The organism is Ruegeria sp. HKCCA0370 (genome assembly GCF_013033705.1).
GTDB lineage: Bacteria > Pseudomonadota > Alphaproteobacteria > Rhodobacterales > Rhodobacteraceae > Ruegeria.
Genome location: NZ_WQEP01000006.1, coordinates 1 through 53719, shown reverse-complemented (window position 1 = coordinate 53719; position 53719 = coordinate 1). Strand labels below are relative to the sequence as shown.

The 53719-nt window shown below is 59.5% G+C and carries 65 protein-coding genes and 2 pseudogenes (1 of these 67 cut by a window edge); 37 read left to right on the top strand and 30 right to left on the bottom strand.

Translation table 11 applies throughout. The features are described 5' to 3' along the window. Positions 1–149: the end of an ornithine carbamoyltransferase gene (gene argF / locus GOW31_RS13570; protein WP_171117603.1), read on the top strand. Its footprint begins 778 nt before the window's first position; the window shows 149 of its 927 coding nt (coding positions 779–927); its start codon lies beyond the left edge, outside the window; it ends in the stop codon at positions 147–149. On the opposite strand, the gene GOW31_RS13565 is transcribed toward argF, so the two are convergent. Continuing rightward, positions 146–742 (bottom strand): ferric reductase-like transmembrane domain-containing protein, encoded by a 597-nt coding sequence (locus tag GOW31_RS13565; RefSeq protein ID WP_371807895.1) that lies wholly within the window; start codon positions 740–742, stop codon positions 146–148. The genes argF and GOW31_RS13565 overlap by 4 nt on opposite strands. 8 nt (positions 743–750) lie before the next feature. After that, a complete protein-coding gene (locus GOW31_RS13560) occupies positions 751–1239 on the bottom strand; it encodes a twin-arginine translocation pathway signal (protein WP_171117607.1) in 489 nt (162 codons plus the stop codon). 216 nt (positions 1240–1455) lie between these two features. Here GOW31_RS13560 and GOW31_RS13555 point away from each other — a divergent pair, with 216 nt between their 5' ends. From GOW31_RS13555 to GOW31_RS13545, 3 genes are all read left to right on the top strand, one after another. After that, positions 1456–2289 carry a phytanoyl-CoA dioxygenase family protein gene (locus tag GOW31_RS13555; RefSeq protein WP_171170760.1) on the top strand — a complete coding sequence of 278 codons (834 nt, stop codon included), beginning with the start codon at positions 1456–1458 and terminating at the stop codon, positions 2287–2289. Positions 2290–2408: 119 nt separating this feature from the next. Further along, complete coding sequence (locus tag GOW31_RS13550; RefSeq protein ID WP_171170758.1) at positions 2409–3371, top strand: pirin family protein; 963 nt, start codon at positions 2409–2411, stop codon at positions 3369–3371. A gap of 79 nt (positions 3372–3450) precedes the next feature. Further along, entirely contained in the window at positions 3451–4425 is a 975-nt protein-coding gene (locus GOW31_RS13545) for a 2-dehydropantoate 2-reductase (RefSeq protein WP_171170756.1), read from the top strand. A gap of 9 nt (positions 4426–4434) precedes the next feature. Here the strand turns inward: GOW31_RS13545 and GOW31_RS13540 are convergent, their stop codons facing one another. From GOW31_RS13540 to hrpB, 3 genes are all read right to left on the bottom strand, one after another. Then, the gene (locus tag GOW31_RS13540) at positions 4435–5910 is read right to left on the bottom strand and encodes an inorganic phosphate transporter (RefSeq protein WP_171170754.1); all 1476 of its coding nucleotides are present in this window, start codon (positions 5908–5910) and stop codon (positions 4435–4437) included. Between the two features lie 89 nt (positions 5911–5999). After that, positions 6000–6458, bottom strand: a complete 459-nt coding sequence (locus tag GOW31_RS13535; RefSeq protein ID WP_171170752.1) for an NUDIX hydrolase — start codon at positions 6456–6458, stop codon at positions 6000–6002. Between the two features lie 167 nt (positions 6459–6625). Next, positions 6626–9079 carry an ATP-dependent helicase HrpB gene (gene hrpB, locus GOW31_RS13530; RefSeq protein WP_171170750.1) on the bottom strand — a complete coding sequence of 818 codons (2454 nt, stop codon included), beginning with the start codon at positions 9077–9079 and terminating at the stop codon, positions 6626–6628. A 208-nt stretch (positions 9080–9287) separates the two neighbouring features. Between hrpB and meaB the strand changes: the two genes are divergently transcribed. From meaB to GOW31_RS13510, 4 genes are all read left to right on the top strand, one after another. Beyond that, complete coding sequence (gene meaB, locus GOW31_RS13525; protein WP_171170748.1) at positions 9288–10259, top strand: methylmalonyl Co-A mutase-associated GTPase MeaB; 972 nt, start codon at positions 9288–9290, stop codon at positions 10257–10259. Positions 10260–10445: 186 nt separating this feature from the next. Next, complete coding sequence (rpmB, locus tag GOW31_RS13520; RefSeq protein WP_050603240.1) at positions 10446–10733, top strand: 50S ribosomal protein L28; 288 nt, start codon at positions 10446–10448, stop codon at positions 10731–10733. A gap of 368 nt (positions 10734–11101) precedes the next feature. Beyond that, positions 11102–11491, top strand: coding sequence for a hypothetical protein (locus tag GOW31_RS13515; RefSeq protein WP_254441724.1), 390 nt, complete (start codon positions 11102–11104; stop codon positions 11489–11491). Positions 11492–11531: 40 nt separating this feature from the next. Next, complete coding sequence (locus tag GOW31_RS13510) at positions 11532–12005, top strand: copper chaperone PCu(A)C (RefSeq protein WP_152457330.1); 474 nt, start codon at positions 11532–11534, stop codon at positions 12003–12005. A 92-nt stretch (positions 12006–12097) separates the two neighbouring features. Here the strand turns inward: GOW31_RS13510 and GOW31_RS13505 are convergent, their stop codons facing one another. Beyond that, positions 12098–12706, bottom strand: a complete 609-nt coding sequence (locus GOW31_RS13505) for an HdeD family acid-resistance protein (RefSeq protein WP_171170744.1) — start codon at positions 12704–12706, stop codon at positions 12098–12100. Between the two features lie 61 nt (positions 12707–12767). Then, positions 12768–13466, bottom strand: a complete 699-nt coding sequence (locus tag GOW31_RS13500; RefSeq protein ID WP_171171015.1) for an NAD-dependent deacylase — start codon at positions 13464–13466, stop codon at positions 12768–12770. A gap of 28 nt (positions 13467–13494) precedes the next feature. On the opposite strand from GOW31_RS13500, the gene GOW31_RS13495 reads away from it, so the two are divergent. Continuing rightward, positions 13495–13938, top strand: a complete 444-nt coding sequence (locus tag GOW31_RS13495) for a low molecular weight protein-tyrosine-phosphatase (RefSeq protein WP_171170741.1) — start codon at positions 13495–13497, stop codon at positions 13936–13938. Here the strand turns inward: GOW31_RS13495 and GOW31_RS13490 are convergent. From GOW31_RS13490 to GOW31_RS13480, 3 genes are all read right to left on the bottom strand, one after another. Continuing rightward, positions 13935–14888 (bottom strand): LysR family transcriptional regulator, encoded by a 954-nt coding sequence (locus tag GOW31_RS13490; RefSeq protein ID WP_171117629.1) that lies wholly within the window; start codon positions 14886–14888, stop codon positions 13935–13937. The genes GOW31_RS13495 and GOW31_RS13490 overlap by 4 nt on opposite strands. Positions 14889–14953: 65 nt before the next feature. Then, positions 14954–15262: a hypothetical protein gene (locus GOW31_RS13485; RefSeq protein WP_171170739.1), complete on the bottom strand. Its 309-nt coding sequence runs from the start codon at positions 15260–15262 to the stop codon at positions 14954–14956. 2 nt (positions 15263–15264) lie between these two features. After that, the gene (locus GOW31_RS13480) at positions 15265–16365 is read right to left on the bottom strand and encodes a Hint domain-containing protein (protein WP_171170737.1); all 1101 of its coding nucleotides are present in this window, start codon (positions 16363–16365) and stop codon (positions 15265–15267) included. 161 nt (positions 16366–16526) lie between these two features. Between GOW31_RS13480 and lepA the strand changes: the two genes are divergently transcribed. The 5 genes from lepA (at position 16527) to GOW31_RS13455 (ending at position 20931) form a co-directional block, all read left to right on the top strand. Next, a complete protein-coding gene (lepA, locus tag GOW31_RS13475; protein ID WP_171170735.1) occupies positions 16527–18326 on the top strand; it encodes a translation elongation factor 4 in 1800 nt (599 codons plus the stop codon). 234 nt (positions 18327–18560) lie between these two features. Next, a complete protein-coding gene (locus tag GOW31_RS13470; RefSeq protein WP_217356683.1) occupies positions 18561–19247 on the top strand; it encodes a hypothetical protein in 687 nt (228 codons plus the stop codon). A gap of 370 nt (positions 19248–19617) precedes the next feature. Then, positions 19618–19971: a hypothetical protein gene (locus GOW31_RS13465; protein WP_171170731.1), complete on the top strand. Its 354-nt coding sequence runs from the start codon at positions 19618–19620 to the stop codon at positions 19969–19971. 83 nt (positions 19972–20054) lie between these two features. Then, positions 20055–20375, top strand: a complete 321-nt coding sequence (locus GOW31_RS13460; protein ID WP_170345061.1) for a hypothetical protein — start codon at positions 20055–20057, stop codon at positions 20373–20375. Between the two features lie 106 nt (positions 20376–20481). Further along, entirely contained in the window at positions 20482–20931 is a 450-nt protein-coding gene (locus GOW31_RS13455; protein WP_152457340.1) for a hypothetical protein, read from the top strand. 234 nt (positions 20932–21165) lie between these two features. Here GOW31_RS13455 and GOW31_RS13450 read toward each other — a convergent pair whose 3' ends face one another. From GOW31_RS13450 to GOW31_RS13440, 3 genes are all read right to left on the bottom strand, one after another. Beyond that, positions 21166–21456, bottom strand: coding sequence for a type II toxin-antitoxin system Phd/YefM family antitoxin (locus GOW31_RS13450; RefSeq protein WP_171170729.1), 291 nt, complete (start codon positions 21454–21456; stop codon positions 21166–21168). 828 nt (positions 21457–22284) lie between these two features. Then, on the bottom strand, positions 22285–22422 hold the full coding sequence (locus GOW31_RS13445; RefSeq protein ID WP_152457342.1) for an entericidin A/B family lipoprotein: 138 nt from the start codon (positions 22420–22422) through the stop codon (positions 22285–22287). A gap of 61 nt (positions 22423–22483) precedes the next feature. Then, on the bottom strand, positions 22484–22825 hold the full coding sequence (locus tag GOW31_RS13440) for a helix-turn-helix transcriptional regulator (RefSeq protein ID WP_171117644.1): 342 nt from the start codon (positions 22823–22825) through the stop codon (positions 22484–22486). 368 nt (positions 22826–23193) lie between these two features. Here GOW31_RS13440 and GOW31_RS13435 point away from each other — a divergent pair, with 368 nt between their 5' ends. The 6 genes from GOW31_RS13435 (at position 23194) to GOW31_RS13410 (ending at position 27076) form a co-directional block, all read left to right on the top strand. Then, a complete protein-coding gene (locus tag GOW31_RS13435) occupies positions 23194–23826 on the top strand; it encodes an ATP-dependent Clp protease proteolytic subunit (RefSeq protein WP_171170727.1) in 633 nt (210 codons plus the stop codon). A 131-nt stretch (positions 23827–23957) separates the two neighbouring features. Further along, positions 23958–25226 carry an ATP-dependent Clp protease ATP-binding subunit ClpX gene (gene clpX / locus GOW31_RS13430; RefSeq protein ID WP_152457344.1) on the top strand — a complete coding sequence of 423 codons (1269 nt, stop codon included), beginning with the start codon at positions 23958–23960 and terminating at the stop codon, positions 25224–25226. Between the two features lie 195 nt (positions 25227–25421). Further along, positions 25422–25784 carry a RidA family protein gene (locus GOW31_RS13425; RefSeq protein ID WP_171117647.1) on the top strand — a complete coding sequence of 121 codons (363 nt, stop codon included), beginning with the start codon at positions 25422–25424 and terminating at the stop codon, positions 25782–25784. 79 nt (positions 25785–25863) lie between these two features. Beyond that, positions 25864–26247 carry an NADH:ubiquinone oxidoreductase subunit NDUFA12 gene (locus GOW31_RS13420; protein WP_152457346.1) on the top strand — a complete coding sequence of 128 codons (384 nt, stop codon included), beginning with the start codon at positions 25864–25866 and terminating at the stop codon, positions 26245–26247. Between the two features lie 11 nt (positions 26248–26258). Beyond that, positions 26259–26711 (top strand): outer membrane lipid asymmetry maintenance protein MlaD, encoded by a 453-nt coding sequence (gene mlaD / locus GOW31_RS13415; protein WP_170345068.1) that lies wholly within the window; start codon positions 26259–26261, stop codon positions 26709–26711. Continuing rightward, entirely contained in the window at positions 26708–27076 is a 369-nt protein-coding gene (locus GOW31_RS13410) for a DUF2155 domain-containing protein (RefSeq protein ID WP_171117650.1), read from the top strand. The genes mlaD and GOW31_RS13410 overlap by 4 nt, the downstream gene beginning before the upstream one ends. Here the strand turns inward: GOW31_RS13410 and aat are convergent. The 4 genes from aat to GOW31_RS13390 form a co-directional block, all read right to left on the bottom strand. Then, on the bottom strand, positions 27031–27663 hold the full coding sequence (gene aat, locus GOW31_RS13405; protein WP_174829383.1) for a leucyl/phenylalanyl-tRNA--protein transferase: 633 nt from the start codon (positions 27661–27663) through the stop codon (positions 27031–27033). The genes GOW31_RS13410 and aat overlap by 46 nt on opposite strands. Positions 27664–27711: 48 nt before the next feature. Then, positions 27712–29061 (bottom strand): acetyl-CoA carboxylase biotin carboxylase subunit, encoded by a 1350-nt coding sequence (gene accC / locus GOW31_RS13400; RefSeq protein ID WP_171117652.1) that lies wholly within the window; start codon positions 29059–29061, stop codon positions 27712–27714. A gap of 9 nt (positions 29062–29070) precedes the next feature. Further along, complete coding sequence (accB, locus tag GOW31_RS13395; RefSeq protein ID WP_152457351.1) at positions 29071–29571, bottom strand: acetyl-CoA carboxylase biotin carboxyl carrier protein; 501 nt, start codon at positions 29569–29571, stop codon at positions 29071–29073. Between the two features lie 151 nt (positions 29572–29722). Then, the gene (locus tag GOW31_RS13390; RefSeq protein ID WP_171170725.1) at positions 29723–30259 is read right to left on the bottom strand and encodes a LuxR C-terminal-related transcriptional regulator; all 537 of its coding nucleotides are present in this window, start codon (positions 30257–30259) and stop codon (positions 29723–29725) included. 189 nt (positions 30260–30448) lie between these two features. Between GOW31_RS13390 and GOW31_RS13385 the strand changes: the two genes are divergently transcribed. The 5 genes from GOW31_RS13385 to GOW31_RS13365 all read left to right on the top strand — a co-directional run bounded on the left by GOW31_RS13385 (position 30449) and on the right by GOW31_RS13365 (position 36368). Beyond that, entirely contained in the window at positions 30449–31741 is a 1293-nt protein-coding gene (locus tag GOW31_RS13385) for a helix-turn-helix domain-containing protein (protein WP_171170723.1), read from the top strand. A 78-nt stretch (positions 31742–31819) separates the two neighbouring features. Continuing rightward, positions 31820–32200 (top strand): response regulator transcription factor, encoded by a 381-nt coding sequence (locus GOW31_RS13380; RefSeq protein ID WP_152457354.1) that lies wholly within the window; start codon positions 31820–31822, stop codon positions 32198–32200. Further along, positions 32197–32505: a hypothetical protein gene (locus GOW31_RS13375; protein WP_253282543.1), complete on the top strand. Its 309-nt coding sequence runs from the start codon at positions 32197–32199 to the stop codon at positions 32503–32505. The genes GOW31_RS13380 and GOW31_RS13375 overlap by 4 nt, the downstream gene beginning before the upstream one ends. Further along, positions 32505–35183: a sensor histidine kinase gene (locus GOW31_RS13370; protein ID WP_171170721.1), complete on the top strand. Its 2679-nt coding sequence runs from the start codon at positions 32505–32507 to the stop codon at positions 35181–35183. The genes GOW31_RS13375 and GOW31_RS13370 overlap by 1 nt, the downstream gene beginning before the upstream one ends. Before the next feature lie 78 nt (positions 35184–35261). Then, entirely contained in the window at positions 35262–36368 is a 1107-nt protein-coding gene (locus tag GOW31_RS13365) for a FliM/FliN family flagellar motor switch protein (RefSeq protein ID WP_171170719.1), read from the top strand. Between the two features lie 3 nt (positions 36369–36371). Here the strand turns inward: GOW31_RS13365 and GOW31_RS13360 are convergent, their stop codons facing one another. From GOW31_RS13360 to GOW31_RS13345, 4 genes are read right to left on the bottom strand one after another with little or no spacing between them, the layout of a single operon-like run. After that, complete coding sequence (locus tag GOW31_RS13360; RefSeq protein ID WP_171170716.1) at positions 36372–36803, bottom strand: TIGR01244 family sulfur transferase; 432 nt, start codon at positions 36801–36803, stop codon at positions 36372–36374. A gap of 9 nt (positions 36804–36812) precedes the next feature. Further along, the gene (locus GOW31_RS13355; protein ID WP_171170714.1) at positions 36813–37244 is read right to left on the bottom strand and encodes a DUF6691 family protein; all 432 of its coding nucleotides are present in this window, start codon (positions 37242–37244) and stop codon (positions 36813–36815) included. Continuing rightward, the gene (locus GOW31_RS13350; protein WP_152457359.1) at positions 37244–37672 is read right to left on the bottom strand and encodes a YeeE/YedE family protein; all 429 of its coding nucleotides are present in this window, start codon (positions 37670–37672) and stop codon (positions 37244–37246) included. Before GOW31_RS13350 ends, GOW31_RS13355 begins: the two co-directional genes overlap by 1 nt. A 35-nt stretch (positions 37673–37707) precedes the next feature. Further along, positions 37708–38571 carry an MBL fold metallo-hydrolase gene (locus GOW31_RS13345; RefSeq protein ID WP_171170712.1) on the bottom strand — a complete coding sequence of 288 codons (864 nt, stop codon included), beginning with the start codon at positions 38569–38571 and terminating at the stop codon, positions 37708–37710. 243 nt (positions 38572–38814) lie between these two features. Here GOW31_RS13345 and GOW31_RS13340 point away from each other — a divergent pair, with 243 nt between their 5' ends. Continuing rightward, the gene (locus GOW31_RS13340; protein WP_152457361.1) at positions 38815–39030 is read left to right on the top strand and encodes a hypothetical protein; all 216 of its coding nucleotides are present in this window, start codon (positions 38815–38817) and stop codon (positions 39028–39030) included. A 9-nt stretch (positions 39031–39039) separates the two neighbouring features. Here GOW31_RS13340 and GOW31_RS13335 read toward each other — a convergent pair whose 3' ends face one another. Then, entirely contained in the window at positions 39040–39258 is a 219-nt protein-coding gene (locus tag GOW31_RS13335) for a hypothetical protein (protein ID WP_171117671.1), read from the bottom strand. 428 nt (positions 39259–39686) lie between these two features. Between GOW31_RS13335 and GOW31_RS13330 the strand changes: the two genes are divergently transcribed. Continuing rightward, the gene (locus tag GOW31_RS13330; RefSeq protein WP_152457363.1) at positions 39687–39950 is read left to right on the top strand and encodes a DUF2312 domain-containing protein; all 264 of its coding nucleotides are present in this window, start codon (positions 39687–39689) and stop codon (positions 39948–39950) included. 255 nt (positions 39951–40205) lie between these two features. Here GOW31_RS13330 and GOW31_RS13325 read toward each other — a convergent pair whose 3' ends face one another. Next, on the bottom strand, positions 40206–40508 hold the full coding sequence (locus GOW31_RS13325) for a hypothetical protein (RefSeq protein ID WP_171170710.1): 303 nt from the start codon (positions 40506–40508) through the stop codon (positions 40206–40208). Positions 40509–40617: 109 nt separating this feature from the next. Here GOW31_RS13325 and GOW31_RS13320 point away from each other — a divergent pair, with 109 nt between their 5' ends. The 4 genes and pseudogenes from GOW31_RS13320 (at position 40618) to GOW31_RS13305 (ending at position 43180) form a co-directional block, all read left to right on the top strand. After that, positions 40618–40866: a helix-turn-helix domain-containing protein gene (locus tag GOW31_RS13320; RefSeq protein ID WP_171170708.1), complete on the top strand. Its 249-nt coding sequence runs from the start codon at positions 40618–40620 to the stop codon at positions 40864–40866. A 506-nt stretch (positions 40867–41372) separates the two neighbouring features. Then, positions 41373–42320, top strand: a complete 948-nt coding sequence (locus GOW31_RS13315) for a LysR substrate-binding domain-containing protein (protein WP_171170707.1) — start codon at positions 41373–41375, stop codon at positions 42318–42320. Between the two features lie 97 nt (positions 42321–42417). After that, positions 42418–42940, top strand: a pseudogene (locus tag GOW31_RS13310) (IS6 family transposase); the annotation flags it as partial. A gap of 21 nt (positions 42941–42961) precedes the next feature. Beyond that, a complete protein-coding gene (locus tag GOW31_RS13305; protein WP_367397115.1) occupies positions 42962–43180 on the top strand; it encodes a DDE-type integrase/transposase/recombinase in 219 nt (72 codons plus the stop codon). 139 nt (positions 43181–43319) lie between these two features. On the opposite strand, the gene GOW31_RS13300 is transcribed toward GOW31_RS13305, so the two are convergent. From GOW31_RS13300 to GOW31_RS13275, 6 genes are read right to left on the bottom strand one after another with little or no spacing between them, the layout of a single operon-like run. Continuing rightward, complete coding sequence (locus GOW31_RS13300; RefSeq protein WP_171170704.1) at positions 43320–44060, bottom strand: energy transducer TonB; 741 nt, start codon at positions 44058–44060, stop codon at positions 43320–43322. After that, positions 44057–44452, bottom strand: a complete 396-nt coding sequence (locus tag GOW31_RS13295; RefSeq protein ID WP_171170702.1) for a biopolymer transporter ExbD — start codon at positions 44450–44452, stop codon at positions 44057–44059. Before GOW31_RS13295 ends, GOW31_RS13300 begins: the two co-directional genes overlap by 4 nt. Further along, complete coding sequence (locus GOW31_RS13290) at positions 44449–44820, bottom strand: biopolymer transporter ExbD (protein ID WP_171117684.1); 372 nt, start codon at positions 44818–44820, stop codon at positions 44449–44451. The genes GOW31_RS13295 and GOW31_RS13290 overlap by 4 nt, the downstream gene beginning before the upstream one ends. Beyond that, complete coding sequence (locus GOW31_RS13285) at positions 44810–45475, bottom strand: MotA/TolQ/ExbB proton channel family protein (RefSeq protein ID WP_171171014.1); 666 nt, start codon at positions 45473–45475, stop codon at positions 44810–44812. The genes GOW31_RS13290 and GOW31_RS13285 overlap by 11 nt, the downstream gene beginning before the upstream one ends. Before the next feature lie 4 nt (positions 45476–45479). After that, positions 45480–45926: a hypothetical protein gene (locus tag GOW31_RS13280; RefSeq protein WP_216602464.1), complete on the bottom strand. Its 447-nt coding sequence runs from the start codon at positions 45924–45926 to the stop codon at positions 45480–45482. A 22-nt stretch (positions 45927–45948) separates the two neighbouring features. Continuing rightward, positions 45949–47922, bottom strand: a complete 1974-nt coding sequence (locus GOW31_RS13275) for a TonB-dependent receptor domain-containing protein (protein ID WP_254441726.1) — start codon at positions 47920–47922, stop codon at positions 45949–45951. A gap of 300 nt (positions 47923–48222) precedes the next feature. On the opposite strand from GOW31_RS13275, the gene GOW31_RS13270 reads away from it, so the two are divergent. Genes GOW31_RS13270 through GOW31_RS13255 form a run of 4 tightly spaced genes read left to right on the top strand, consistent with a single transcriptional unit; the run spans position 48223 to position 51973 of the window. Beyond that, positions 48223–49275, top strand: coding sequence for a hemin-degrading factor (locus GOW31_RS13270; RefSeq protein WP_171170698.1), 1053 nt, complete (start codon positions 48223–48225; stop codon positions 49273–49275). Continuing rightward, complete coding sequence (locus tag GOW31_RS13265) at positions 49275–50123, top strand: hemin ABC transporter substrate-binding protein (RefSeq protein ID WP_254441722.1); 849 nt, start codon at positions 49275–49277, stop codon at positions 50121–50123. Before GOW31_RS13270 ends, GOW31_RS13265 begins: the two co-directional genes overlap by 1 nt. Next, the gene (locus GOW31_RS13260; protein WP_171170694.1) at positions 50120–51193 is read left to right on the top strand and encodes an iron ABC transporter permease; all 1074 of its coding nucleotides are present in this window, start codon (positions 50120–50122) and stop codon (positions 51191–51193) included. The genes GOW31_RS13265 and GOW31_RS13260 overlap by 4 nt, the downstream gene beginning before the upstream one ends. After that, positions 51194–51973, top strand: a complete 780-nt coding sequence (locus tag GOW31_RS13255) for a heme ABC transporter ATP-binding protein (RefSeq protein WP_171117696.1) — start codon at positions 51194–51196, stop codon at positions 51971–51973. On the opposite strand, the gene GOW31_RS13250 is transcribed toward GOW31_RS13255, so the two are convergent. Next, positions 51970–52248, bottom strand: a complete 279-nt coding sequence (locus tag GOW31_RS13250; RefSeq protein WP_217356682.1) for a hypothetical protein — start codon at positions 52246–52248, stop codon at positions 51970–51972. The two genes, GOW31_RS13255 and GOW31_RS13250, sit on opposite strands and share 4 nt — an antisense overlap. Positions 52249–52717: 469 nt before the next feature. Between GOW31_RS13250 and GOW31_RS13245 the strand changes: the two are divergent. Both GOW31_RS13245 and GOW31_RS21885 read left to right on the top strand, forming a co-directional pair. Further along, positions 52718–53453, top strand: a pseudogene (locus tag GOW31_RS13245) (IS5 family transposase). Positions 53454–53496: 43 nt separating this feature from the next. Beyond that, the coding region (locus tag GOW31_RS21885) for a hypothetical protein (RefSeq protein ID WP_217356681.1) at positions 53497–53719 on the top strand (223 nt) is incomplete at its 3' end.

Genomic DNA, 53719 nt, shown 5'->3' with positions numbered 1-53719 from the left:
ATGCGCTGTTCATGCATTGCCTGCCGGCCCACCGCGAGGAAGAAGCGACCTCCGAGGTCATGGATGGACCGAACTCGGTCATTTTTGATGAAGCCGAAAACCGTCTGCATGCACAAAAGGCGGTGATGCGCTGGTGCCTGGGCGTCTAAGGGCGTCGACGGATATCCCAAACTTTCAATTTGGCGAGCGTACTTGCGCTCGCCAAGAGGACCAGTGCGCAAAGCGCTGTTTTGGTTACGATCTCCATCGTGCCTTCGATCAGCATGGCGTGAACAAGGCTGCCGACAATCGTCACCCCGGCCAGTGCGGTGTGGCTCAGCCGCCAAAGACGAAAGCGCTGGCGCAGACGTTTGCGGAAGACCCCTAACAGGGCCGCCCCGAAAGCGGCCCACATGGCAATGACACCCCAGGCCGAGAACGGCGTTGGCGATACGAACAACAACGCATCCACCACATCCGGCGGGCTGGTAAGCCACAACCCCGCGACATGGACCACAATCGCCAGTACCAGGGTCAGACCGATCCAGCGGTGAATGTGGCGGCTCATCACTGCGGACAAGCCCGGAAGGTATCTTCCGGCCAGAAGCGGCTGCAGCAACAGCAGACCCAAGCTCAGAATTCCGGCAAACCCGGCGAGGATATAGGTTGGATCGCGCCAGGCAAGATACGGGCTGCCTGCCGCAGCGATTAAAGGAACGGCAAGGGCGGCGATCAGGGTCGCCCAAATGACACCGGTTCGGATCACCGGGATCAGAGCGGTTGCAACACGAAATGCGCAGCCAGTGTCTTGTCTTTGGAACTGGACATCACAGGCCGCAGGAACACGGTTTCGAACGCGCCGCTGTCATAGGCCAGATGCCCGTGCGGTTGACCGAATGCAGGAACGATCTGCGGCATTTCCAGGCGGAATTCACCCTTTTCATCCGTCAAGGTCGCCCCATGGCTTTGCGGGTCACGCTCGTGCCCTTCTGTGGTATGGGCCCAGATCTGAATGCGCTGGCCGGGCAGGGGAGCGCCATCGCCCGCCCGTCGTACGGTGCCGGTCATCCAGAACCCGCCGCCACCGATCCGGTCCACGATTGGCGCACCGGGGCGATAGTTGTTCGATCCGCCCCGCATCGAAGGCGTCGGCGCAATCCCGGCTGCGCGGGCAGGCACCAAAAGCCCTGTGGCGCCGGTCGCCAAAACGGCAACACCTTGGGTGATCAGGGAACGACGGGACAGCAACGCATCTGTCATCGAGAAACCTCCAATACGCGATCCAATCTTGTCAGTCTGCGGCTTCCATCTGAAACATAGCATGTTTCTTTCAAAATCCGAGGCCGTGCGCGGTAGGATCCCCGCGCCTTCACGGTTCTGTGAGTGATTCCGGGTCGTCGAAACGAATCTCTTTGACCTCTGGCGGTGCGTGGTGCGATGCTCTGGGCCACCGAACCACATCGGGATGATCATTCCATGACGACAGCAGATCTGGTTACACAGGAAGACATTGCCGCCTTCCAACGCGATGGTGCTGTTGTTCTGCGGTCGAAATTCTCATCCGACTGGTTGTCATTACTGCGCGCAGGTATCGACGCCGACCTTGACACGCCGACCGATAATTTCACCCGTCATACCAAGGATCCGAACGCCCCGGGCTATTACGAAGACTACTGGGCCTGGAACAAAATCCCGCAATTCAACGAATTCGTTCACAAGTCCCCCTGCGCACCGCTTGCCGCCGGGTTGCTGGGGGCGCCATCCATCAACCTTGTCATGGACAACTGGTTCCTGCGCGAGGCCGGCTCGACCTCGCGCCCGCCCTTCCATCAGGACCTGTCGTACTTCGACTTCGAAGGCACGATGTGCGTCCTTTGGCTGCCGCTGGAACCCGTGACCAAGGAAAACGGCATCGCATTCGTGAAGGGCTCACACCTATGGGACAAGCTGTTCATGCGGGTGCGGTTTGCCGATGGGCATCCCAGCTATGAGCCCACCGAAGTCGCCGGGCTGACCTATCACCCGCCACCCGATGTCAATGCCGACCCCGGCGCGTATGAGTTGCTGCAATGGGATCTGGAGCTTGGGGATTGTATCTTTTTCGACATGCGAACGCTGCATGGCGGGCTGTCCTCGACCACGCCGTCGGAAACGGTGCGGCGCTTCACCCTTCGCATGACGGCACCTGATGGTGTCATCCGGTATCGCGGCGACTGGGCCAAGGACGAGCGTGCGCAGTTCGAGGCGGCAGGCTATGGCGAGGGGGATCGGATTGACGGGCCGTTTTTCCCGCAACTCTGGCCGCGTTGATTGGAACGGCGCCGCACTTAATCTGTGCGATTGTGCACTTTATGGGCTGCTTCGCGTAGCTATTTCTTACCTGAGTGAACGCGGGTGGCCTGACCATCTGCAACGAAGGGAGAGCTGAAATGAGTTGGAACCCGACACACAATCCGGAGTGCATTTCGGAGAATCCGGCGCTGGACACATTAATCATCCCGCGTGCCCGTGACTTGGGAGGGTTCGAAGTGCGCCGCGCGTTGCCTTCGGTAAAACGACAGTTGGTGGGCCCGTTCATCTTTTTCGATCAAATGGGCCCCGCTGAATTCATCACCGAAGGCGGCATCGACGTGCGGCCCCACCCCCATATCGGACTGGGCACGGTCACCTATCTGTACCAGGGCGAATTCGAGCACCGCGACAGCCTTGGCACACATCAGATGATCTATCCCGGCGAGGTCAACTGGATGGTTGCAGGGCGTGGTGTCACCCATTCCGAGCGCACCAGTGACGAAACACGCGGCAGGAAACACAGCCTGTTCGGCATTCAGACCTGGATCGCCTTGCCCGAAGCGCATGAGGATATGGCCCCGGATTTCGAACATCACAAACAGGCCGCGTTGCCGCATATTCAGGATTCAGGCGTCAGCGCCCGGTTGATCCTGGGTTCAGCCTATGGTGAGACCAGCCCGGTCACGATGCTGTCCGAAACCTTCTATCTCGACGTGCAATTGGAACCCGGCGCGTCTTTCCCTCTGCCTGATGACCACGAAGATCGCGGTGTCTATGTTACGCAAGGTTCGGTCGAAATCGCGGGCGACAGGTTTGACGAGGGCCGCATGATGGTGTTCCGGCCCGGGGACAAGCTGTCTGTCAAGGCCGGTGCGCTGGGCGCGCGGCTGATGCTGCTGGGCGGAGCGACCCTGAATGAAGACCGCTACATCTGGTGGAATTTCGTTTCGTCTTCGAAGGAAAAGATCGAAACCGCAACCCGTGAGTGGAAAAGCGCCGATTGGGCCAATGGTGCATTTCAACTGCCTCCGGGTGACGATCAGGAATTTATCCCTATTTCCAAAGAGCTTGAGCGCACCAAACCCCGGCTGGCCCGCTAGCGCGTGACGTCGGGGGCAAGCGGGCTTGTGTCACGGGACGTTTGCGGTGATCCTTTTCGGGTGTACCGGAGGGGGTATCATGAAACTTGTCCTTGCAGGCGCGGGCAGCATCGGCTGTTACTGTGGTGCTTTGCTGGCCCGGTCGGGGCACTCCGTGACCTTGCTGGGCCGCGCCCGTGTGCTGGACCCGATCCGAGAGCACGGGCTGAAGGTCACTGACTTTGATGGCCTTGACGTCACGATTCCGACCGGGGGCCTGACGCTCAGCGAAGATCCGGCCTGTCTGGATCAGGCCGAACTGGTCATCGTCACCGTCAAATCGGGTGCAACCGCAGATATGGCCGAGCAAATTGAGCGCTTTGCGCGGCAGGATGCCCCGATCCTGTCCTGGCAAAACGGTATCGAAGCTGCCGCAACATTGCGCAATGCCCTTCCCGGGCGCGACATACGCGCCGGAATGGTTCCGTTCAACGTGGTGCCGACTGCCCCCGCCACCTATCATCGGGCCACGTCCGGAGAGATCGTCATCCAAAGCGGCGCTGGTGATCTGGCCGCGCAGCTGAGCAGCGCAGACCTTCCCGTCACGTCCAGCGACCACATCGAAGCCGTGCAATGGGGCAAGTTGGTGATCAACCTGAACAATGCGCTCAATGCCTTGTCGGGCCTCACGCTGGTGGATCAGCTGATGAACCGCGACTGGCGCAATCTCATGGCGGATCAGATGTCCGAGGCGCTGACCGTCCTCAAGGCGGCGGGTCATCCCGTAGCCTCGACCACACCGCTTCCGGCATGGATGACCCCGCATATTCTGCGGCTGCCGACACCGCTGTTCACCAGGATCGCGGCCCGGATGCTGACAATCGACCCGAGCGCGCGAACGTCCATGGCCTATGACCTCATGGCTGAGCGGCAAACGGAAATTGACAGCCTGCAAGGTCACATCATCCGGATGGGTCACGAAACCGGAGTGCCGACACCCATCTGCACGCAGGTGTCCGACCTGATCAAACATGCACCCGATCACCCGTTGTCGCCGGAACAGATCAGGCTCTAACGTCAACCCTCAGGCGAACGCGGTCAGCACCCAGTAAATGACGGCCGACATGGTTGCGGCGGCGGGCACGGTGACAATCCACGCGGCCACGATGGTCATGAAATGCGACCGCCGTACCAGCTTGCGACGGCGGTATTCTTCCGGGGCAAGGTGTTGTGCTGTGCGTTGAAGCTTTCCCCGCTTGCGCCGGCGCTCGGAATCCCACTCGCGGTAAAAGCCGACGCCAAAGACTGCTCCAACAGCGATATGGGTCGAACTGACCGGCAGGCCAAGCCAGCTGGCCAGAGTCACGGTGATCGCCGCCGACAGGGCGACGCAAAAGGCGCGTATCGGGTTCAGCTTGGTGATCTGGCGGCCCACCATCCGGATGAGCCTGGGGCCGAACAGAAACAGACCAAAGGAAATCCCGAACGCTCCGATGATCATCACCCAAAGCGGGATTGGAACTTTCGCGGCGAACTCTCCGAACTCGACCGCGTGGACAATCGCGGCCAGCGGGCCGACCGCATTGGCCACGTCATTTGCGCCGTGGGCAAAGCTCAGGAACGTGGCCGAGATCACAAGCGGCAGGCCAAACAGCGTTTTCAGCGACCGGGTCCGGTTCTCCATTCCTTTGGATTTGCGTTTGACCCACGGGACGGTCACGGACCAGGTCAGCAGCCCCACACCCAACCCGATCAGCAAAGCCATCTTGGGGTCGATTGTCACGATCCGCTTCAGCCCTTTGACGGACATATACGTGGCAAAGGCCCCTGCCATCACAGCCAAAAGGATGGGCACCCATTTGCGCGCGGCGGCAATCTTGTCGTCCTGATTCTGGATTTTCGACTTGATCAGCGCCAGAAAAGCCGCGGCAACCGCCCCCCCGAGCATCGGCGAAATCACCCAGCTGGCTGCAATTGCACTCATCGTGCCCCAGCTCACCGCGCTCAGGCCCGCTGCTGCAATGCCTGCACCCATCACCCCGCCCACGACTGAATGCGTTGTGGACACAGGGGCGCCGATCCAGGTCGCCAGGTTGACCCACATGGCCGAAGATATCAGCGCCGCCATCATGGCCCAGATGAACACCTCGCTGTTTTGCACCGAGGCGGGGTCGACAATCCCCTTTGAGATGGTCGAGACCACGTCACCCCCCGCAAGCAACGCACCAGCGCTTTCGGCAATGGCGGCAATCACGATGGCGCCGCCCATGGTCAGCACATTCGCACCGACCGCTGGGCCCATGTTGTTGGCCACGTCATTGGCACCGACATTGATCGCCATATAGGCCCCGAACGCGGCCGCCGCGACCACGACATGGCTGCCATCCGCCCGACCGAACAGGACCGCCGCCGTCAGCCCGGCAAGCGCCATGAAGGCCAGTGCGACCCCCGGTGCCAGCAGGTGGCGCGCGACATGGATGTTGGCGGTTTCGACCCGCGAAATTCGGTGCAGGTCGCTGTCCAACGTTTGCCAGCGTGGTTTCGGATTCGTGTCAGACATGAACTTGGTCAGATAGTGAAGGATCGTGCGCCACTAACGGTATCCGGCTGCTCAGGCAAGCTGGGTGCCATCGAAATGTTGCGAATTCCTTACAGTCTGCGCAACAGGGCCTGAAGCTCGGGCTCTTGCACCAGGGTGGCCGCTTCAGCCGGCGAAAACCAGCCGCGTTCGCGCTGATCGGCCTCGGGAAAGTCATCGGCCAGCGCACGCACCGATATCCTGTAGACATTGGTCAATACCGGTTGCGCCGATCCGTCTTTGAGGATCTTGTCGTAAGTGAATTGGCCGATGGGTTCATCGTGAACCGCATCCGCGCGCACCCCGGACTCTTCCCAGGCCTCCTGGAGGGCGGTTTCCGCGCCACTCAAACCATCGATGGGCCAGCCTTTCGGGATGATCCAGCGTTTGGTGTCTCGGCTGGTGATCAGAAGGACCTGATCCTGCCCATCATGAGTGCGGGTGCACAACGCCGCAAACTGCACCCGTCGGGGGCGCAGGAACAGCGGACGTCCTACCTCTTCCCAGATATTTTGCAGCCATGCATTCATCAGTTATTTTGTCAGTCTACTCTATGCCTTCAAAGTTGATACGACTTAACAACGGAAATGGTGAGTTTCAATTAAACCTTCCAGTTTTGGCCGGGTTTGGCCGATTTTTGAGGGTTTTCTGGGTTGTTTTGTGGATTATGGGCAAGGCTCGGGCTTTGCTGACGGCTCTAGTCACGTCTGCGTTTTGCCCTCAGCGTGGGATCAGCCTGAGTCGGGTCTTCGGGCCAGGGGTGTTTGGGGTATTGCGCCCTCATGTCCTTGCGTACATCCGCGTAAGAGCCCGCCCAGAAACCGGGCAGGTCACGCGTTATTTGGATCGGGCGCTGCGCCGGTGACAGCAGAGTGATCTTCAAAGGCTGGCCGCCGATCGCCGGGTGTTGGGTCACGCCAAACACTTCCTGCAAACGGACCGAGATTTCCGGCACGGCCGCGCTGTAATCAATTGGCACCTTGCGCCCCAGCGGCGTTTCAAATGACCCCGGAGCGCGCCGGTCCAGTTCCTGCGTCTGCGCCCAGTCCAGCCGCGCGCGCAGGGCGGGCAAAAGGTCGAATTTCTTCCAGTCTTCAGCGCTTTTGACCCCTGACAGCATGGGCAGCAACCAGTCCTCCATGTCGGCCATCAGGCCTGCGACCGAAAAATCGGGCAGATCGACGCCATCGGCGCGCACCAGTTCGACACGGGCGGCCAGGCGCGCGGCGGCACCCTCCAGCCGCAGGCCAAGATCGCGTATCCCATCCAGCATCGCGCGGGCCACGGCGTCGTCCGGGACGTCCTTCCATATGCGGTCGTCCAACGTGATCGCGCCGAACCGCTCTTGCCGCCGCGACACGACCCGCCGCTCGCGCTTGGACCAGGCGCACGTCTCGACCCAGCCGATCTGATCCGCGAACAGATCGCGGATGTCGCGTTCCGAAATCTGGGTGGCCATCCGGACCTTCGCCTCGCGCGGGTTGCCATCCGTGTCGATGACGACCAGAAACGGAGCGCTAGCCAGTGAATCCGCACTGTCCAGAACAACGCCTTTCCCCCCTGACAGCACATAGCGCGGCGCGTCACCCTTGCGCCGCTGCCCGATGCGGTCAGGATAGGCCAGCGCAGCCATGGCGGCGGGGCTCAGATCGACCGAGTCGCCCTTGACCTGTTTCCGCAGACGTCTGGTCTCGGCATTGATCCGATCCACTGCGCCCATGTTGACCTGCCAGACCCTGTTGCGCTGAAAAGCCCGGGGGTCGCGCAGCGCCTCTTGCCGCAGGGTGATATCCACCGGCGCACCGCGAAGGGGGTCACGCTCGGCCATCAACGCTGCCAACGGGGCGGCGTTCGGACCGGCCCGCACAAGCATGTGCCCCAACCGGGGATGCAAGGGCAGTGCCGCCAGGGCGCGCCCATGATCGGTGATCCGCCAATTGGTATCAAGTGCGCCCAGCATTGTCAGCAAAGCCCGCGCCTCGGCCATCGTCCCCTCGGGAGGTGGAGTCAGAAAGGCAAGATCGGCCGCGTCAGCGCCCCACAGGGACAGCTCCAGCGCCAGCCCGGTCAGGTCCGCCGCTTCGATCTCGGCGGGCGGGTAGGCGGCCAGGGCACCGTCTTCCCCCTTCGACCAGAGTCGGTAACACACCCCTTCGGCCACCCGTCCGGCCCGGCCCGCGCGCTGTGTGGCCTCGGCCCGGGTCACCCGTTCGGTCACCAGCCGGGACATGCCCGATCCCGGATCGAACCGAGCCCGCCGGGCCTGTCCCATATCCACCACGACCTTGATGTCGGGGATCGTCAGCGAGGTTTCGGCAATCGACGTCGCCAGCACGACTTTGCGCCCATGTTCCACCGGGGCAATCGCGGCACGCTGGGCTGCAAAGGGCATGGCTCCGAATAACGGGCGCACCACGCAACTGTCGGGCAACCGTCTGTTCAAAAGGCTTTCGGCGCGTCGGATTTCGCCCTCTCCCGGCAGGAAAACCAGAATTCCGCCGCCGGATTTTCGCGTCTCACGCTCGGCTTGCACCACCAGATCGATCAACGCATCCAACCGTCGCGCTTGCGGCCCCAATGGCCGATCCAGCCAGCGCGTCTCAACCGGAAAGCTGCGCCCGTCCGATGTGACCAGAGGGGCCACCATCAACGCGCCGACGGGATCCGCATCAAGCGTGGCTGACATGGCCAGCAGGATCAGATCGTCCTGCAATGCGTCGGTCACCTCGAGGCACAAGGCCAGCCCCAGATCGGCGTTCAGAGATCGTTCGTGGAATTCATCGAAAATCACCGCGCCAATTCCCGGCAGATCCGGGTTGGATTGCAGCATCCGGGTCAGGATGCCCTCGGTCACCACCTCGATCCGGGTGTCTTTCGACACTTTCGCCTCGCCACGTACACGGTAGCCCACGGTCTGTCCCGCGCGCTCTCCCAACGTCTCGGCCATCCGCTCGGCCGCGGCCCGGGCCGCCAGCCGCCGGGGTTCCAGCATCACGATCCTGCCATCGCACAGACCCGCCTCGAGCATTGCCAGGGGAACCCGCGTGGTCTTGCCCGCCCCCGGTGGGGCCTGCAATACCGCGCGACCCTGCGCGCGCAATCTGTCCAGCAGTTCGGGAACGGCGTCGTCGATGGGCAGGCGTATCGTCATCCGGCTCTTATCCGCGATCATGCTGGTGTCGTCCAGTTCTCTCGCCGGCGCGTTCTGGTGACACCGGGGCTGCAGGTCCAACCCTGAACGGCCAAGCGACGCACGAATTGACGCAGCTTTCGCTTTGATCGTATTTCCGGCGACCTGCGGTCTGGACAAACACCCCCCGAGCGCGGCAACTATTCCTGCCTCTAGGATCGGGACAAGAATGCAGACAGACAGCCTCAGCGACAGGATTTTGAAGGGCGAGCGCCGGGCGCTGGCTCGCGCGATCACACTGGTGGAAAGCAATCGTGCCGATCATCGTGCACAGGCCAGCGAGCTGTTGGCCCAGCTCGCGGGATCGGGGCGTCAGGCGCTCCGGATCGGTTTGTCGGGTACGCCCGGGGTGGGCAAGTCCACCTTCATCGAAAGCTTTGGCATGATGCTGACGGGGCAGGGGCTGCGTGTCGCGGTTCTGGCAGTCGATCCCAGCTCTGCCCGTTCAGGGGGCTCGATTCTGGGGGACAAAACCCGGATGGAACGCCTGAGCCGCGAGAAGAACGCCTTTATCCGCCCCTCCCCCAGCCAGAGCCATCTCGGGGGCGTTGCCCGACGGACGCGTGAGGCCATCGCCCTATGCGAGGCCGCAGGCTATGACGTGGTGCTGATTGAAACCGTGGGCGTCGGGCAGTCCGAAACGGTGGTGTCCGAATTGTCGGACCTGTTCCTGTTGCTGTTGGCCCCGGCGGGTGGGGACGAATTGCAGGGTGTCAAACGTGGCATCATGGAGATGGCCGATATCATCCTGATCAACAAGGCGGATGGCGACCTGAAGGCCACGGCGACCCGGACATGCGCAGACTATGCCGGTGCGTTGCGATTGCTGCGCAAGCGCCCGCAGGATCCCGAAGGTTTCCCCAAGGCAATGACCGTTTCAGCGGTCGAAGAACAGGGGCTGGAGCAAGCCTGGCACGAGATGCAATTCCTGACCCGGTGGCGCCGCGACAACGGTATCTGGGAAGCCAACCGGGCCGCCCAGGCGCGATACTGGTTCGATCAGGAAGTCCGCCATGCCCTTCTGGCCCGGCTCGACACGCCGCAGGCCAAGGCCGAGATGGAACGCCTGAACGCCGAAGTCTCGGCCGGGCGTCTGAACCCGGCCCGCGCGGCCGAGGAACTGCTTGGCACGCTGAGCTGACGGGGTGAAAGGGGGCAAGGTTTCAAAGGCGGGCGCAAAATGAAAGAATTCGTTCGGTCCGTCTTGACCCTTCCTGCGATTCCCACTACACGCATCCAACCAGTTTTCGGGCGCGACTTCGGGTTGTGCCCCTTGTGATTTGGCCGAGGGCTTTGTGCCCGGCCTCCAGAAACAAAGGAAGAAACCATGTCGCGCCGTTGCGAACTGACCGGAAAAGGCCCGATGACTGGCAACAATGTCAGCCATGCCAAAAACAGAACTCGTCGTCGTTTCCTGCCGAACCTGAATGACGTTACCCTGCAGTCCGAGACCCTGGGCCGCGGCGTGAAGCTGCGCATCTCGGCAGCCGCCCTGCGTTCGGTTGACCACCGCGGTGGTCTGGACGCATTCCTGGCCAAAGCCAAGGATGAAGAACTGTCGGCGAACGCACTGAAAGTGAAGAAGGAAATCGCCAAGGCGCAAGCCACGGCCTAAGCCTTTTCGCGGATTGATTTTCAGGCCCTGTACCTCTTTGGTGCAGGGCTTTTTCGTTTTGAGCCGCCCGCTGCAGCCCGACACTGTTTTCAATTTCGAAATTATTTTCCGCTATTGGTGAATTGCTTCACATACGGAATGCCGAATCTGACCTATCGTTACTGTCATTCATCAGGCGGGGGCCTCACTATGACGTTAAAAAGTTTCTACCTTTTCCTGTTTCTGGCCGCGGTTTTTCGCAAAGCAATTTCGGCTTGTACGCGGATGCAGCGCAGGGTGAATCGTTCCCACACCAGCTTCAATACAAGCAAGGTGAAACGACCGGGAATTGATTACTGAAACCAGCTTCAAGCGCGACCCTTTGGCGCTTGAAGCTACTCTACCGACTGACCTATACCCGGGTCAGGATGAGACCAGCCATAACACGATTCCTGCCTTATGTTCTGTCCCTGCTTTTGGTTCTGACCGGGCAGGGCCTTGCCGTGTCCCGCGGCATGGACAGGGCCGTGGGTCAGATGGTGTTGTGCACAGGCACCGGTCCGGTCGTTGTCTATATGGACGAAAACGGACAGCCCACCGCGCCACCGCATTACTGCCCGGATTACGCACTGTCCCTGATGGGCGCGGTCGCCGTTGCCCAGCCGCCCATGCCTATGGCGCCAGAGCGGGCGCAGATAGCGCCGCTGCGACATCTGGTCAATCAAATCGCCTTGCCGGTCCCCGGCACCCCGGCGCGCGCGCCGCCTGTACGTGTTTGAAGACGCTACTTTTTCAAACCTACAATACAGGAGAGGCACGATGTCCCTCAAAACTACTCTGTTTGCAACCCTGGCCGCCGTGACCCTGGCCATGCCTGCTTTTGCCGAAGGCACTATCAAAGTTGATGACGCCTATGCCCGGTCGTCGGGAAAGACCGCTAAGGCAGGTGCCGCGTTCATGATGATCCAGAATCTGGGCGATGCGGACGACCGTCTGGTCGGCGTGACGTCGGATGCCGCTGCCCGGGTTGAACTGCATACGCACAAAGTCGACGACAATGGCGTGGCCAAGATGGTGCATGTCGAGGAAGGCTTTGCCATTCCGGCAGGTGAAACCCACATGCTGAAACGTGGCGGCGACCACGTGATGTTCATGGGGCTGACCGAACCGTTCGAGCAGGACGCCATGGTTCCGGTGACGCTGATCTTTGAAAAGGCTGGCGAGGTTGAGATCGAAATCCCGGTCGATCTGGAGCGTCAGGACATGGGCGGACACGGATCTCATTCGAACTAGGGCAACGCCTGTCTTCAGGCCGCGCTGCGGCCGTCATCCATGCGTCAGGCCGGGCATTGCCCGGCCTGTTGTTCCTGCGGTCACCGCTGGTGCTATTTGTTGACGGTTTTCATACCGACACGGTCACCAGCCCGGCGGAATCGGGACGCCAGCCAGAACATGACCGCGGCAATGGCCAGCGCCGAAAAGGCGATGCCCCATCCCAGCGCAACAAGCGCGACCGCTGGCCAGATCATCAAAACAAGCCCGACCACAAGCGCGACAAAACCCGAAACGCGCATGGAGCCGCGTTGAGGGTCTCTCTCGTGCATTTGCCCGGATGCCGCAAGCGAACCGATCCCGATGATCAGCGCCCATGCGCCCATCAGGAAAAAGGCCAGTTTGACCGTCCCTTCCGGCCAGATCAGCAGGACAAGCCCGATCAGAAGCGCACCGATTGCAGCGCCGCCCATTACCCCACGACGCCCAACGCCCAAAAGCGTCAGGCCACCATCGAGGATCAGCAGCACACCAACCAGCCGCAGCAGCAACGCGATGCTGCCAGACGGCCAGAACAGTGCTGCAATACCGACAAGCCCGGCCAGTATTCCGCGCAGCAGAAAGGTCCACCACAGGCTGGAAAGCTGCTCTCCCAGCATGTCGCGCCCGGCCATGCTGCCTTCATCCAGAATTTCACCGGTCCGGGGGTCCTGATCCGTCATTTCTTGTCCTCCAGTCGTTTCGGGGACAGTCTAACCGAATTAAGCGAGTGTTGTCTGTACTTTAACTGTGCGGCGCAAGCAGGTGCCCGACCCATCGCGGAACTGTCTGGGTCGCTTTGCCGACAAGTCTTTCATCAAACCCGGATGCGCCCGGCGACGGTTCCAGATTGATCTCGATCGTCCGAGCGCCCGCCGCCTGTGCCTCGTGCACGAACGCTGCCGCCGGATAAACCTGACCCGAGGTGCCAATGGCGGCAAAAAGCGACGCGTTGGTCAGGTGGTCATAAATCTCGTCCATGAAATAGGGCATCTCTCCAAACCAGACCACATCGGGCCGGGCCGTGGGGCGCGCACAGGCGGGGCAGGATTCCCCAACCGCCATTTCGGGCGGGGCGGTCCAGCGATGGCCACAGGCTGAACACAGCGCGCCCGCCAAAGTTCCGTGCATGTGGATGACATCTTTTGCGCCGCCCGCCTCGTGCAGGCTGTCCACGTTCTGGGTGACAATCACGACGTCTCCGGGCCAGTCCCGTTGCAGCCGGGCCAGTGCTTCATGAGCGGCATTGGGTTGCACCTTGGAGGCCTGAACCCGCCGCGCATTGTAAAACCCCTGAACCAGTGCAGGGTCGCGGGCGAATCCTTCCGGCGTGGCGACATCCTCGATCCGGTGCTGGGCCCATAAACCACCCTCATCGCGAAAGGTGCTCAACCCGCTTTCGGCGGATATTCCGGCTCCGGTCAGAATCACGATCTTTTCCATTTCTCCTCCGCGCGGTACAGGTTGGCGCATGTCACACCGTATCCTCTTTGTCTGCCTGGGCAATATCTGCCGCTCGCCTGCGGCAGAGGGCGTTTTTCGCGCCCGCGCGCCACATCACGTAACCGATAGTGCCGGAACCATGGGCTGGCATGCGGGGAAACCGCCCTATGGCCCGATGCAGGCAGCTGCGAAGGTCAGGGGAATCGATCTGGGCGACCTGCGCGCCCGTCATTTCACCGCTGCCGATTTCGACCGCTTCGATCTGATCCTGGGCATGGACGCCAACAACATCGCGGATATCGAGGATCTGCGCCCCGCCGGCAGTGACACCCCGGTGCGCCTGCTGACCGATTTCGCCCCTGAAGCCGGCGCGGATCATGTGCCTGACCCATATTACACGCGGGATTTCGATGGCGCTCTGGACCTGATCGAAGCGGCGGTCGAGGGGCTTGCCGCCCATCTGGACAGTTAGCCGCCGATCACCCGCAGCGATCCGCTCAGCCAGGGCAGTTTGGCCAAAGCCGGGTCAACGATCTGGTTCTGCATCAGACGCCGTGTCATGCCCGCCACCTCCTGCGGTACCTGATCGGACCAGCCCGTTCGCGCCAGCAATGATATGCTGCGCGAGAAATCCCCGAACGGGGCAGCGTGGGCCTCCAGCCCGTCATGGAACCGCGCGGCGCGCATGAAACCCAGCGGCGTCGTGATCGCCCAACCCAGACCCCGTGCAACCATGGCCATCAGCGCCATGTGCGAGCCGATCTCGAACCGTTCCTCGAACTCCTGCGCGCCGCGCGCCATATGCGCCTCGATCTGCCGGCTGATCAACTGCTCGCGGGCATAGCGCAGATACGGCAGGCTGTTCTGCACAGCCTCCACTCCGCCCGCCCCCTGAGGCGCAACCAGAATGAACGGATCCCGGACCAGAGGGTACTCGACCACCCCCTCCAGCACTTCTCCGCTATGGGCGGTGACGGCCATATGCAGGCGTTGTTCGGCCAAGGCCTCGAACAGATCGAGGCTCGACAAGGTGATCAGCTTGAAATTCGATCGGGTCAGACTGTCTGCCAGCAACGTGGCCAGCCGCGGGGTCAGATCATTGTCGAAGTCGTCGATCAGCCCGATGGACAAAGTGGTCAGATGCCCCAGATCCATGACTGACAATTCGCTTTGTGCCATTTGCAGCTCGGCCAGAACCGCCTCGGCGCGCACCAGAAAGCTGCGCCCGGCCTGTGTCAGGCGCATCGGTCGGCGCCCGTGATCGACCAGTTCGGTGCCCAGAGCCTTTTCCAGATTGCGCAACTGTTGGGAAACGGATGGCTGGCTGAGCCCCGTGATCTCGGCGGCCTGTGCCACCGATCCCGTCCGCGCCAAAGCCTCGAACACCTCAAGGCCCCGCAGGGTCAGCCCTTTCATCACCATAAGATACACCTTTCGCTGCGCCTTTCTGGGGCGCAGCGTGGATCAGGTCAAGGTTTCAGAAGGGCTTAGCTGCAGATCGCCTGTGCCATCTGGCCAAAGTTCTGATACCGGTCCCACAGCGCATCATCGCGCGCGGTCTGCGACATCTTTAACTGTTGCGCCTGATGGGGGTCAGTGAACCACTTGGCCACGGTTTTCTGATCGCTGCGGGTAAGCGCCTGATCTGCTACGCGCTGGATGCAACTGCACCGATCCCGCGTCGCTGCTGACCGATCCGACGCCAGACACGCCCGCTTGATCTGCGCCGCGTCCGCAACCGGAGCCACAGCCGTCAGCGATGCCGCACAAAATGCGATTAAGAGTAACTGTTTCATGCTCATGCCTCGTTTTTGCCTGCCCGGAGGGATCTTGCGCCCCTCTCGGCCTGCGGCGAAGTATGAATCAAACTGGAGTTTGGATCAACGGACAAGATGCTGTTGATCAGGAATGTTGCCTCTTTTCTCTTCAGCGTCAGCCTCGCGGTTTCAACGGCATATGTATCCTGATCGACCAGGCTGCGAAAGAACAGATCATCCGGGTTCTGGCCGCTGGTGGATGGTGCCAGCAGCAGGCTTTCGGAAATTGCTCCGTTGGCGTTAATGACATTATGTGTCTCAAGCAGCAGATGATGGTAAATTGCACTGTTTTCTCTGCACAATGTTGCAATGCTCGCATCAACAAGGCTGATGGCTGGAACAAACACTTCGTTCTCTGCACAAAGGATTTCAGCCAAAGGGTGCGTAACCAGCATTCTGTGTTGCTGTGACACTTTCAAAGGCGCGAAATTCGAAAGCGTTCCCTCGGGAATTTCGACCATTCTGAAACGTCCGGCTGTGATGACAGCCTGTTCGCCCGTCCAGATGACGGGTAGATAGCCATTGTCACGGGTCCAAATCTCATCACCCGGCTTCAGCATTTCGATGGGGCGGTATCCGGATTTGGTTTCGATCAGTGTCCCACGGCAGTAGCAAATGGGGCTGACATATGCGTTTGATGCGAAGCTTGGGCCTTCTTGCGTACTGACGACCGTCAGAGGGACTCCGGCTGGTGGAAACTGTCCGGGTCCGCCGATGAATGCGATGCCCTCGACGGTTCCATATGCCGGTGATGAGTTGTTCACGTTGAACGCAACCGCCTGCCACGTGGTTGTCCCGTCTGTCAAAGTAATACCATATTCGGCTTCAACACGCGTGCCGCTGGCGAAAAGCGTACCATCGATTGTCTGATCGCCGTTTAACCGCTGATTGCCATCATTGTCGGAAAAGTTGGTGTCCGATCCGGCATCCGTGATGAAAACTTCGGTCGCAGTGCGCGAATTGATTGTAATCGTCTCGCCAATAAGATGTATCCCCGTGCCCTGATTGATCCCGTCCAGACCCTGCGCCACAGAGACGGACAATTGACCTTCACCCAACACAAAGATCGAATAATCGGCCAAGTCTTCCCTGCTTTCTGTTTTTGAAACGGCCAGATGATGCGATCATCTTAACTATTCACTGATTTCGGGTAAATGCCGCTGAACAGAAAGGCGCGGGTGGGACCTTTTTTGCAACGCTTCAACGCTTGACGAGGGGCAAAACTCCCGACATATCCCACTCCATGACAGACCTCGCTCATATCCGCAATTTCTCCATCGTCGCGCATATCGACCATGGCAAATCCACCCTTGCTGACCGGCTCATCCAAGAGACCGGCACGGTCAAGGATCGCGACATGAAGGAACAGCTGCTCGACAGCATGGATATCGAGCGCGAGCGCGGCATCACCATCAAGGCCAACACGGTTCGCATCGACTATACCGCCGACAATGGCGAACAGTACGTGCTGAACCTGATCGACACCCCCGGCCACGTGGACTTCGCCTATGAAGTCTCGCGGTCGATGCGCGCGGTCGAAGGCTCTCTGCTGGTCGTGGACTCGACCCAAGGGGTCGAGGCGCAGACGCTGGCGAACGTGTATCAGGCCATCGACGCGGATCATGAGATCGTGCCGGTGCTGAACAAGATCGACCTGCCCGCGTCCGACTGTGACCGCGTGGCCGAACAGATCGAAGATGTGATCGGCATCGACGCGACCGATGCCATTCAGGTTTCCGCCAAGACGGGGCAGGGCATCCACGAAACTCTGGAAGCAATCGTGCAGCACCTGCCCGCACCGAAGGGCAATCTGGACGCGCCTCTCAAGGCGATGCTGGTGGATTCATGGTACGACGCCTATCTGGGCGTCATCGTTCTGGTCCGCATCATGGACGGTACGTTGAAAAAGGGCATGCGGGTCAAGTTCATGTCGAACGGCACCCTGCACCATGTCGATCGCGTCGGCGTCTTCCGGCCTGAGATGGAGATGGTTGACAGCCTTGGCCCCGGTGAGATCGGCTTCCTCACCGCATCCATCAAACAGGTCCGCGACACCCGCGTCGGCGACACCATCACCAATGACCGCAACGGCACCGAAGAGGCCCTGCCGGGCTTCAAACCCGCGCAGCCGGTGGTGTTCTGCGGCCTTTTCCCGGTGGACAGTGCCGAATTCGAAGACCTGCGGGATGCGATCGACAAACTGGCGCTCAACGATGCCTCTTTCTCGTTCGAAATGGAAACCTCGGCCGCGCTGGGCTTTGGCTTCCGCTGCGGCTTCCTGGGCCTGCTGCACCTTGAGGTCATCCGCGACCGTATCGAACGTGAATATGATATCGAGCTCATCACCACCGCCCCCTCGGTGATCTATCACGTCTACATGAAAGACGGCGAGATGATCGAGCTGCACAACCCCGCCGACATGCCCGACCCCTCCAAGGTCGACCATATCGAGGAACCGCGCATCAAGGCGACCATACTTGTTCCGGACGAATACCTCGGCGACGTGCTGAAACTCTGCCAGGACCGCCGCGGCATCCAACTGGATCTGACCTATGCGGGCAGCCGCGCCATGGTCGTTTATGACCTGCCGCTGAACGAGGTTGTCTTTGACTTCTATGACCGCCTGAAATCGGTGACCAAGGGCTATGCTTCGTTCGACTACCAGATGACCGGCTATACCGAGGACAATCTGGTCAAGATGTCGGTGCTGGTGAATGACGAGCCCGTCGATGCGCTCTCGACCATGGTTCACCGCGACCGGGCCGAGATGCGGGGCCGGGCGATGTGCGAAAAGCTCAAGGACCTGATCCCGCGCCACATGTTCAAAATCCCGATCCAGGCCGCCATCGGAGGCAAGGTCATCGCCCGCGAGACCCTCTCGGCGCTGCGCAAGGACGTGACCGCCAAATGCTACGGAGGCGACGCCACGCGGAAACGCAAATTGCTGGACAAGCAGAAGGCGGGTAAGAAAAAGATGCGCCAATTCGGAAAAGTTGATATACCGCAGGAGGCGTTTATTTCGGCGCTAAAAATGGACGGGTGATTCAATCTGAACAAGTTATCCCAAGGTGTTTTTTCGGTTGCACGCCTTGTTTGGCTGATTCCCGCGACAAGCGGGATTCACTTCATTGCCTTTCTGTGGGCAATTTCGGAAGGAAACTCCTATGCCCCGTCATCCTACACGATTATTTCGCCCGCGGTCGTCTCCAACTTTCTGTTTACTCTCTCTTTGCATTTGTTGCTGGCGACCGGTGTAGCTCAGGTTGTAAGACTTTATTTGTTGGACGCTATTGAGCCCGCCGTAGCCGAATCTACGAAAATTCGTCGAACAGTCGAAGTATTTAGGCTTTCTAGTGGCTTCATGTTTTGGTGGAATGTTCTACTATTTGCCTTATTTTTGCCCATCAACTTATTGTTGGTATTTCCAGTAATAATTTGGTCGCGGCTTGTCGCACCTTTCCTTCGTGGTGTAGTTGGCGGGATATTATTTATTTTTGCCATTTTCAGTTTTGCATATGATGGTTTTTATGGTTTTGTTTTCGGATTATCTTTTGTTTTTTTAATATCCTTGATGCTTTATCCTGTATGGGTTTACTTAAAATGGCTTGAACAAAGATTTGATTTTACTGATACACACGGGGAACTTCCAAGTCTTCACTATCATGTTGATTGGATAAAAAATAACTGGCTGTCAACGAGTCTAATTGTCGGATTTGCGCGTATTGTCCTTATTCCGGCGTTGTTCGCTTTGTCGGCAATTTCCGGATTTGCTCGCGCGAGCTTTTTGTCGCATGACATTTATAGAATTGAATTTTTGGAAACTCCTGCAGGGAATGATGTTATAGTTTCACCAATTTATCTTTACAGTTCGGGTGGGTTGTATGTTTTTATCGAAGATAAGCTTTCCTATCTGCCAATGTCTGGAATTCGGTCAGTAATTTCCAACCCCGCCTTAAGTGATTGAATGCATCAAATTCTTTTTAGTCATGGCCGCTAAGGAAATTGAAGCCGCACTGGTAAAACCGAGGGTGGTTATCAAAATAACTTTATGAATACTGTCGGTTAGGCCACTTCGCCCATCGGCACCGCCGGGCCGCGCCGACCCGCCCCCGTCAAACCTAAGGTTTGCCTCCGGCAAAACGGGCGGAACGTTTGCGCTCCGGGGCTCCGCCCGTTCTCGGCTGAATTCGTCCACTGGACGAATTCCGAGACGCCGCTTACCCTCTTGGGCCGGCGCGGCCCCCGGTTTTGCCCAAACTCCTAAATTTCTGAAATTCAACCAAAAGTGCTACATTCCCCTCATTCCAAACAGATTTTTCAAAGGGGGAAGTGTTATGGACCCGCAATTGCGTTCCGAGATTTCGATGCATCGTCTCGAGCATTACTACGACATCATGCGCACCTCGATCTTTGCCTATGTCGCCATCGCCGCGGTCATTGGGTTTGGGGCTGAAGGGGTTGCTCTGCCGCTGATCGTTCTGGTGCTTGTGATCACCACCTATGGCGTTCTGGCGGGCAAGACCGCGCTGGAAGATGTTGAAAACCTGCGCGGCGACATGACCGAGGAGTTTGCGCAGACCAGCTTTGCCCAAGGATTGAAGGCGCGTAACCTGAAAGGGCTGATCCTGACGTCGAATGTGTTGCTGGGTCTGATTGGGCTGTCCGAACTCATCGCAATCGTGTTCTGACCGGAGTCTGTGACCAACCTCACAGCCTCAACTTCGCCCACCTGCTAAAGTTGACGCAACGGCAACTTCGGCAGGAGGCCCCTATGTCCACATCGCTCATCCCTCTCATCGCCCTCGGGTCGGCGGGTCTCTATTCCGTTGCCATGATCTCGATGAAGTTCTGGTGGAAGATCCCCGGTGTTGGCCTGACCCTTCTGATCGTTGCCACGCTGCTGGCCGCCGCGACGCTGGAACTTGCCGCGCTGCGCAACGAACGATTGGGCATCATCTATACCGGCATTCTCGGGGCCGAGGTCGTGCTGATCGCCATCGCCTCGTATTTCCTGTTTGGCGAGAACTTTTCCTATCGCGAGGGGATTGGCATCGCGCTGGTCATTGTCGGGACAGCTCTGGCCTGGGCCTGAAGCCCCATTCTAAGCCGCCGCTGAACCAATCATGAAGTTTCCCTTAAGTAAGTTGTAACCTGCCCGGGCTCTCCCAATCTGTTGACCAGACAGAAGGAGAGAGCCCATGACCAGATACATGACTGCCGGAGCAGCCGCTTTGGCCACGACCCTCGCCCTTGGAACGGCCGCGCTGGCCGATACCACGCCCGACCTGCGCGGCACCTGGCTGGGGTCCTACACGACCGTCCAGCCCAGCCATTACTACAAAGGCGATCAGCCCCGGTTCAATCAGGCCGAATGGATGCTGGATGTGCAGCTTCAGGATGGCAACGTTTTCTGGGGGCACAGCAAATGGCGTCGCGATGGCGATACCGACTGGAATGAATACGAGGCCACCGGCACCATCAGCCTCGATGGGACGGGCAGCATCGGCATCGTCGAAACCTCACCTCTGCTGATCGGCGCGAATGCGTTGATCGATGCGCGGTACGAAGACGGCAAGATCTTTGCCGATTTCCGTAGCCTGCGGAACGGAACGACCTACAGCACCGTTCTGGAACGTCAGGTGAACTGAAGCGTGTCCGGCCCGGGCGATTGTAGGGGGTAAGTATCGCTGCTGCAATTTTGACTGCGGCGGAGGTTAGTAGGTTGCTACGCGCGGGTCGGACCGCTTCTCAAAAACGGAACCATCGTCTCCACAGCGAGGAGACGGGCCGGGCGGCCAGTTCACCGCCTGCGACAGGATCCAGACCGCCCCGCGCAAGAATGCGGCGTTCCTCGGCGCGGGTCATCTGGATTTCGCGAACCTTCAGCGCGGCTTCGCGCGCGGTGACGCGGTGACATAGCTGCCGTCCGGTCCCGGTTCCATTCCGGGGATGTTGCGTCCCCGCGACCACATCCCGCGAATGCCCGACAGCGGATGTTTCCACCCGATTTCGTCATCATCCTGCAAATGCCAGATCCGCTTCGCTTCGGCGACCGAGACCAGAGCGGCCAGCGGTTTACCGTGCCGGGTCAGTATGATCACTTCTCGCGGGTCCTGTGCGCGGGTGACCAGAGCGCCCAAATGGGCGCGCGCATGGGAAATGGTGCAACGCATCGGCGAATCTCCACATGTACGATTCGAAAGATTGGTGGTCCGAGAGTTGTACAAATCCTTCGATTCTCAACTAATGGCGCGTACGGTGGCCTTTGCGCCCGCAGCATTGGGCCAAAAACCGGGCTCAGGTTCAGGCCTGAAAATGTCCCGGGACAAACATGCGTGGAGTCGAAACTTCTCGGATTATCCACAAAGATTTCCCGGCAGATACCAACAGTTTATCCCCGTCTAATTTTCATGCTGCGGTGCTATTTTCTTGTCAGATACAAAGCATGCTGCAACAGTCTGAACACCACACAGGTTCTTCGGAACCGAAGGTGGGACGCAAAGGCCCGGGGGTCTTGGCAGAGAGACTGGATCTTAGGATTTGCGTTGAACTGCAATGGCTTACCGGTGGGTGATCAGCCGAGTAAGGGCTTCATGCCCAAGTCGGATGGTTACCTTCTCAGAAGGCCGATGCATGCTGTGATGTCTCTTCGGGGACAATGCAGTCGCTGCAGTCTCTCAGGGGGCTGTAGCAACTGGATCGGGTGCTCTTCGGAGCGCATCGACCCGGTAAGGCGTCAGGAGTGTCCGAAAGGATGCATGCAAAGACCGCGTCTGCGCACCTGGCGCCTTTTCCTTTGCCGGATTTCGGTTTCATACAGGCTACCACTCACCCCTGCCGAAAGGGACCGGGGCTCTTCTGCGTGTGCGAAAGAGCCCCGATTTAGCGTCAGATGATGCAATGCCGCGTCTATGCACCTGTAAGGGAAAGCTACCGCGGCATGCCATGTCTTTCAACTATATATTGAGAGAAGGCCCGCGCGCGGCGCAAAATAAAGTGTATTACAGGCTTTCCTGCACGTCGGTTGCTGCGCCTTGGATGGCATCTCCGGCTTTTTCGATATCCTTGCCGGCGCCTTTGGCGGTTTCGCAGGCAGTCAGTGCAAACAGGCTCAGGCCCATCAGAATTACGCGGATCATGTTCGTCTCCTTGGTGCTCGATTATTTTTCGGTAGCACCTTTTTTCAGCCGGAGCCAGTTCCTAGGCCGGACCGTCGCTGCAGAAGAGCTCGTAAACGACTTCGAGCATGCGGCGTGGACGATCATCCGCCAGACGATAGTAGATGGCTTTACCTTCCCTGCGAGGTATCACCAACCCTTCAAGTCGCAGACGGGAAAGTTGCTGTGATACAGCGGCTTGTCTGGCGGACAGCAATTCTTCCAGTTCGGTGACGGATTTTTCACCGGACACCAGATGGCAGAGGATCATCAATCTGCCTTCGTGGCTTATTGCCTTGAGAAAATTGGAAGCGCGTGTCGCGTTGGTGACCATGCGGTCAAAATCTTCTTTTGACATGTCATTGGACAGCTGAGGAAGTGCCATCGATTGAGTTCCTTGCAAACCCGTTGGCCGGGTGTTGTTTCCGTTACGTAAAGAGGCGTGAGTGTGAGACCCTTCAGTACACGTTTCGTACATTCATTTCTATATGTATGAATCAAAATAGCGTGATGTATGAAAGGGGAATTCGGATTGAACGTTCCCGCAACGCGAGGGGGCAGATGATTCACTTTAAGGCGATCTGCGGATCGTTGCCGGAAACAACAGATGGTTCGCCTTGACGATTGATGATGATCGACATTCGGTCAGCGTTCTCACTTGCCCCCCTTGCAGCCCCCCTTAGCCGACACTAAGACTCAGGTAACACTTGTTGGGATATTGTCCCGATCCATAGCTAAACAGGCAGGTTACGAATGTTCGATCCCTTAGAAACCTACATGAATACACTTGTTCCCATGGTCGTTGAGCAGACCAGCCGGGGCGAGCGCGCCTATGATATTTTCTCCCGCCTGCTGAAAGAGCGGATCATATTCATCAACGGACCGATTCATGATGGGATGAGCCATCTTGTTGTGGCGCAATTGCTGCACCTCGAGGCGGAAAACCCCAACAAGGAAATCTCGATCTACATCAACTCGCCGGGCGGGGTGGTGACCAGCGGTTTGTCGATTTACGACACAATGCAATACATCAAGCCGAAATGTTCCACATTGGTGATCGGTCAGGCGGCTTCAATGGGCTCGGTCCTTTTGGCCGGGGGCGAGAAGGGAATGCGCTTTTCACTGCCCAACAGCCGCATCATGGTGCACCAGCCCAGTGGCGGATACCAGGGCCAGGCCAGCGACATCATGATTCACGCGGCCGAGACGCAAAAGCTGAAGGATCGCCTGTATGACATCTACGTACGTCATACGGGGCAGACGAAAAAGGCCGTCGAAAAAGCGCTGGATCGTGACAATTTCATGAGCCCGGAAGAGGCCAAGGAATGGGGTCACATCGACGAGATTGTCGAAAACCGAGCGAAAATGGACACGGAAGAGGCCTGAGGCCGATACCTCGCGTCACCGGCGCGGGGGTCATTTTGAGATTGTAGCCGCCAGAGTGCTGGCCTAAGCTGCACACACAGGTGTAAGCGCCCCCGAAAAGGGGCGCAGGGACGAAGCCCGAAAGGTAGATCATGGCGACGAATTCAGGCGGCGATGGAAAAAACACGCTCTACTGCAGCTTCTGTGGCAAAAGCCAGCATGAAGTCCGTAAGCTGATCGCAGGCCCCACAGTTTTCATCTGTGATGAATGTGTTGAGCTGTGCATGGACATCATCCGCGAAGAGACCAAGGCCAGCGGGCTGAAGTCATCCGACGGTGTTCCGACGCCCAAGGATATCTGCGAAGTATTGGACGATTATGTAATCGGTCAGGCCACGGCAAAGCGGGTTCTGTCGGTGGCCGTTCACAACCATTACAAGCGTTTGAACCACGCTCAGAAAGCGGGCAGCGATATCGAGCTGGCAAAGTCGAATATCCTGCTGATCGGTCCGACCGGTTGCGGTAAGACGCTGCTGGCGCAAACGCTGGCGCGTATTCTGGATGTGCCGTTTACCATGGCCGACGCGACGACCCTGACCGAAGCCGGCTATGTGGGTGAGGATGTCGAAAACATCATCCTCAAGCTGTTGCAGGCGAGTGAGTACAACGTCGAACGCGCGCAGCGCGGCATCGTCTATATCGATGAGGTCGACAAGATTACCCGCAAATCCGAAAACCCCTCGATCACGCGTGACGTGTCCGGTGAGGGCGTGCAGCAGGCCTTGCTGAAACTGATGGAAGGGACAGTGGCCAGCGTCCCTCCACAGGGTGGCCGCAAGCATCCCCAGCAGGAATTCCTGCAAGTGGATACGACGAACATTCTGTTCATCTGTGGCGGCGCGTTCGCGGGTCTGGACAAGATCATCGCGCAGCGTGGCAAAGGCTCGGCCATGGGCTTTGGTGCCGATGTGCGCGACAATGACGACCGCGGTGTGGGTGAGATATTCAAGGATCTGGAGCCCGAGGATCTGCTGAAATTCGGGCTGATCCCGGAATTCGTCGGTCGTCTGCCGGTTCTGGCGACGCTTGAGGATTTGGATGAAGACGCGCTGGTGACCATCCTGACCAAACCCAAGAACGCATTGGTCAAGCAATACCAGCGTTTGTTCGAACTGGAAGATGTTGAACTGGCCTTTACGGATGATGCCTTGAAGGCAATCGCAAAAAAGGCCATCGAGCGCAAAACCGGTGCGCGCGGTCTGCGGTCTATTCTCGAGGATATTCTGCTGGACACCATGTTCGAACTGCCGGGCATGAAAAATGTCAGCGAGGTTGTGGTGAACGAAGAGGCGGTGATGTCCGACGCGCAGCCGCTGTTCATCTATGCCGATGCGGCCAAGGAATCGGCCTCGGCGGGCTGAGGCCGGGCTATTTGCCGCGACGGTGGGACTTCACTTGAACCGGTTCAGGGGGCTCTGCCCCCGCTGCCCTTCGGGCATCCCCCCCGGGATATTATTAGCCAGATGAAGCTGTGGATCCGTCGCTCGCACATGAGTGTCGGTGCAGTTAGGCGGCGGAAGCTTAAGCAAGTTTTCGAACAACAAAGGTGACGGATTATGGCAGTAAAGCGCATTTCTTCGGGCGGTGAGTTCGAAGCCAAGGTCGGGTACTGCCGTGCGGTGGTCGCGGGCGGATGGGTTCACGTCGCCGGGACAGTCGGGCAGGGCGAGGACGTGGTGGCGCAATGCCGGTCTGCGCTGGACATCATCGGCAAGGCGCTGGCCGAGGCGGGCGCAGGCTTTGACGATGTGGTTCGGGTCACATACATGCTGCCCGATCGCAACGAGTTCGAGCCGTGCTGGCCGATCTTGGCCGAAACTTTTGGCACCAATCCTCCGGCAGCGACAATGATTGAATGCGGTTTGATTGATCCGAAATACAGGATCGAGATCGAAGTGACCGCCTTTCTGCCGGAGTGACGCAGGTGGTATCAGGGGCACTGGACCTTGGCGGGCCTTTGGTCCATACCTTTCTTCGACGAAATGCCGGAGGCACCCGATGGGAATCCTGAACAGTCTTTTGCGAGCCGTGACCTGGTGGAATGGGTCAACTTTGAACACTCAGATCTACACTGCACGCAAGGGCGTGAAAGTGGGCGAAGACAATGAAGGCAACGTGTTCTATCGCAATGCCGATGACAGCAAGCGTTGGGTTATCTTCAATGGCGAGGCCGAAGCCAGCCGGGTTGATCCTGAATGGCATGGTTGGTTGCATCGCACTTGGGACGAACCTCCGACAGATAAACCGCTGCCGCATAAATCCTGGGAAAAACCACATCAGGAAAACCTGACCGGCACCGCGCTGGCCTATGCTCCTGCCGGATCTCTGCGTCGCGCGGAACCGGTTGAACGTAAGGACTATGAGGCCTGGAGCCCGGAATAAACGAGGCGATAATGTCGACCCATAACTGGACCGAAGTTCTTGTCGGCGGCGTCGTTTTGGCCGGTGCTGTGGCATTTGGTGTCTATGCCAGCCAATCGACGGGCTTGTCGCAAGGGGCTGCTGGATATGAACTGGGTGCGTCTTTCAGATCTCTGGAGGGGGTGGGTGTCGGCACGGATGTTCGCCTTGCCGGCGTCAAGATCGGAACCGTAACGGGCGTCACCCTGAACCCTGAAACCTACCGCGCAGACACGACTTTCACGATTGCGGACGGGATTCTGGTGCCGGACGACAGTGCCATTGTCATTTCCTCAGAAGGTCTGCTGGGGGGCAATTTCGTCGAGGTGATGCCCGGTGGGTCGCCATTCTACTTTGATCCCGGCGATGAGATCGAGGATACGCAGGGCGCGGTCAGCCTGATTTCTCTTCTGGTCAAGTTCGTAGCCGGAGACGGCAGCGAATGATACGCGCCGCGTTTCTTGCCTTGTTGCTGGCCGCCACTGGTGCGGCTGCGCAGCAGAAAGTTCAATCTGGACCCGGGGCAATGTTGCGGGGCCTCGACAAGGTGAACGGCCAGACTGTCGATGTTGAATTGAAAACCGGCGAGACGGCAGCGGTTTTTGGGCTGGATGTTGCCTTGGGAGATTGCCGTTTTCCCGTTGACAATCCAACGGGTGACGCGTTCGCCTATCTGACCATCTGGGAGAGCGGAAAGGCCGATCAGCTGTTTGACGGTTGGATGATCGCAACCTCCCCCGCGTTGAACGCGCTGGATCACGCGCGTTATGACGTTTGGGTCATACGGTGTATCACACCTGCCGCCGACTGATTCAGCGGTGCCGAGAAATCGGCGCTGTGGTTCAAGGCCTCTTCCAGCTCTTTCTTGTAGGCGCTGCGCGGAATTTCGATTGCGCCCAAAGATGCCAGATGCGCGGTCAGAAACTGCGTGTCAAACAGGCGGAAGCCGGTTTGCCGCAGGCGGTCCACAAGATAGGCGAGGGCGATTTTCGAGGCGTCTTTGCGTCTTGAAAACATGCTTTCGCCGAAAAATGCTGCGCCCAGGGTCACGCCATAGACGCCGCCCACCAGAACGGTGTCTTCCCAGACTTCCAGTGAATGCGCATGCCCGGTTTGGTGCAACTGACGGTACAGGTCATGAAGTTCGGCGTTGATCCAGGTATCTGCCCTGTCGGCACACCCGTCGACGACGCCGGAAAAGTCCTGGTCGATCGAGATATCGAACCCGCAGTTTCGGATACGGCGCGCCAGGCTTCGGGAAATGTGGAATCCGTCCAGTGGAAAGACGCCGCGAAACTTGGGATCGACCCAAAACAGCTCGGGGTCATCGCGATGCTCGGCCATCGGAAAGATACCGATGGAATAGCCATGCAACAAAAGTTCGGGGGACAGGCTCATGTCAGGTATGAGGCAACCGGAGGGCAGGGGCCCTCCGGTCCTTGGTGACTATTGTTCCATGTTCTCCGCAAGCCAGCGCTCCAGCCAGTGGATGTTGTAGTCGCCGCTGCGCAGATCGGGTTCCTGCAACAGTGCGTGGAACAGAGGGACCGTGGTATCGATACCGTCGACAATCAATTCCCCCAGTGCGCGTTCCAGTCGGGCCAGCGCTTCGGCCCGGTCACGGCCCTGCACGATCAGCTTGGCGATCAGAGAGTCATAATAGGGTGGAATCGAATACCCGTCATAGAGAGCCGAGTCCATTCGAACGCCAAGGCCCCCCGGCGCGTGGTACGCGGTGATCTTGCCGGGGCAGGGCGAGAAATTCGGCAGCTTTTCGGCGTTGATCCGAACCTCGATGGCGTGGCCGTTGATTTCCAGATCGTCCTGACCGAACGACATCGGTTCACCCGCTGCGACAAGGATTTGTTCGCGCACCAGATCGACGCCAAAGATACCTTCGGTGACCGGATGTTCCACCTGAAGGCGGGTGTTCATTTCGATGAAATAGAACTCGCCATTTTCGTAGAGGAACTCGATGGTGCCGGCACCGATATAGTTGATTTTCGCGACCGCATCCGCGCAGATCTTGCCGATCCTGGCGCGTTCTTCGGGTGTGATGCAGGGGCCGGGGGCCTCTTCGAACACCTTCTGGTGGCGCCGCTGAAGCGAACAATCCCGTTCGCCCAGATGAACAGCCTTGCCTTTACCGTCGCCAAACACCTGAATTTCGATATGGCGCGGCGTGGTCAGGTATTTCTCGATATAGACTTCGTCATTGCCAAAGGCGGCCTTGCCCTCGGCCCGCGCAGTCATGAAGGCGCTTTCCATTTCGTCAGCGTTCATCGCAACCTTCATGCCGCGACCGCCGCCGCCTGCGGTAGCCTTGATGATGACCGGATAGCCGAATTCCTCACCGATCTTCTTGGCCGTCGCAAGATCCGGCACACCGCCGTCTGATCCCGGCACGCAAGGCACGCCCAGCGCCTTCATCGTGTCCTTGGCCGTGATCTTGTCGCCCATGACGCGGATGTGTTCCGCAGTGGGGCCGATGAACGTGATGCCGTGATCTTCGACGATCTGCACGAACTCGGCATTCTCGGACAGGAAGCCATAGCCAGGGTGGATCGCCTGCGCACCGGTGATTTCACAGGCCGAAATGATCGCGGGCACGGACAGGTAACTCTGGGGGCTGGGCGGGGGGCCGATGCAGACCGATTCGTCCGCCATGCGCACATGCATTGCGTCGCTGTCCGCGGTGGAGTGGACGGCTACCGTCTTAATCCCCATCTCGCGGGCGGCGCGGATGACGCGCAGGGCGATCTCGCCTCGGTTGGCAATCAGGATCTTGTCGAACATGGGCCCGCCTTACTCGATGATGACCAGAGGTGTGCCGAATTCCACAGCGTCGCCATCGCCGACCAGAACACGCTTGATCGTGCCCGATTTGGGGGCGTGGATGTGGTTCATGGTCTTCATCGCTTCGACGATCAGCAGCGTGTCGCCTTCGGACACGGAAGCGCCGACCGAGATAAACGCGGGCGCGCCGGGCTCGGGCTGCATGTAGACGGTTCCAACCATGGGAGAGGTCACGGCGCCAGGGTGGCTGGCCGGATCTTCCTGAGCAGCAGGGGCTTCGGCCACGGCAGGCGCAGCCGCAGCAGCAGCGGCAGGAGCTGGTGCTGCCGCAGGGACGGCAACCTGAACTGGTGCGGCTGCGGCCTGTGTCATGCGGCTTACGCGCACGTTCAGGCTGTCCTCCTCGCCATATTCGCGCTTGACCTGCAATTCGGTCAGGTCATTGTCACGCAGCAACTCGGCCAGAGCCTTGATGAATGCCACATCCGCTTCGTGTTTGGTGTCTGTCATGAGTGTCCTCGACGGTTCCCCTTTGGCCCGTCTGTTTCTTGCGGGCTCTGATCAAATTACGCAGGGTTATAGGCTAAGCGGCGGTGCATGAAAAGCGCCGACTCGCACCATCACAGGCGGGAATCCCGTATAATTTAAAGGGGCGGACAGGTTACAGAGGCATCCCTGACAATTTGGCGACAAGCTCAGACAGTTTGCGGGCGCCGAATTTCTCAAGCAGTCGGGCGCGATAGGCTTCGATTGTGCGGTAACTCAGGCCCAGTTCGGCACCGATTTCCTTGGCGGACAGGCCACGGCAGGACAGGATCGCCACTTCGCGTTCTCGAACGGTCAATTCGACAAGGGGACGTTCTTCCGAGATGTCGGAAAAGCTCCAGATTCCATGGCGGAACGGGTCATCGGGCGTCAAAGAGCGGCCACGTGCGCGGCACCAGAACAGATCGCCAGTGCGCCGCCGCATGACGCGCTCATCCGTATAATACCCGGTGTCTCGCATCACTTGCAGGCTGCGTTCCCCGATCCTCTCCCAATCCGCGACCGAGGGATAGAGATGCAACAGCGGCATGTTGCGGTAATCGGCCTCTTCCCCGCCGAAAGTGCGGGCGAATTGCAGATTGCAGCGTCTGATGATCCGGTTTTCCAGTTCGACAAGCCCGATCGGTGCGTATTCAAAGGCGGGGTCACTCATCCGCTTATCGTGCCGGGAAACCACGCGGAATTGAAGGGGAGATGCGGTTTCTTGTGGCCATTGATGCGCATTGGCGGCTGCCGCTTTTGTTAAGGTTGTAAACATGGTTTGAAAATATCTCGGTAAACCAGCGAAACACATGATATGTTCTGAAAAAAGAGGCTGAAGCCTGGTCAGGAGAATACGATCATGCGTGATATGTTGACGGGAAGCCGTATTCGGGAAAGACGGCAGATTGCCGGGCTTCGGCAGGCGGAACTTGCCCGCCTTGCCGGGATATCCGCGTCCTACTTGAATTTGATCGAACATAACCGCCGCCGGATCGGTGGCAAATTGCTGGTGGATATAGCGTCTGCGCTTTCCGTCGAACCCTCTGTCCTGACACAGGGGATCGAGGCAACCCTTGTGTCGGCCCTGCGAGAGGCGGCGGATGACGCCGTCGGGCAGCAGGCCGAAGTGGACGGGCTGGAGGAATTTGCCGGGCGCTTTCCCGGGTGGGCCGGAGTTCTTGCGCAGATGCACCGCCGGGTTGTTTCGCTTGAGCGGAATGTCGAGATTTTGTCGGACCGGCTGACTCATGACCCGCATCTTGCGGCATCAATGCACGAAGTGCTGTCAACGGCGGCGGCGATTCGTTCAACAGCGGCAATTCTTGCAGACACAGAGGACATCGAGGCAGAGTGGCGAGAGCGGTTTCACAAAAACCTGCACCAGGATGCAGAGCGGCTGGCCGGCAGTTCAAAGGCACTTGTAACCTTTCTGGACGAAAGCGACTCGTCAATTGATCCGCGCGGTGTTCCGCTTGAAGAGGTCGAAGCGTTCTTCGAAACCCGCAGGTACAGTTTTCCGGAATTGGAACAGGGCGAGGACGTGGATGCCGTTGATCTGAGCAGTCTCAACACGTCGGCGGCCCGAACTGTGGCGCGTGAAGTTCTGAAGATGTATCGCGATGATGCCGTCGCTTTGCCGCTGGATGCGCTTCGATCACGTCTGCAAAAAGGCGACACGGATCCCATCGCGTTGGCTTATCGCTTTTCCGTAGACGTCGCCACCGTTCTGCGACGACTGGCGTTCATACCCGATGACGTGTTGCCGCAGCCGGTTGGCATGGTGCTGTGCGATGCATCCGGCAGCGTATTGTTCATCAAGCCGATCCCGGGCTTTGCTTTGGCGCGGCATGGTGAGGTTTGCCCGCTGTGGCCGTTGTTCACGGCTTTGAGCCGCCCACTTGTTCCGGTGCGCAAGCAGGTTGTCCAGATGGGGCGGACCCCGGCTGAATTCGAATGCTTCGCCTATGCTTGGCCTTATGCGGTATTGGGGTATGATCAGGATCCCGTTTATCGCTCGGTTATGCTGGTCCGTTCGGGCAACGAGGCGGCAGGTGACGCTCCGGTCACGCAAGTCGGGCCGAACTGCCGCGTCTGTCCCAGCAATGCTTGCAAGGCCCGCCGCGAACCGTCGATTTTGAGCGAAGGCTTTTGACACTTTCCCGACAGAAGGCTTAATCTGGCGGGGACCGATCTGAGGATGGAGGAACGGTCTTGGGGAGGAACTGAAAATATGAGCCGTAAGGTTCTGTTGATCGAGGACGAGCCGAACATTGCCGAGGCAATCCGGTTTCTGCTGACCCGCGAGGGATGGCAGGTGGACACGCATGGCGATGGCACGGATGCGGTTCAGGTGATTCAGAGGGCACAGCCCGATCTGGTCATTCTGGACGTCATGCTGCCGGGCAAGAGCGGCATGGATATCCTGCGGGACATCCGAGAGATGGAAGAACTGGCAGGTTTGCCGGTTTTGATGCTGACGGCGCGCGGTCAATCGCGCGACAGGGAAATGGCGGAAAACGCTGGTGTCAGCCGTTTCATGACCAAACCGTTTTCCAATGCCGAAGTTCTGACGGCCGTGCGCGATCTTCACGCGCAGGCGACGCGAATATGATGTCTGGCGAGGGCAAAAAGGGCGCACCACAGGGCGCACGCCCCTCGCTTTTTCTCGAACGTCAAAGCTATCGCCGACGTAGGCTGGCGGATGCGGCGCGGCTGCTGCCGTTCTTGGGGGCGGCTCTGCTGGCGCTTCCGTTGCTGTGGCCCGATCAGCCCGGCAAGGGCGAGGCTGTCCCCTTGTCTTCGGCAATGTATTACATCTTTATCTGCTGGGGCGCTCTGATCGTGGTTGGGTTGGTTTTTGGAATTGCCGCCCGCCGTTTGGGCGTGCGCGAGGATCAAGACGCGGACGCTGAGTGATGGCAACCATTAACACGCTGATCCTGGTCTGCCTTGGCTATGTCATCTTCTTGTTCGCCGTGGCTTTCGCCGCTGACCGGATGGCTGCGGCAGGGCGGGGCAAGTGGCTGCGGTCTCCCCTGATCTATACCTTGTCGCTGTCGATCTATTGCACGGCATGGACGTTCTATGGTGCGGTGGGCAATGCCGCGCGGTCCGGGTTGGAGTTTGTAACGATTTACCTTGGCCCAACCCTGGTGATGGTCAGTTGGTGGTGGGGACTGCGCAAACTGGTGAGGGTCGGGCGCAGTCAGCGGGTGACCTCGATCGCGGACCTGTTGTCATCGCGCTATGGCAAGTCGAACACGCTTGCCGTGTGTGTGACCGTTCTTGCCGTGCTTGGCGGGACACCCTACATCGCGCTCCAGTTGCAATCGATCACCCTGTCCTTTTCGATTTTCGCCGAAGCCGATCCATCGGGTCTGTATCGCGAAGGGTCCAGCGTATTCTGGATGGCAGCGGGGCTTGCCGTGTTCGCAATTCTTTTCGGCACGCGCAATCTGGACGTGAACGAGCGTCACCACGGTGTGGTCACCGCCATCGCCGTGGAGGCCGTTGTCAAACTGTTTGCTCTTATCGCCGTGGGCGTTTTCGTGGTGTGGGGCATTGCCGGTGGCATTGGCCCGATGATGGAGAGGATAGATGCCTCGGAAATCGGACAGTGGAACGTCGACGCCGGGCGCTGGACGACTTTCATATTCCTGTCCGCCGCAGCCTTTATCTGCCTGCCGCGGATGTTTCAGGTGATGGTGGTCGAAAACGATGACGAAAGCCATCTGCGAACCGCCGCCTGGGCGTTTCCGCTCTATCTGCTTTTGATGAGCCTTTTTGTCGTGCCAATTGCCGTCGTTGGTCTGGATCTGTTGCCAGAGGGGGCCAATCCCGATCTGTTCGTGCTGACGGTGCCGCTGTCGCAGGGCAATGACTGGTTGGCCATGCTGTCCTTTATCGGCGGGTTTTCGTCCGCAACGTCGATGGTCATCGTCAGCGCAATGGCCTTGTCGACGATGGTTTCGAATCATGTGGTCATGCCCATTTGGTTGAACACGCATGAGGGTACGGGCTCGGTCTCGGGCGATGTGCGCAGCATCGTTCTGGTTGCGCGCCGCGTGTCCATCGCCGTGATCATGGCGTTGGGTTACTTTTATTATCGGTTGTCCGGTGGGGGTGCGGCACTGGCCTCGATCGGATTGATTGCCTTTGCCGGAATCTCGCAGATTCTGCCTGCTTTGGTCGGGGGATTGTTCTGGCGCGGAGCAACCCGGACAGGGGCGCTGGTCGGGTTGAGCGTCGGTTTCGCACTTTGGATATATACGCTGTTGTTGCCAGGTATGGGCGCGCCGTGGATGCCGGATGCCGTCATGCAGAATGGGCCGTTCGGCCTTGCCTGGTTGCGTCCTCATGCCCTGTTCGGGATCGAAGGGATCGATCCGATGGTTCATACCGTGATGTGGTCCCTGTCCCTGAACACCATTGCCTTTTGCATAGCGTCCCTTCTGAGCTTTCCCAGCCCCCTGGAACGTTTGCAGGGGGCGCAGTTCGTCAATGTTTTCGATCACTCGGTTTCACCCGGTGGCTGGTCCGGCTCGGTGGCGCAAAGCGAAGACCTGATGATCATGACACAGCGTATTCTGGGCGCCGCCCCGGCGCAGGAGTTTTTTCAGGCAGAGGCTGAAAAACAGGGCGGCCGGTCGCATATGCCGGAACCGACCCCGGGTTTCCTGAACCGGCTGGAGCGAGAGTTGAGCGGGTCGGTCGGCACCGCCACGGCGCATGCGATGATTGCGCAAATCGTCGGTGGGTCTTCAGTTTCCGTAGAAGATCTGCTGGCGGTGGCGGATGAATCGGCCCAGCTTCTGGAGTATTCGGGGAAGCTGGAAGAGAAGTCGTCGGAATTGTCCCGTACGGCGCGCCAATTGCGCGAAGCAAACACCAAACTTACGCAGATTTCCGAACAAAAAGACAGCTTTCTCAGCCAGGTCAGTCACGAGTTGCGCACGCCGATGACCTCGATCCGGGCGTTTTCCGAGATCATGCGGGATACAGAGGGTCTGAGCCGCGAGGAACAGACCCGTTATGCCGCAATCATTCACGATGAGGCCTTGCGCCTGACCCGGCTTCTCGACGATCTGCTGGACTTGAGCGTGCTGGAAAACGGGCAGGTCAATCTGAACCTCAGCGATGAGAGTTTGCGTTCGGTTCTGGACCGGGCGGTGTCCAGCGCACTGGCCGGAGCAGAGCGGAAAATCATGGTCCGGCGGACTCTTACGGCAGAGCGAATGCGCCTGCATACGGATCTGGACCGGTTGGGGCAGGTGTTCATCAATCTGATCTCGAACGCGCAGAAATACTGTGACGCGGAAGATCCGGTATTGGTCATTTCAGCCCACGACGTCGGCGGCAGGGTCATCATCGATTTCATCGACAACGGCAGCGGCATTCCACCCGGCGCGCGTTCGATGGTGTTCGAGAAATTTGCCCGTGTCGGGGTCGACAAGGCGGGGGGCGCGGGTCTGGGCTTGGCCATTTGCCGTGAGATCATGCAACGGTTGGGCGGTGAGATCACCTATTTGCCCGGGCAGGGCGGCGCGGCATTCCGGGTCAGCCTGCCTTTGGCATTCCAGCAGGCCGCGCAATGACACGGCCATAAAGAACTTCGTAACGCTCGGCAGGGTAAACCAATAGCCAGTTATTGAAGCAACTGGTGATCGGGCGCCATGTCACAAACCGTCAGCGCTGCTTTGGCGCGCAAACTGTCTGTTGGACGAAAAGATCTGGACGATCGCCCGCGTTCGGTTCTGCGGGCGCTGCGTTTGGGGTTTGCGCGGGCGGCAAGTGATCGATTGAACCTTCCCTTGGCTGTCATCGGGGCAAAACAGGCCAGCCGCACGCAGGATGACATGGTGGAATCAGTCGCTCAGGATTGGCTGATGTTGGTGTTTGACGGGCCCGAGGGGCGCGCAGGGATTTGCCTGAGCCCGCATATGGTGTCCGCCATTGTGCAAACCCAGACCATCGGTGAAGTACTGCCCGGTGATCCTGACCCAAGGGCCTTTACGGATACGGACGCCGCCATGGTGGCGCCATTTATCGAAACCGCTCTGACCTTGACCGCCGGCTCAATAGACGCCGCGGCCGAGCAGGTCTGCCTGACGGGATACGAGTTCGCGGCACGTACGAAAGATTCGCGCGGCTTGTCGTTGGCCATGACTGAAGATGAATACCGCGTCTTCGATCTGACGGTTGATCTGGCCGGCGGGGCGCAGCAGGGACAGATCTCGATCTTTCTTCCAGAGCATCCTGCCACGCCGGAAAAGGCAGAGGAGGGCACGGACCCGGCCGGTCCCCGGCTTGAGCAGGCATCGGGTGTTGTTCGGGCGGAACTGAACGCCGTCTTGTGCCGGATGTCGCTGCCACTGTCCGATCTGTCAGAGATTCAACCTGGATGTGTCTTGCCATTGCGCGGCGCGCGCCTGGACAGAACTGAGATATTGACCATCGACCGAAAGCCAACGGGCATTGGCCGCCTTGGTCAATGTGGTGGGTTGCGCGCCGTTCGGTTGAACGAACATTCGACCCTGCCCGCCTTGTCGGGGGACGACGCGCAGGAGTTCATCGAGAGTCGAGGGAGAATGCAGCCGCACGATGACCTGGTCGAACCGGTTTCCGGCGCGGTGGATGTCATGCCTCCGGCAATAGAGGACGCGGGTTTGGACCTGATGGACCACGATCTGTCACTGAACGATTCCGAACGGATGGTCGCAGAGATTTCGCAACTGGCTGGCCTTGACGCGGCCGACACGAATCTCAGCGCGGAGGAATAGGGTCTAGTCTGCCTGGCTGCGGAAGTATTCCAGGGCAGGGCGCAGGTTTTCCAGTTTATACCCGGCATTTGTCGTGGCGGCCAGAATGTCGTCCGTGCTCATGCGGTCGCATTGACCAAGGGCCCAGACCACCGAACACCGAGTGCCCGAGGCGCAATAAGCCAGAACCGGGCCATCGCAGCTTTCTGCCAGGTCACGCTGCTGCTTTGCAATCTCGGGCGTCATGGTCTGGTGAGTCAGTTCCAACACCTCGTATTCCATGCCTGCCGCACGGACGGCTTCACCGATCGCGTCGGATTGCATGATCGCGGGAACCTCAACATCGGGCCGGTTGCAGATCACCTTGACGAAGCCTGCCTCGGCAATTGCCGGGACGTCTTCTACAGTGATCTGCGGTGAGACAGCATAGCGGGGCGTGATCGGTCGAATCTCCATGCCAAATCCTTAGGCCGCGTTTGCGGCTCTGTCCAGTTGCGCCCCCAGCGTTGGCGCGATGAACATGCCTGCAACCATCGCGATCAGGAAGACCAAGCCACCCAAACCACCATATGTCAGCGAGGCCATCGCCGGTCCCGGGCAAAGCCCGGCCAAGCCCCAGCCCATTCCGAACAGGACGGAACCAATGATGAGCCTGCGATCAACCTCGGACCTCGGAGGAGGTGGAAAATCGCCTCCGGTCAATGCCTTGCGCCCAGAGATCAGCCTCCAGGCCACAAGCATCGGCAGGATGGCGCCGCCCATCACAAAGGCCAGGGTCGGGTCCCAGTTTCCGAAAACATCCAGCCAGCCCTGAACCTTGGTCGTGTCCGTCATGCCCGAAACCAACAATCCGGCACCGAACAGGGATCCTGCGAGCAAAGCAATCAAAAGGCGCATCAGATCAACCCCCAAACATGGCGCAGCAGGACGAGGGTCATTCCGCCGGCAAGGATATAGAATACGGTGGCCACGATGCCGCGCAGAGAAAATCGCGAGATGCCACAGACCCCGTGACCCGACGTGCAGCCATTAGCGATACGCGTTCCCACACCGACCAGAAGCCCGGCCACAACAACAAGGCCCAGATTGCTGGTGAGATGCGTTTGGGCCTCGGGGGCGATCAGTGGCCGCAGCAGAAGCGGCATTCCGATCAATCCGGCGATGAAGGCCAGGCGTTCGGCTTTGGTGTCGCGGGCCTCACCGTCGACAAGGCCACCCAAAATGCCGCTTGCACCCATGATCCTGCCATTTCCAAGCAGGTACACGGCTCCGCCCAGGCCAATCAGCAGGCCACCGCACAACCCCCAGATCCACTCGATGTTCATGTGGGATTATCCTTTTTTGATTGACTTGACTTGCGTCAGATTTTGTTCACCGGCAGCTTCAGGAATACATCGCCTTGCTCATCGGCAGGCGGCATTTGCCCCGCCCGCATATTGACCTGCAAAGAGGGCAGGATCAGGCGCGGCATGGCAAGGGTGGCGTCCCTTGCGTCACGCATTTCCACGAATTCTTCGATGCTGCGTCCTTGTCCGATATGGACGTTCAGCGCTTTCTGTTCACCTACCGTCGTCTCCCAGGCGTATTCATCTCGGCCCGGCGCTTTGTAGTCGTGCCCGACAAAAATGCGCGTTTCGTCCGGCAGCGATAGGATTTTTTGGATCGATTCAAACAATGTGGCTGAGGAGCCTCCGGGAAAATCGCAGCGCGCCGTGCCGAAATCCGGCATGAACAGCGTGTCGCCCACAAAGGCGGCGTCGCCTATCACATAGGTCATGCAGGCCGGGGTATGGCCCGGGGTATGGAGAACATCGCCGCGCATCTGCCCAATGTGAAAACTGTCCCCCTCCGAGAACAAGGCGTCGAACTGGCTACCATCGCGCTGGAACTCGGTTCCTTCATTGAAGACTTTGCCGAACGTGTCCTGCACGGTGACGATCTGAGCGCCAATTCCGATTTTGCCGCCCAGTTCCTGTTGCAGGTAGGGGGCCGCAGATAGGTGATCGGCGTGAACGTGGCTTTCCAGAATCCATTCGACCTTTAGATCGTGCGCGCGCACAAAGCCGATGATTGCGTCAGCCGATTTTGTCTCTGTGCGCCCCGAAGCATGATCGAAATCCAGAACACTGTCGATGATGGCGCAGGCACGCCCTTGCGGTTCATGAACAACGTAGGACACCGTGAAGGTTTGATCGTCAAAAAACGCTTTCACTGCGGGTGTCATGATTTCCTCCGTATCGGTTGTCATTATCATATATGTAAAATGGAATGTGATGCAACATCGAACCTGTGTTTGATGCGCGTCAAGGCATTCACGATTAAATCAGCTTAAACTTTAGCCCATCCGCGCCGGATTGCCGAAAACGCGAATGTGTTGGGCAATATCCCGCACAATTTCAGGTTAATATCAGCGGGTCTTATTCCCGTTACCTATATCTGGGATACTGGCGACACTTGGGAGGGTAATATGACATCGACAAGTCTTTATTCCGAAGCAGAACGGCTTGAACAAGAGCTCAGAAATGCGTGCCTTGATACGCGTTTGGCGCTTCAGCCGAGTGTGAGCAAGGTTGTCGACCGTATGCGACAGCAGGGGATGCAGGTGCCGTCCCGCCTGCGGCGTCTGGATGCAGCCCTGTGCGAAGACGCTATGGAAGCGCAGTTCGACAACTTGCCGATTTGAAACAAGTGGTCATCCAAAGGATATCCCGAGGATGACCAGCATCAATCCAAGGACGGACAGGAACAAAGACGCCAAGTTCCAGGGCAAAACGCCCTGAACGGTCGCGCGCAGTTCGTCGTCTGACAGACCCGCCTTGCGCGCTTTCATCACGCGAAGAATACACCAGATCAGGCCGGCGAGGCCGGTCAGAGAAAGGGCTGCGCCGCCCCAAGTGATGAATTCGAACATGGTGCCCTACATCTCTTCGTGAACTACCCCCGCGCTTACCGGAACGGATCACGCCGTACAAGTGCGCTTGGGGATTGGGTGGGATTGGGTGCTTGCGACCCGGGCGGCGGCATTGTATCCGGCTTCCTGCATCAGATTTCAGCCCTTGGGACGGACGCGTATGGAAGGCATCATCAAAGATCAAACTGCCGCCAACTATCGCGTAACTGCCGATGAGCCGTGCCAGTTCATCGAACGGTTTGAGGGGCTGGATGCGGTGAATACAAGCCGGTGGAACAACGGAAAAAAGCCATGGCCGAGGCCCGGGCACGTCGTTGCTTCTGCCTCTCGAAAACTGTTTTGTGTGTAGCAACCAAAGCTTGAGGCGAATACAGGTGGTATGAACTGTATTCTCTTAGCGGTGATGATCCAGAATTGGGAAGAATTGGATGAGCATGTCGGAAGAAGCAGAAGCAAGTTACAAGGTCACCTCTGGGGAGTTGCGCCAATTTGTTGAGCGTATCGAGCGCCTGGAATTGGAAAAGAAAGACATCGCGGATCAAATAAAGGAAGTGTACGCAGAGAGTAAATCGCGCGGCTACGACGTGAAGGCTCTTCGCAGCATCATTTCTCTCAGAAAAAGAGATAAGGATGATATTGCCGAGCAAGAGGCTGTCATCGAGATGTACAAAGAAGCCTTGGGCATGAACTAAGGCCGGTTCATTGGGAACAGCGTTTCAACCAGCTGCCAACAGCGATGTCTTTTGGAGCCAAGAAAAACGCTGGCCACGGATTGGAACAGAGCACTGCCTCCTAGGGCGAAGACCTCAAATATCGCAGCCCTAGGTGGCAGTGCGGTTATCCTTGAAAAAGAACAACGGGTATTTGGTTTCAATGCCCGTCAGAAATTGCGCCTCCGCACAATGCGTTAAACTGGTGACGCTACCTGTTCTTCGCGCAGGGTCGCCTCAACCGTGTTGTTCGAACACCTTGCGCAAGTAAGTGAAGAATTTTCCGTACTGAATGTCGTTGGCCTGTGCCGTCTTTTTGAACCAAGCCTCATCTTCTTCCAAAATTGAAAGATGCAACTGCTCTACATATTGAGACCTCGGTCTGCCGGTTGTTCGAGTTGGTTTTTCACCCGAAGCAAGGTGCGGTTTGACGAAAATCTTGTGTTCTTCTTCAAGAGCCTTCCGCTCCAAGAGGCGGTTTTCGAGCCTGTTGAGAATTTCAATCATCTGGGCTTCTGTCAGATGAACTTTGTCCGCCATTTAACGGTCCCTTTTTTTGTTTGCCAAGCCCCCAAGGTGTTAGAATTTACCTCAAGATTCAAAGTATACTGTATAGACGACTAGCGTTGTGTGGGCGATTTGTCAAAACATGGCGCATGAAAAAGACGACCCGCTGCTATTGGCATTCTCAAGAGTTTTGCGCCGCTACAGGTTGGCTAAGAAGTTATCGCAACAAGACCTCGCCACTCATGCAAGCAGGAGCATGCAGTACATCTCACTTCTGGAGTCCGGCCACCACCAACCAACGCTTGGGACACTACATCTTCTTAGTGGTGCATTGGGTCTGACGGTTACCGAGTTGGTTGCTGAAGTAGAAAAAGAGGCTGGAATCAACTAATGTTTGACGCGTTCGCTCTCGTTATTCGCTAACTCTGCCCCGTTGCTTACACACGCCCTAAGTTTCAGATTTGGTTTGATCATCTTCGCTGATTGCCAACTCGGCAAGTTTTCGAAGCAGATACCAAACGCTGTTGCGGCGTGTGTGCCCCTTGGTCCATCCAATCTCAGCCTTGCCACCCGGCCTGCTTCGCTTGAGCTACGCAAGGGCTCCGCTCAGCAGGTCTCGACTGCAACCTAGTCACAAGAAAGAAACAGGAACGGATTTTAGATCCAAGCGGCCCGGATCAGGGGGCTGGGTCATACATAAGAATGGGGTAGGTTTCGGGGGCAGGTCAAAGTTTCTACACCTTTGTATGGTTTCGCAAAAGAAATTGGAAAGCACCCTTGAGAACGGCGGTGAGAAAGTCGAACCCGCTCTATCAGCAGTTACTTTTTCAATATCGGGTGGATAGAAATTCTAAAAAGGTGATCATAATTTAAATTTAAATAGGAAAAACCTATCCATTGGAGGCTGGCATCGTGGGTAGTGATGTGACTTTGAAGCAGTTGGCATACTTTGTCGCGTTGACCGAAGCGCGACACTATCGGCGTGCGGCTGAACGCCTTGGCATCAGCCAGCCTTCGCTTAGTCAACAGATCGCCGGGTTGGAAGCCGTGCTCGGTGTCCAATTAGTCGAGCGTGGTCAGCGGGGAGCAATCCTGACCCCAAATGGTCGGGAAGTTCTGGCGCAGGCGCGACGGGTGCTTGAGGAAGCGGAAACGCTTAAGGACTTGGCGCGAGATGCCAGCGCCGGTGTCAGTGGCACCATCCGGTTAGGAACATCTCCCACATTGGGTCCCTATTTCCTCCCGTATGTTATGCGGCACCTACATACGTCTTTTCCTTCACTTAAGTTGATCGTTCGAGATGCAGCACCGCTGGTTCTGCAAGAAGAGCTTCTTCGCGGTCAGCACGATCTAATCCTCACACAGCTTCCGGTACGATCAGCCGACTTGGAGGTAGAGAGCCTATTCCGGGAGCCACTAAAGCTGACCGTCGCAAAAGATCATGCGCTGTCGAGCAAGTCTGAAGCCCAAGATGTGGACTTGGCCGGGCAAGGCGTCCTTGCTTTGACGTCGACTTATGTGTTGCACAATCAGATTGTCGCTTTGTGCGAGGAATTGGGTGCCAATCCACGGCAAGACTACGAAGGTACAAGTCTTGATGCCTTACGGCAAATGACTGCGTTAAACATGGGTGTCTGCTTTCTGCCTGCTCTATATGTTCGTTCCGAGGTTTCCCCGGACACCGGCGATGTTTCTGTCCTATCGTTTCGCAAGGACCGTTTCACAAGGTCCGTTGGCTTGGTCTGGAGAAAACGTTCAGCGCACAAACGCACTATAGAAATTATAGGAACCATTCTCCGGTCAGTTGCGCGCGACAAGTTTGCCGATTTGCTGACTCCAGAGTGAGTTGCTAAGCAGCAAGCTTGATCACTTTAGAGTTCTGTTTTGTCTTATCACACATTTCGCTTAGTTGACTAACTGACGCCGGCAAGACCACTGGAACCGATACGCACCTCTGGTCGCCGACCGGACGCGTCGAAAGAAGCGTTGCTGCGATCGAGCCTGGCGGATGGACGAAACCTACGTGCGCGGCAAAGGGGAATGGGTCTACTTGTATCGCGCAGTCGACAAACACGGTAAGACTCTTGATTTCATGCTGTCCAAACGGCGGAACAAAGCTGCAGCAACGAAGTTCTTCGCGCGTGCGCTTGAGGTAAACGGGCTCCCAAGAAAGATAGTGATAGACGAAAGCGGTGCTAACACCGCCGGTATCAAAGCCGTCTACAGATGTTGAAGGGCTTTGGTTGTCCGATCCCAATCGAGATGGAGAGGTGGAAATTCCTAAACAACATTATTGAGCAAGATCACAGATTTATCAAACGCCGGATCCGACCAATGCTCGGCTTCAAATCGTTTGTATCTGCTTCCGCTACGCTTGGTGGGATTGAAGTGCGAAGATGATCCGAAAGGGTCAGTTCGGACTCGGAATCTGTCCGTGCAAGCAATTTGCGGAACTAGCCAACTAAACACAGCTAGTTTCGAGCCGCATTCCGACTTTAAAAAAGAATGCGACAAAGCCTTTAAATAACATTGTGGAACAGGACCATCGCTTCATCAAGAGACGCACGCGACCGATGCTAGGGTTCAAGGCCCTCGCTTCAGCGGCGACAACGCTTGACGGAATCGAAGTGTCGCACATGGTCCGCAAGGGCCAACTCACGCCCGGCCTCTGCCCATTTCAGCAGTTCGTTGAGCTCGCCACCTGACGCACGAGCGATTGCTGAAACAACTCAATGGGCTTAAATCTTTGCAACAAAACCCCTCAAAACAATGCAACAGTCCCAAGGAAACGTCCGCGCGAAAAATGGGAAGTTGCGATAAATCCCGATTCGCGCAAGGGGTCGGCTATTTACTGACGATTTCCACGGTATAGGCGCGCCGCACCGAGGCCGGCGGCGGCGGGAAGGGCGCGGCGGCCCGGACCTGTGCCAGTGCGACCTGATCCAGCCGGGACGAGCCCGAGCTGCGGGCAACGCTGACCGAGGCCAGCGCGCCGCTGTCGGCGATGCGAAAGGCCACCCGAACCGAGCCTTGGATGTTCACGCTTTTGCGCCTCGCCCGCAGGATCTTGCGCTTGACCAGACCGGCATAAGTGCTGGCCTCGGCATTTCCCTGCTCCTGCGCGGCGCGGTTCGTCCGTTTCGCCGAGGCCGCCCCCGTCGCCGCTTTGCCGGTGGCGTTGCCCTTTTTGCGGCTGACTGCGGCATTGCCGGTCGGGGTGGGCGGCTTTGGGGGTCGGGCCTGCTGCGGCTGGGGTTTTTGCAGGGTCGGCGTATGGGCGCTCTGCCGCCGGGCCGGGGCCTGCGCCTGCAACCTGGTGGCCGGCTGCGCGCGCGCACGGTCGGCCGGGGCCTCTGGCGCGGTCCGGGCCGGGGCAACGGGTGACTGCTGCGCGGCCGCCGGGGGCGGGGCCATGGTTCCAGCCGCGTAATCCCGGAACGAGGACCCCAGCGCCGCAGGGGCAACCGTGCCACCGCCTTCGACGAAAACCGCCTCGTCCGTGTCGAATTCGAACAGGGCGGCGGCGTGGGTCGCGGCGGCCAGCACGACCAGCGCGGCGGCCATGATGCGGGATTGCGGGATCATGGCAGGCCCCGCTCGGTCACGACGAAGACCCGGTTGGCGCCCAAGGTACGTAGGGCATCGCTGACCTCTTTCAGCCGCACTGCCGGCAAGGCCCGGTCGGGCACCAGCCGCACGGTATCCAATGGCAGGTCGATCGAGGCGCGCTCGACATAGGCCGCCACATCCGTCAGCTCGGCCCCGCGATATTCCAGCACGCCGTCGGCGCGGATGACCAGCGCATCCGGGGGCTCGCGCCCTTCAAGATCCGCCGTCCGCACCAGTTGCACCGACTCGCCCAGAGGCGGCGCCAGCGTGCCTGCGATCATGAAGAAGACCAGCATCAGAAAGACCACGTTGATCAGGGCGATCGTCGGCTCGCGGCCGGGTTTCGTTTTCGGGGTCAGCCGGATCATCCGATGACCTGCGTGCTGAGCCGAGACACGGGTTCCAGCGCGGTCAGCAAGTCGATCAACTGCTGCGAGGTCGCCCCGCCGCCCAGGCTGATCAAGGCCAGCTGGTCGGTTCGGCCGTCGAACCGTGCGGCGACCGCGTCGGGCGCGACTTCGGTGCCGTCGATCAGGATGCGGTCGCGCTCCAGCTTGATGAACCGGATGGGCCGCTGGGCCTGCGACCCGCCCGCCGCGGCGGTGGTCAGTTCGATCTCGGCGTATTTCGAGAAGGTCGAGGTGAGCATGAAAAACAGCAGCAGCAGAAAGATGACATCGATCAAGGATGTCATCGACAAGCGCCGGTGCCGCCTTTTGCGGGTTTCAAGCGCCATGTGCCAGCGCCTCGGAGGACGGAATGGCCGGACGTGGCGCGGCGGCGTGGCCGGGGGCAAACACCGTGCGCAGGGCGCGGTTGGTAAAGACCCGTTCGCGGGTCATGCGCGCCTCGAACCAGGTCAGGACAAGCGAGGTGGGCATGGCCACGGCCAGCCCCGCGGCGGTCGTCATCAACGCAACCCAGATGCCGCCGGCCAGCAGCGCCGGATCCACCGCGTTGCCGGCCTCCTGAAGGGTGCGGAAGGCCTCGATCATGCCCAGCACGGTGCCGAACAGCCCCAGCAGCGGCGCAAGCTGCGAGACCATGTCCAGCACGTTCAGCCCGCGTTCCAGCCCGGCAAAGCGCGCCTCGGCCTCGGCATCGGCGCGGTCCATCAGTTCCGGCCCGTGCCCGTCCAGCGCAATGGCGACCACCGGCGCCAGATAGCTGCGGCTTCGGTCCAGATGCGCGCGCGCGGTTGCCCGGTCGTTGCGGTCCCAGGCTTCGATGGCCAGCGACAGCTCGACATGCCGCCCGACCCCGGCGGCCTTGTATTGCCACAGCTTGTAGAGGATCAGCGCCATGGTCGCGACAGAGGTCGCGATCAGCACCGCCACGACCGGGCCGCCCAGGTCCAGAATTGCGGTCAGTCTTTGCAGAAACGCATCCATCGGATCATCCAATCAACTCGGTTTCAAGGCGGCTGCGCAGCGTCAGGCCGGACAGGCAGGCATCGGCCAGATCACCGGGATAGGCGCAGTCCTGCACCCCGTTGATCAGGATCCGGCTGATCTGATTGCAGGCAAGGCCGGTGAATTTGAACTGGCGCACGCGGGGCCGCCCGGCGGGCAGGTCCTGGAAATCCAGCAGCGTCAGCAGGGCCACTTCGCCTTGCGCGCCGAACAGCACCGTTTCATAGACGGCGCCGCCGATATCCGCTGGATGGGCGTTTTCGACCACGAAGCTCAGCAGGCAGCCCTGATCTTGGTCCACGGCCGAGCTGAGCTCGATCGTGACGCCGCCTGCTCGCTGCGTGTTCTCGGCACTGGCCAACCCCGCCCCCGCGATGGGGGGCAGGGCCAGCAGGACCGCCCGAACAAGGTGATGCACGGCTTTTGTCATGACGGGTCCTTTCCGTGTGGGTTCAGAAGGCCTTGGCCAGGGTCAGCTTGAAATTCCGGCCCGGCGAATTGCGGGTCGACAGGTTCGGCTGATAGGCCTTGTCAAAGATGTTCTCGATCCCGGCGCGCAGTTCGAACCCGGCCAGCGCGCCCTCTTGCGGCAGATAGGTCGCGCGCAGGGTGTTCACCCCGTACCCGCCCACCGGATCGCCCGAGGAATCGAGCCCCGACTTGGCGCCGAAGATCTCCCAGCTGACATCCAGGGTTTCGCCGAACCGCTTGCCCAGGGTGATCTGCGCCGAATCCGTGGGTTCGTTGCGCCACGGCGATCCGATGCCCGCCGCGTTGAATTCGGTGGCGCTGACGATGTTGGCGTTGAAATCGACGTAGAAGCCCGTGGCATGGGCATAGGAGGCTTCGATCTCGACGCCCTCGGTTTCGACCTTGGACAGGGGCCGTGACGGCCTGCCCGACACGTACGAGGTGATGTCCCACAGATCGGTGCTATAGAGATTGACCTTGGCGCGCAGGACGTCGCCGGCGGCGAAGATGTCGCCGCGGTCATAGGAAAAGCCGGCCTCCCAGGTGCGGGATTTCTCGGGCTGGGTCATGTAGAGCGGTGTGCCCAGATCGTCGATGATCGGCAGGCTTTCGGTATAGGCCCCGCCCGCGAACACCGCGAAGCCGCTGGCGAATTCATAACGGGCTGACAGGCCGCCCATCAGCGCGTCGTTGTCATAGCTGCCGTTGAAGGGCGCGACCGCGTCGCTGTTGCCTTTGATGTCCTGCGTTTCGTACCGCAGCGCGGGCGTCACGGTCAGCTGGTCGCTGAACTGGATGTCGTCGACGGCAAGCAGCGCGATGCGGCGGTCGGTGCCACCCGGCGCCGATGGGGCATCCAGCCGCTTGCGGTCGATGAATTCCACCCCGAACCGCAGATCATGCGACGCCGCCCCGGTCTGGAAATACGCGCTGTTCTTGATCGTCAGCTTGGTGGTTTCGTAATTGTGCGTGGCATCGGCCAGCGCCCGGATGCCGGGGAAGAAGGGCGTTCCCTCCAGGCTGGACGAGCCGGGCACATAGCTGCTGTCGATGGCCTGCTCGGAATAGCTGAGATTGACGTCCAGATCGACCAGATCGTTGCCGGCCGGCCTGTACTGATAGCGCAGAACGGCGATCCGGGTTTCGATGTCGCGGTCCACGTTGCCGAAGGCGTCCGCCGTCGTGCCGAAGGAATCATAGGGCACGTCGCGCTCTTCCGAGGTGGACTGGTTCCAGGACGCGGTGATCGAATGTTCAAGATTGTCGCCAAAGCTGTATTTCCCCTTGGCCAGCAGCGAAGGCAGGGTGAAGGCGCTGTTGCCGATCGTGTCGCCGTTCCCGTCCTTCTGATCGTCCTGGTCGCGATAGGTGTAGTTGAACAGGAATTCGGTCTGCCGGTTGGGTTGCCACGCCAGGATCGACGACGAGGCAAAGCCGCTGCCGTTGGAATACCCCTCGAGCGACTGGCGGAAGCGGAACCCCGGCTCGCCGCCGGTAAAGTCGGACGCGTCCTTGGTTTCCAGCTGAACCACGCCACCGACGACGCCCGAGCCGTATTCGAAGGACCCCACCGTGCCGCGGATGACCGAGACGCTTTTGTACAGTTGCGGATCGGTGAACAACTGGTTGCCGATCCGGTACAGCTCTTCCGCGCCGGTGGTGGCGCCGTCGACCAGGATCAGAACCTTCTGATCGGTGCCGAAGGTGCCGTTGGCCCCGTATCCGCGGATATTGATGCCCGATCCTTGCGGGGTCGAGCCGTTCACCAGGGTAACGCCGGGAACCGAATCGATCAGCTCGGCCACCGTGTTGGCCTGACGGTCATCGATCTCTTCCTGGTCGATATTCGTGACCGGAACCGCGGTGCCGGTCTGGATCTCGCGTTTGCTTTCGCCCAGCTCCAGGGTCCCGAGGAACCCGTCATCCTGTTCCTGCGCCCAAACCATGGACGCCATCAAACCAAGGCAAGACGCAGTCCCAAGCAGGCCTGCAATATGTGTACGCGCACGCATTTCTGTCCCTTCGAAACAAGTGTGAGGACCGGAGATGCTTGCAGGTCGCTGGCGCTGGTCGGTTTTTTTTGCTGTTTTTTTGGAATCGCCTTTTCGCGGCGACTTGTGCTCGTTAATAAAGGTGACTAAAACAGTCAACATAATTTCGTGCCTGAATTTTCGGCACTGCCAGCAGGACGCTGTTTGCGATCAGCGCCCGGGCCAGCACCCCCTTGGAACCACGATGAAGACGGGAAACCCGCTATGGAACAGGTGCTTATGGCTCCTCAGGATATTCGTGCTGCCTATGCGCAGAAAACAGGCCAGCGAGACCGCGATTTCGCGGAATCGCTGGGGTTGAGCGAGGGCCAGCTGGTCGCGGCCTTTGCCGGGCAGGGCGTGACGCGTCTGACCCCCGGCCTTGACGGGCTGTTCGGCCAGTTGGCCGGCTTGGGCGAGGTCTTGGCGCTGACGCGCAACCCGTCCTGCGTGATCGAAAAGATCGGGCGATACGACAATTACCACAGCGGCCAGCATGCCGCGATGGTGCTGACCGAAGAAATCGACCTGCGTATGTTCCCCGCGCAATGGCACCATGTCTTTGCCGTCGAGCGGGAAACCGAAGCCGGTCTGCGCCGCTCGATCCAGGTGTTCGATGCAGCCGGGGACGCGGTTCACAAAATCATCCTGCGGGATGGCTCAGACCTGGGCCACTGGGACAGCTTGGTTCGGGCATCGGCCGCCGAGGATCAAGGCCAGACGATGGCGGTCGTGCCGCGCAAACCGGCCGAAGCGCCCAAGACCAATGCCGACAAGTCCGACGCGCTGCGCCGCGAATGGGCAAAGATGACGGACACGCACCAGTTCCTGCGCCTGACTTCCAAGCTCAGGATGAACCGGCTGGGCGCCTATCGCATCGCGGGCGAACCGCTGGCCCGCGCGGTTGATCCCGCGGCGGTAACCGGCCTGTTCGAACAGGTGCGGGACCGGCAGATCGAGGTGATGATCTTCGTCGGCAACCGCGGCTGCATCGAGATCCACGGCGGCCCGGTGCAAAATCTTCAGCAGATGGGGCCGTGGTTCAACGTGCTGGATCCGGGCTTCAACCTGCATCTGCGCAGCGATCACATCGCCGAGGTCTGGGCCGTCGACAAACCGACCCAGCGCGGCCCGGCGGTCTCGGTCGAGGCCTTCGATGCGGACGGCGCCCTGATCCTGCAGATCTTCGGGCGCCGCACCGGCGAGGCCGATCATCGCCCCGCCTGGGATGCGCTGGTGGCCGCGCTGCCCGGACCGGCCGATACCGGAGCGGCATGATGCGGGGCCTGGTGACACTCTGCGCGGCTTTGCTGGTTTCGGCGGCGGCCGCGCAGGCCGAGAGCAAACGCGTGATCGCCATCGGCAGTTCGCTGACCGAGATCGTCCATGCCCTGGGCCAGCAGCACCGGCTGGTCGGCCGTGACCGCAGTTCGACCTGGCCGCCCGAGGCGGCGGATCTGCCCGATGTCGGGTATCGCCGGGCCCTGTCGCCCGAGGGCGTGCTGTCGGTTGCCCCCGACCTGATCCTGGCGCTCGAAGGGTCGGGCCCGCCCGAGACCATCGCGGTGCTGCAAGAGGCCGGCGTGGATTACGTCGCCATTGCCGACGAATTCTCGCGCGGTGGCGTCATCGACAAGATCCGCGCCGTGGGTGCTGCGCTGGGGGTCGAGCCCGAGGCCGAAGCCCTGGCGGCCGAAACCGCACGCCGGCTGGACCGGGCGCTGGCCGAGTCGTCCGCCGCGCAGGACGCGCCGGTGAACGTGCTGTTCCTGCTTTCGGCACGGGGCGGCGAGTTTGTCGTCGGCGGGGCTGAGACCCAGGCCGACACCATCATCCGGATGGCCGGAGGCAAGAACGCGGCCGCCGATGTGACGGGTTTCAAGACGATGACGCCCGAAGCCTTGGCCGCCACCGCGCCGGACGTGATCCTGATGATGGAGCGCCAGGGCGAGGCGATCCTCTCGGAGGAAGAGCTGTTCGCGCTGCCCGCGGTCCGGCTGACCTCGGCGGGGCAAAACCGGGCGCTGATCCGGATGCCCGGCGCCTATCTGCTGGGCTTTGGCCCGCGCACCGCCGACGCGGTCATGGATCTGTCGGCCGCATTGCGGGGCGTCAGGGGCTCATGACGCTGGCACTGGACAACGGCGCGCCCCCGTCCGCCGAGGCCCGCAGGTCGCGGGCGACATGGGTGACCCTGACCCTGATCGGCCTTCTGGCCGTGACCAGCGTGGCCAGCGTCTCGGTCGGCGCGTCCGGGGCCTCGCTGAAGATGGCCGTTTCAGATCTGCTGCATGGCCGGGGCCTGTCGGATCTGAACCGGATCGTGCTGTGGGATATCCGCCTGCCGCGGCTGGCGATGGGCATCCTGGTCGGGGCGGCGCTGGCGGTGTCGGGCGTGGTGATGCAGGGGCTGTTCCGAAACCCGCTGGCGGATCCGGGCATCGTCGGCGTCAGCGCGGGGGCGGGGCTGGGCGCGATCACCGCCATCGTCTTCGGCAACCTTCTGCCCGCCGCCGTTCTGGCCTGGGTCGGCAGTGGCCTGGTCGCGGTTGCCGCCTTTCTGGGCGGCTGGGCGTCGGTCCTGATCCTCTATCGCGTTTCGACGCGCCAGGGGCAGACCTCGGTCGCCACGATGCTGCTGGCCGGTATCGCCCTGGCGGCTCTGTCCGGCGCGGTGTCCGGGGTAATGGTGTACGTCGCCGACGATCAACAGCTGCGGGATCTGACCTTCTGGGGCATGGGGTCACTGGCCGGCGCGACCTGGACCAAGGTCGCCACCGCCGCGCCCTTGATACTGGCGTCGATCCTGTGCGCGCAGCGTCTGGCCCGCGCCCTGAACGGCCTGGCCATGGGCGAAGCGGTGGCGCATCACATCGGCATTCCGGTGCAGCGCAGCAAGAACATCGCGATCCTGACGGTGGCCGCCGCCACCGGCGCGGCCGTGGCCGTGTCGGGCGGGATCGGGTTCATCGGCATCGTCGTGCCGCATCTGCTGCGGCTGAGCACCGGCCCCGATCACCACCGGCTGCTGGTGAATGCGGCCTTGCTGGGCGCGGCCCTGTTGCTGGCCGCCGACATGATCAGCCGGGTGATCGTGGCCCCGGCCGAGCTGCCGATCGGCATCGTCACGGCCATTCTGGGCGCGCCGGTGTTCTTCTGGATCCTGCTGCGCCGCCACGGATCGATGGGAATGTGAATGATGAAAGCTGAAAATGTCGGCGTCCGCATCGGGCGCAAACAGATCCTGCGCGATGTGGATTGTCTGGCCGAACCCGGACAGGTCACCGCGATCATCGGGCCCAACGGCTCGGGCAAATCCACCTTGCTCAGGGCGCTGTCGGGCGACATCCCGAACACCGGCCGGATCACCCTGAACGGCCTCGACATCGCGGCCCTGCAGCCCTGGGAACTGGCGGCGATGCGGGGCGTTCTTCCGCAATCCTCGGCGGTCGCCTTTCCCTTCACCGCGCTGGAAGTCGTACGGCTGGGCCTGCCCGGCGGCCTGGCCGACGGCGACGACGCCTTGCCGTCGCGCGCCCTGGCGCATGTCGATCTTGCGGGGTTCGAGCCGCGCTCCTACCATAACCTGTCCGGCGGCGAGCAGCAACGCGTGCAGCTCGCGCGCGTTCTGACCCAGGTCTGGAGCTCGGTGCGGCGCGACCGGCCGCGCTGGCTGTTGCTGGACGAACCCGTCGCCAGCCTGGACATCGCGCATCAGTTCACGGTTCTGCGCATCGCGCGCGAATTCGCCGATCAGGGCGGCGGCGTCGTGGTCGTGATGCATGACCTGAACCTGACCGCATTGTTCGCCGACAAGGTCTGCGTGCTGTCGAACGGAAAGCTCTGGCGCACCGGCACGGTTTCAGAGGTCTTGACCGACGATGTGATGCGGCAGGTCTATGGCATCGATCTGCCGGTCAGCACCCTGCCCACAAGCGGCGTTCCGTTCATCCTGCCGCAGGCGCGGGTGCCCTAGCGCCCCGGCCAGACCTGCACCACCGGATAGAAGGGTGCGCCCCGGTCCTGCTCGGTCGCATCGGCTGTTTTGAAGGCTATCCGGTAGAACAGGAAGGTCGCGTCGGGGTGCTCGGTTTCGCGATCGGCCCGGCCCAGCCACCTCTGGCTTTCGGGTGTTTGCTGAGATCGCAGGATAAGTGTGATTGGTAAGACGCTTACTCTGATCGTTCCAAAATTTTGCAACACAACCGGCGCTTTGTCGTTGCGCAGCATATTCCGGAATTCCGACTTCACTCTTCCCCACGATTGTCACGCTTTCGGCAAACCTGGTCACTATACTACGGTGGCGGTTTAACCGTGAGTGAGTGTTTTCAGTACGTTCTGTGCTCGGGGGTTGAAAGTCCCTGGGCGAAATTCAGTTGGTTTGGGCGTGTCACTTCGACCTTCAAGCAGGATGCGTTTGTCGTACTAGAGGATACGCAGATGCAGGGCGACCATCTGATTGCACAGGTTCGACATGATATCCATGGCGACTTCAGGAATGCTTGGGTGATCTCCTTCAAGCGCCGCCTATGCAGATTTCACGGTGCTCTCAATCCCCTGGGCAATCACGATGCCGAATTCGCCCAACGTGCTGCGTAGCGTGTTGCTGAGCTGTGTCCGTTGCCGCACGACAAGATCGCTGGCTAGGTTCTGGACCTATTAATTTGGTTGCCGCTTTCCCGCCTACGTGATTCATGTCCGTGAGTTTCAGGGGTATAACATGAGCAATCTATTCTGGCTGACCGATGAGCAGATGGCGCGGCTTCAGCCTTACTTTCCCAAGAGCTATGGTAAGCCGAGGGTTGATGATCGACGCGTACTGAGTGGGTTTATCTTCATCAACCGCAATGGGCTGCGTTGGTCCGATGCGCCTCGCGAGTATGGTCCGTCAAAGACGCTGTACAATCGCTGGAAACGATGGAGCGATATGGGTGTGTTCGCTCGGATCATGAACGGGCTGGCTGCGGAGGGAACCGATCAGAAGACCATTATGATTGACGCAACCTACCTCAAAGCGCACCGCACGGCTTCCAGCCAGAGGTTGAAGAAGGGGGGCGTGGCAGGCTGATAGGGCGCACCAAGGGTGGCATGAATACGAAACTGCACGCCGTTACTGACAGCCTCGGACGCCCCATCCGCTTCTTCATATCCGCTGGCCAGGTGAGCGTTTACACGGGCGCCAGGGCTCTGGTAAATAGTCTACCATCGGCTGACTGGCTACTGGGAGATCGAGGCTATGACGCAGACTGGTTCCGCGAAGCCCTTAATGACAGGGGAATAAAAATGACAGGGGAATAAAGCCCTGTATCCCAGGTCGAAAGTCACGCGACAAGCCTGTCCGATACGATAAGCGCCGCTACAAACGACGCTACCGCATTGAAATCATGATCGGACGCCTGAAGGATTGGCGGCGCGTCGCCGCCCGGTATGACAGATACCCAAAGGTATTCCTCTAGGCCATCGCTCTCGCTGCTACAGTCCTATTCTGGCTGTAAATCAATGAGTCTGGAGCCTAATAGCAACCAAGTGGAACATTTGGGTATTAGCGCATTGCTGCAGGGCATGGCGCATGTGCCGGGCGCAATCTTAACCGCCACTGAAGCATTCGAAGTCGTCGTCGATCACGATGACCCAGCCGCTGCCCAAGCGGATAGGGCATTGAACGACGTCGTGAGAACAGTACTTCTCCCCCGCATGGAGGAAGATCCGAACGCGCTGGTCT

Bases quoted from the DNA above. Each gene is read 5' to 3' on its own strand.
- GOW31_RS13265 (WP_254441722.1), top strand. From the start codon at position 49,275: ATGCGGGGCCTGGTGACACTCTGCGCGGCTTTGCTGGTTTCGGCGGCG.
- GOW31_RS13510 (WP_152457330.1), top strand. From the start codon at position 11,532: ATGTCCCTCAAAACTACTCTGTTTGCAACCCTGGCCGCCGTGACCCTG.
- GOW31_RS13490 (WP_171117629.1), bottom strand. From the start codon at position 14,888: ATGGTGATGAAAGGGCTGACCCTGCGGGGCCTTGAGGTGTTCGAGGCT.
- GOW31_RS13285 (WP_171171014.1), bottom strand. From the start codon at position 45,475: ATGGATGCGTTTCTGCAAAGACTGACCGCAATTCTGGACCTGGGCGGC.
- aat (WP_174829383.1), bottom strand. From the start codon at position 27,663: ATGAGCCTGTCCCCCGAACTTTTGTTGCATGGCTATTCCATCGGTATC.
- GOW31_RS13260 (WP_171170694.1), top strand. From the start codon at position 50,120: ATGACGCTGGCACTGGACAACGGCGCGCCCCCGTCCGCCGAGGCCCGC.
- mlaD (WP_170345068.1), top strand. From the start codon at position 26,259: ATGTCGACCCATAACTGGACCGAAGTTCTTGTCGGCGGCGTCGTTTTG.
- GOW31_RS13450 (WP_171170729.1), bottom strand. From the start codon at position 21,456: ATGCGTTGCACCATTTCCCATGCGCGCGCCCATTTGGGCGCTCTGGTC.
- GOW31_RS13440 (WP_171117644.1), bottom strand. From the start codon at position 22,825: ATGGCACTTCCTCAGCTGTCCAATGACATGTCAAAAGAAGATTTTGAC.
- GOW31_RS13535 (WP_171170752.1), bottom strand. From the start codon at position 6,458: ATGAATGCATGGCTGCAAAATATCTGGGAAGAGGTAGGACGTCCGCTG.
- meaB (WP_171170748.1), top strand. From the start codon at position 9,288: ATGCAGACAGACAGCCTCAGCGACAGGATTTTGAAGGGCGAGCGCCGG.
- GOW31_RS13550 (WP_171170758.1), top strand. From the start codon at position 2,409: ATGAGTTGGAACCCGACACACAATCCGGAGTGCATTTCGGAGAATCCG.
- GOW31_RS13255 (WP_171117696.1), top strand. From the start codon at position 51,194: ATGATGAAAGCTGAAAATGTCGGCGTCCGCATCGGGCGCAAACAGATC.
- GOW31_RS13445 (WP_152457342.1), bottom strand. From the start codon at position 22,422: ATGATCCGCGTAATTCTGATGGGCCTGAGCCTGTTTGCACTGACTGCC.
- GOW31_RS13505 (WP_171170744.1), bottom strand. From the start codon at position 12,706: ATGACGGATCAGGACCCCCGGACCGGTGAAATTCTGGATGAAGGCAGC.
- GOW31_RS13420 (WP_152457346.1), top strand. From the start codon at position 25,864: ATGGGAATCCTGAACAGTCTTTTGCGAGCCGTGACCTGGTGGAATGGG.
- GOW31_RS13425 (WP_171117647.1), top strand. From the start codon at position 25,422: ATGGCAGTAAAGCGCATTTCTTCGGGCGGTGAGTTCGAAGCCAAGGTC.
- GOW31_RS13545 (WP_171170756.1), top strand. From the start codon at position 3,451: ATGAAACTTGTCCTTGCAGGCGCGGGCAGCATCGGCTGTTACTGTGGT.
- GOW31_RS13370 (WP_171170721.1), top strand. From the start codon at position 32,505: ATGGCAACCATTAACACGCTGATCCTGGTCTGCCTTGGCTATGTCATC.
- GOW31_RS13300 (WP_171170704.1), bottom strand. From the start codon at position 44,060: ATGATCCCGCAATCCCGCATCATGGCCGCCGCGCTGGTCGTGCTGGCC.
- GOW31_RS13355 (WP_171170714.1), bottom strand. From the start codon at position 37,244: ATGCGCCTTTTGATTGCTTTGCTCGCAGGATCCCTGTTCGGTGCCGGA.
- GOW31_RS13460 (WP_170345061.1), top strand. From the start codon at position 20,055: ATGTCCACATCGCTCATCCCTCTCATCGCCCTCGGGTCGGCGGGTCTC.
- clpX (WP_152457344.1), top strand. From the start codon at position 23,958: ATGGCGACGAATTCAGGCGGCGATGGAAAAAACACGCTCTACTGCAGC.
- GOW31_RS13540 (WP_171170754.1), bottom strand. From the start codon at position 5,910: ATGTCTGACACGAATCCGAAACCACGCTGGCAAACGTTGGACAGCGAC.
- GOW31_RS13455 (WP_152457340.1), top strand. From the start codon at position 20,482: ATGACCAGATACATGACTGCCGGAGCAGCCGCTTTGGCCACGACCCTC.
- GOW31_RS13330 (WP_152457363.1), top strand. From the start codon at position 39,687: ATGAGCATGTCGGAAGAAGCAGAAGCAAGTTACAAGGTCACCTCTGGG.
- GOW31_RS13560 (WP_171117607.1), bottom strand. From the start codon at position 1,239: ATGACAGATGCGTTGCTGTCCCGTCGTTCCCTGATCACCCAAGGTGTT.
- GOW31_RS13335 (WP_171117671.1), bottom strand. From the start codon at position 39,258: ATGTTCGAATTCATCACTTGGGGCGGCGCAGCCCTTTCTCTGACCGGC.
- accC (WP_171117652.1), bottom strand. From the start codon at position 29,061: ATGTTCGACAAGATCCTGATTGCCAACCGAGGCGAGATCGCCCTGCGC.
- GOW31_RS13290 (WP_171117684.1), bottom strand. From the start codon at position 44,820: ATGGCGCTTGAAACCCGCAAAAGGCGGCACCGGCGCTTGTCGATGACA.
- GOW31_RS13365 (WP_171170719.1), top strand. From the start codon at position 35,262: ATGTCACAAACCGTCAGCGCTGCTTTGGCGCGCAAACTGTCTGTTGGA.
- GOW31_RS13275 (WP_254441726.1), bottom strand. From the start codon at position 47,922: ATGGCGTCCATGGTTTGGGCGCAGGAACAGGATGACGGGTTCCTCGGG.
- GOW31_RS13555 (WP_171170760.1), top strand. From the start codon at position 1,456: ATGACGACAGCAGATCTGGTTACACAGGAAGACATTGCCGCCTTCCAA.
- GOW31_RS13500 (WP_171171015.1), bottom strand. From the start codon at position 13,466: ATGGAAAAGATCGTGATTCTGACCGGAGCCGGAATATCCGCCGAAAGC.
- lepA (WP_171170735.1), top strand. From the start codon at position 16,527: ATGACAGACCTCGCTCATATCCGCAATTTCTCCATCGTCGCGCATATC.
- GOW31_RS13360 (WP_171170716.1), bottom strand. From the start codon at position 36,803: ATGGAGATTCGACCGATCACGCCCCGCTATGCTGTCTCACCGCAGATC.
- accB (WP_152457351.1), bottom strand. From the start codon at position 29,571: ATGACAGACACCAAACACGAAGCGGATGTGGCATTCATCAAGGCTCTG.
- GOW31_RS13375 (WP_253282543.1), top strand. From the start codon at position 32,197: ATGATGTCTGGCGAGGGCAAAAAGGGCGCACCACAGGGCGCACGCCCC.
- GOW31_RS13385 (WP_171170723.1), top strand. From the start codon at position 30,449: ATGCGTGATATGTTGACGGGAAGCCGTATTCGGGAAAGACGGCAGATT.
- GOW31_RS13295 (WP_171170702.1), bottom strand. From the start codon at position 44,452: ATGATCCGGCTGACCCCGAAAACGAAACCCGGCCGCGAGCCGACGATC.
- hrpB (WP_171170750.1), bottom strand. From the start codon at position 9,079: ATGACGATACGCCTGCCCATCGACGACGCCGTTCCCGAACTGCTGGAC.
- GOW31_RS13465 (WP_171170731.1), top strand. From the start codon at position 19,618: ATGGACCCGCAATTGCGTTCCGAGATTTCGATGCATCGTCTCGAGCAT.
- GOW31_RS13435 (WP_171170727.1), top strand. From the start codon at position 23,194: ATGTTCGATCCCTTAGAAACCTACATGAATACACTTGTTCCCATGGTC.
- GOW31_RS13380 (WP_152457354.1), top strand. From the start codon at position 31,820: ATGAGCCGTAAGGTTCTGTTGATCGAGGACGAGCCGAACATTGCCGAG.
- GOW31_RS13320 (WP_171170708.1), top strand. From the start codon at position 40,618: ATGGCGCATGAAAAAGACGACCCGCTGCTATTGGCATTCTCAAGAGTT.
- GOW31_RS13410 (WP_171117650.1), top strand. From the start codon at position 26,708: ATGATACGCGCCGCGTTTCTTGCCTTGTTGCTGGCCGCCACTGGTGCG.
- GOW31_RS13270 (WP_171170698.1), top strand. From the start codon at position 48,223: ATGGAACAGGTGCTTATGGCTCCTCAGGATATTCGTGCTGCCTATGCG.
- GOW31_RS13280 (WP_216602464.1), bottom strand. From the start codon at position 45,926: ATGACAAAAGCCGTGCATCACCTTGTTCGGGCGGTCCTGCTGGCCCTG.
- GOW31_RS13350 (WP_152457359.1), bottom strand. From the start codon at position 37,672: ATGAACATCGAGTGGATCTGGGGGTTGTGCGGTGGCCTGCTGATTGGC.
- GOW31_RS13485 (WP_171170739.1), bottom strand. From the start codon at position 15,262: ATGAAACAGTTACTCTTAATCGCATTTTGTGCGGCATCGCTGACGGCT.
- GOW31_RS13325 (WP_171170710.1), bottom strand. From the start codon at position 40,508: ATGGCGGACAAAGTTCATCTGACAGAAGCCCAGATGATTGAAATTCTC.
- GOW31_RS13495 (WP_171170741.1), top strand. From the start codon at position 13,495: ATGTCACACCGTATCCTCTTTGTCTGCCTGGGCAATATCTGCCGCTCG.
- rpmB (WP_050603240.1), top strand. From the start codon at position 10,446: ATGTCGCGCCGTTGCGAACTGACCGGAAAAGGCCCGATGACTGGCAAC.
- GOW31_RS13345 (WP_171170712.1), bottom strand. From the start codon at position 38,571: ATGACACCCGCAGTGAAAGCGTTTTTTGACGATCAAACCTTCACGGTG.
- GOW31_RS13340 (WP_152457361.1), top strand. From the start codon at position 38,815: ATGACATCGACAAGTCTTTATTCCGAAGCAGAACGGCTTGAACAAGAG.
- GOW31_RS13390 (WP_171170725.1), bottom strand. From the start codon at position 30,259: ATGAGTGACCCCGCCTTTGAATACGCACCGATCGGGCTTGTCGAACTG.